Source organism: Terriglobales bacterium (assembly GCA_035487355.1).
Taxonomy (GTDB): Bacteria; Acidobacteriota; Terriglobia; order Terriglobales; family Acidobacteriaceae; genus QIAW01.
On record DATHMF010000106.1, the window covers coordinates 57672 to 110706 of the forward strand.

General features: G+C 55.3%; 40 protein-coding genes (1 of these 40 running past the window's edge). 21 read left to right on the forward strand and 19 right to left on the reverse strand.

Annotated features, from left to right (window positions below; all coding sequences use genetic code 11):
* The 4 genes from VK738_19635 to VK738_19650 all read left to right on the forward strand — a co-directional run.
* On the forward strand, positions 1–1006 hold the 3' portion of the coding sequence (locus tag VK738_19635; GenBank protein ID HTD24874.1) for a LacI family DNA-binding transcriptional regulator. 41 nt of this gene lie to the left of the window's left edge; 1006 of the gene's 1047 nt are visible here — the last part of the coding sequence; its start codon lies off the left edge, out of view; its stop codon occupies positions 1004–1006.
* A gap of 86 nt (positions 1007–1092) precedes the next feature.
* On the forward strand, positions 1093–2541 hold the full coding sequence (locus VK738_19640) for an MFS transporter (GenBank protein ID HTD24875.1): 1449 nt from the start codon (positions 1093–1095) through the stop codon (positions 2539–2541).
* 281 nt (positions 2542–2822) lie between these two features.
* Positions 2823–7100: a glycosyl hydrolase gene (locus tag VK738_19645; GenBank protein HTD24876.1), complete on the forward strand. Its 4278-nt coding sequence runs from the start codon at positions 2823–2825 to the stop codon at positions 7098–7100.
* Between the two features lie 71 nt (positions 7101–7171).
* The gene (locus tag VK738_19650) at positions 7172–7477 is read left to right on the forward strand and encodes a thaumatin family protein (protein HTD24877.1); all 306 of its coding nucleotides are present in this window, start codon (positions 7172–7174) and stop codon (positions 7475–7477) included.
* A 416-nt stretch (positions 7478–7893) separates the two neighbouring features.
* Here the strand turns inward: VK738_19650 and VK738_19655 are convergent, their stop codons facing one another.
* Complete coding sequence (locus VK738_19655; protein ID HTD24878.1) at positions 7894–8874, reverse strand: hypothetical protein; 981 nt, start codon at positions 8872–8874, stop codon at positions 7894–7896.
* 11 nt (positions 8875–8885) lie between these two features.
* Positions 8886–9656, reverse strand: a complete 771-nt coding sequence (locus VK738_19660) for a hypothetical protein (GenBank protein ID HTD24879.1) — start codon at positions 9654–9656, stop codon at positions 8886–8888.
* Between the two features lie 616 nt (positions 9657–10272).
* Between VK738_19660 and VK738_19665 the strand changes: the two genes are divergently transcribed.
* From VK738_19665 to VK738_19680, 4 genes are all read left to right on the forward strand, one after another.
* Positions 10273–10470 carry a hypothetical protein gene (locus VK738_19665; protein ID HTD24880.1) on the forward strand — a complete coding sequence of 66 codons (198 nt, stop codon included), beginning with the start codon at positions 10273–10275 and terminating at the stop codon, positions 10468–10470.
* Between the two features lie 107 nt (positions 10471–10577).
* Positions 10578–11657 (forward strand): PP2C family protein-serine/threonine phosphatase, encoded by a 1080-nt coding sequence (locus tag VK738_19670; GenBank protein HTD24881.1) that lies wholly within the window; start codon positions 10578–10580, stop codon positions 11655–11657.
* A 79-nt stretch (positions 11658–11736) separates the two neighbouring features.
* Entirely contained in the window at positions 11737–12750 is a 1014-nt protein-coding gene (locus VK738_19675) for an acetamidase/formamidase family protein (protein HTD24882.1), read from the forward strand.
* A gap of 83 nt (positions 12751–12833) precedes the next feature.
* Positions 12834–13889, forward strand: a complete 1056-nt coding sequence (locus tag VK738_19680) for an acetamidase/formamidase family protein (GenBank protein ID HTD24883.1) — start codon at positions 12834–12836, stop codon at positions 13887–13889.
* A 75-nt stretch (positions 13890–13964) separates the two neighbouring features.
* Here VK738_19680 and VK738_19685 read toward each other — a convergent pair whose 3' ends face one another.
* Positions 13965–15827, reverse strand: a complete 1863-nt coding sequence (locus VK738_19685) for a hypothetical protein (protein ID HTD24884.1) — start codon at positions 15825–15827, stop codon at positions 13965–13967.
* Between the two features lie 261 nt (positions 15828–16088).
* Here VK738_19685 and VK738_19690 point away from each other — a divergent pair, with 261 nt between their 5' ends.
* Positions 16089–16583 (forward strand): redoxin domain-containing protein, encoded by a 495-nt coding sequence (locus tag VK738_19690; protein HTD24885.1) that lies wholly within the window; start codon positions 16089–16091, stop codon positions 16581–16583.
* Between the two features lie 137 nt (positions 16584–16720).
* On the opposite strand, the gene VK738_19695 is transcribed toward VK738_19690, so the two are convergent.
* The 6 genes from VK738_19695 to VK738_19720 form a co-directional block, all read right to left on the reverse strand.
* Positions 16721–18343, reverse strand: a complete 1623-nt coding sequence (locus VK738_19695) for a carboxypeptidase regulatory-like domain-containing protein (protein ID HTD24886.1) — start codon at positions 18341–18343, stop codon at positions 16721–16723.
* Positions 18344–18942: 599 nt separating this feature from the next.
* The gene (locus VK738_19700) at positions 18943–19530 is read right to left on the reverse strand and encodes a hypothetical protein (protein ID HTD24887.1); all 588 of its coding nucleotides are present in this window, start codon (positions 19528–19530) and stop codon (positions 18943–18945) included.
* A gap of 201 nt (positions 19531–19731) precedes the next feature.
* Positions 19732–20442 carry a hypothetical protein gene (locus VK738_19705; GenBank protein HTD24888.1) on the reverse strand — a complete coding sequence of 237 codons (711 nt, stop codon included), beginning with the start codon at positions 20440–20442 and terminating at the stop codon, positions 19732–19734.
* A gap of 26 nt (positions 20443–20468) precedes the next feature.
* On the reverse strand, positions 20469–21362 hold the full coding sequence (locus VK738_19710) for a hypothetical protein (GenBank protein HTD24889.1): 894 nt from the start codon (positions 21360–21362) through the stop codon (positions 20469–20471).
* Positions 21363–21364: 2 nt separating this feature from the next.
* Positions 21365–22717, reverse strand: coding sequence for a hypothetical protein (locus VK738_19715; protein HTD24890.1), 1353 nt, complete (start codon positions 22715–22717; stop codon positions 21365–21367).
* A gap of 252 nt (positions 22718–22969) precedes the next feature.
* A complete protein-coding gene (locus VK738_19720; GenBank protein ID HTD24891.1) occupies positions 22970–23497 on the reverse strand; it encodes a DUF2721 domain-containing protein in 528 nt (175 codons plus the stop codon).
* A 151-nt stretch (positions 23498–23648) separates the two neighbouring features.
* On the opposite strand from VK738_19720, the gene VK738_19725 reads away from it, so the two are divergent.
* A complete protein-coding gene (locus VK738_19725; GenBank protein ID HTD24892.1) occupies positions 23649–25451 on the forward strand; it encodes a glycoside hydrolase family 2 TIM barrel-domain containing protein in 1803 nt (600 codons plus the stop codon).
* 6 nt (positions 25452–25457) lie between these two features.
* Positions 25458–26135: a class I SAM-dependent methyltransferase gene (locus VK738_19730; protein HTD24893.1), complete on the forward strand. Its 678-nt coding sequence runs from the start codon at positions 25458–25460 to the stop codon at positions 26133–26135.
* A gap of 19 nt (positions 26136–26154) precedes the next feature.
* Here the strand turns inward: VK738_19730 and VK738_19735 are convergent, their stop codons facing one another.
* Together VK738_19735 and VK738_19740 are read right to left on the reverse strand one after the other, a co-directional pair.
* The gene (locus VK738_19735) at positions 26155–26775 is read right to left on the reverse strand and encodes a LemA family protein (GenBank protein ID HTD24894.1); all 621 of its coding nucleotides are present in this window, start codon (positions 26773–26775) and stop codon (positions 26155–26157) included.
* Complete coding sequence (locus VK738_19740) at positions 26768–28633, reverse strand: M48 family metalloprotease (GenBank protein HTD24895.1); 1866 nt, start codon at positions 28631–28633, stop codon at positions 26768–26770. The genes VK738_19735 and VK738_19740 overlap by 8 nt, the downstream gene beginning before the upstream one ends.
* A gap of 253 nt (positions 28634–28886) precedes the next feature.
* On the opposite strand from VK738_19740, the gene hemE reads away from it, so the two are divergent.
* From hemE to hemG, 3 genes are all read left to right on the forward strand, one after another.
* Positions 28887–29927, forward strand: coding sequence for a uroporphyrinogen decarboxylase (gene hemE / locus VK738_19745; protein ID HTD24896.1), 1041 nt, complete (start codon positions 28887–28889; stop codon positions 29925–29927).
* 154 nt (positions 29928–30081) lie between these two features.
* The gene (hemH, locus tag VK738_19750) at positions 30082–31011 is read left to right on the forward strand and encodes a ferrochelatase (GenBank protein ID HTD24897.1); all 930 of its coding nucleotides are present in this window, start codon (positions 30082–30084) and stop codon (positions 31009–31011) included.
* Between the two features lie 98 nt (positions 31012–31109).
* Entirely contained in the window at positions 31110–32528 is a 1419-nt protein-coding gene (gene hemG / locus VK738_19755) for a protoporphyrinogen oxidase (protein HTD24898.1), read from the forward strand.
* 380 nt (positions 32529–32908) lie between these two features.
* Here the strand turns inward: hemG and VK738_19760 are convergent, their stop codons facing one another.
* Together VK738_19760 and VK738_19765 are read right to left on the reverse strand one after the other, a co-directional pair.
* A complete protein-coding gene (locus VK738_19760; GenBank protein ID HTD24899.1) occupies positions 32909–34825 on the reverse strand; it encodes a DUF4910 domain-containing protein in 1917 nt (638 codons plus the stop codon).
* Positions 34826–34938: 113 nt separating this feature from the next.
* Positions 34939–35433, reverse strand: coding sequence for a Clp protease N-terminal domain-containing protein (locus VK738_19765; protein HTD24900.1), 495 nt, complete (start codon positions 35431–35433; stop codon positions 34939–34941).
* 148 nt (positions 35434–35581) lie between these two features.
* Between VK738_19765 and murJ the strand changes: the two genes are divergently transcribed.
* Positions 35582–37192 (forward strand): murein biosynthesis integral membrane protein MurJ, encoded by a 1611-nt coding sequence (murJ, locus tag VK738_19770; protein HTD24901.1) that lies wholly within the window; start codon positions 35582–35584, stop codon positions 37190–37192.
* 492 nt (positions 37193–37684) lie between these two features.
* Here murJ and VK738_19775 read toward each other — a convergent pair whose 3' ends face one another.
* The 4 genes from VK738_19775 to VK738_19790 form a co-directional block, all read right to left on the reverse strand.
* Complete coding sequence (locus VK738_19775; protein ID HTD24902.1) at positions 37685–38395, reverse strand: energy transducer TonB; 711 nt, start codon at positions 38393–38395, stop codon at positions 37685–37687.
* 196 nt (positions 38396–38591) lie between these two features.
* Complete coding sequence (locus tag VK738_19780; GenBank protein ID HTD24903.1) at positions 38592–39218, reverse strand: OmpH family outer membrane protein; 627 nt, start codon at positions 39216–39218, stop codon at positions 38592–38594.
* 333 nt (positions 39219–39551) lie between these two features.
* A complete protein-coding gene (gene bamA, locus VK738_19785; protein HTD24904.1) occupies positions 39552–42344 on the reverse strand; it encodes an outer membrane protein assembly factor BamA in 2793 nt (930 codons plus the stop codon).
* A gap of 382 nt (positions 42345–42726) precedes the next feature.
* Positions 42727–44868 (reverse strand): molybdopterin-dependent oxidoreductase, encoded by a 2142-nt coding sequence (locus VK738_19790; protein HTD24905.1) that lies wholly within the window; start codon positions 44866–44868, stop codon positions 42727–42729.
* A 377-nt stretch (positions 44869–45245) separates the two neighbouring features.
* Between VK738_19790 and VK738_19795 the strand changes: the two genes are divergently transcribed.
* The 5 genes from VK738_19795 (at position 45246) to VK738_19815 (ending at position 48767) form a co-directional block, all read left to right on the forward strand.
* Complete coding sequence (locus tag VK738_19795; protein HTD24906.1) at positions 45246–46109, forward strand: carbonic anhydrase family protein; 864 nt, start codon at positions 45246–45248, stop codon at positions 46107–46109.
* A gap of 109 nt (positions 46110–46218) precedes the next feature.
* Positions 46219–46371: a hypothetical protein gene (locus tag VK738_19800; GenBank protein ID HTD24907.1), complete on the forward strand. Its 153-nt coding sequence runs from the start codon at positions 46219–46221 to the stop codon at positions 46369–46371.
* A gap of 27 nt (positions 46372–46398) precedes the next feature.
* On the forward strand, positions 46399–47463 hold the full coding sequence (gene ruvB, locus VK738_19805; protein HTD24908.1) for a Holliday junction branch migration DNA helicase RuvB: 1065 nt from the start codon (positions 46399–46401) through the stop codon (positions 47461–47463).
* A gap of 143 nt (positions 47464–47606) precedes the next feature.
* A complete protein-coding gene (locus tag VK738_19810) occupies positions 47607–47984 on the forward strand; it encodes a cupin domain-containing protein (GenBank protein HTD24909.1) in 378 nt (125 codons plus the stop codon).
* A gap of 90 nt (positions 47985–48074) precedes the next feature.
* Positions 48075–48767 carry a hypothetical protein gene (locus VK738_19815; protein HTD24910.1) on the forward strand — a complete coding sequence of 231 codons (693 nt, stop codon included), beginning with the start codon at positions 48075–48077 and terminating at the stop codon, positions 48765–48767.
* Between the two features lie 79 nt (positions 48768–48846).
* On the opposite strand, the gene VK738_19820 is transcribed toward VK738_19815, so the two are convergent.
* Complete coding sequence (locus VK738_19820; protein HTD24911.1) at positions 48847–49287, reverse strand: SRPBCC domain-containing protein; 441 nt, start codon at positions 49285–49287, stop codon at positions 48847–48849.
* Between the two features lie 837 nt (positions 49288–50124).
* Here VK738_19820 and VK738_19825 point away from each other — a divergent pair.
* A complete protein-coding gene (locus tag VK738_19825) occupies positions 50125–51426 on the forward strand; it encodes an MFS transporter (protein ID HTD24912.1) in 1302 nt (433 codons plus the stop codon).
* Between the two features lie 51 nt (positions 51427–51477).
* Here the strand turns inward: VK738_19825 and VK738_19830 are convergent, their stop codons facing one another.
* Positions 51478–52788, reverse strand: a complete 1311-nt coding sequence (locus tag VK738_19830; GenBank protein HTD24913.1) for a TROVE domain-containing protein — start codon at positions 52786–52788, stop codon at positions 51478–51480.
* Positions 52789–53035 lie beyond the last annotated feature (247 nt).

Here is a 53035-nt window from a genome sequence, read left to right on the forward strand (position 1 = left end):
TTCACTTCAAGACTTGGCAGAGCATGTGGGTTTGACCAAAGGAACGATATCTGCCGTTCTCAATGACTCACCGTCGGCCAGGACAATTCCCCAGCGCACCAAGCAGCGGATTTTCGCTGCCGCCCAAGAGCTGAACTACCGGCCTAATTTTTTTGCCCGCACTTTGCGCAGCGGGCGGACGTTCACCATCGGCGTGATTACTGAGGAAATTGGCGACGCCTATGGCGGCATGGTCATCAGCGGTATCGAAGCCTTTCTCAGCCAGCACAAATATTTTTTCTTAACGGTAGCCCACCGCCACGATCCTCACTGGCTGCAGCAGTATTTGGGTATTCTGCTGGCCCGGGGTGTGGAAGGTCTTATCACCGTAGACACAAGCCTCAAGGAAACCTTGCCCATACCTGCGGTTGCCGTCGCTGGACATCGCCGCGTGAAAGGAGTTACCAACATCGTTCTGGACCACGCGCAAGCGGCACACCTGGCGCTGAATCATCTGGTGGAGCTAGGACATCGCGACATTGCCTTTCTTCGTGGGCAATCCTTCAGCTCGGACTCGGAAGACCGCTGGCGCTCCATTTGCGATGTCGCGCAGGAGCTGAAAATCAAAATTCGGCCGGCACTGGCAGCGCAGCTTGACTCTGGCGAACCGTCTCCGCAGGTTGGGTATCGGCTCATCAAGGACTTGCTCTCGCGAGGACATAAATTCACCGCCCTGTTCGCTTACAACGATACCTCCGCTATCGGCGCTATCCGCGCCATTCGCGAGGCAGGGCTGCGTGTGCCTGAAGATATTTCTGTAGTGGGTTTTGACGATATCCGCGACGCTGCCTACCATCTCCCCAGCCTTACCACGGTTCGCCAGCCTCTTCGCAAGATGGGAGAGATTGCGGCACAAACGCTGGTGGAACGGATCGAAGGCCGCAAAGACTATCCTGACCAGATTGCTATTGAACCATCGCTGATTGTGCGCGAATCGACCGCTAAAGCAACTCCTCGTTCCGGCTAAAGTCTTCTTATACAAAAATGGATTTATAGGCCATAATCACCCGGTTCGTTCAAGCTCAATATTCCGGTAGCAAAACGGAGGGGTGCATGAGCACAGCGGTTAACACAATCTCATTCACGAAGGAGCAACCGGCAGTCGAGAAAATCTCGTTTAGGGAAAAAGTCGGATACGGGCTGGGCGATACGGCTTCGAACTTCTACTGGCAGATGTTTCTGAATTTCCTCCTGTTCTTTTACACTGACATCTTCGGGATCACGGCAGCGGCGGCGGGAACAATGTTTCTTGTGGTTCGAACCTGGGACACGGGAATTGACCCGCTCATGGGGGTGATGGCCGATCGTACACACACGCGCTGGGGCCACTATCGCCCCTACCTGCTCTGGGGGGCGCTGCCCTTGGCCGTTATCGGCGTGCTCTTGTTCACCACTCCGAATCTGAGCGCGCATGGCAAGCTCATTTACGCCTACGTCACCTACAGTCTCATCATGGTGGCTTACAGCTTCATCAACATACCGTACTCGGCGCTGATGGGTGTGATTTCACCCAACTCGCTGGAGCGCACCAGCGTCTCCAGCTATCGCTTTGTGCTCGCCTATGGCGGGCTGTTCCTGGTGCAGGGGCTCACCCTGCCTATGGTGAAGTTCTTCGGTCGCGGCAATGATCAAAGGGGATTTCAGATGGCCATGGTGGTCTATGGCATCCTGGCGGGTGCCCTCTTCCTGGTTACCTTCGCCACCACTCGCGAGCGCGTGCAGCCGGTCCAGCAAAAGACCAGCGCCATGAAAGACGACCTCAAGGACCTGATGCGGAACTTGCCATGGATTATGGTCTGCTTTATTGGCCTGTTTGCCGTTTGTTATTTCTCCATTCGCATGGGCGCGATCCTTTACTACTTTAAGTACTACGTTGGCAGCTATCATTTCGAGCACCGCGTCGCGGGTCACTCCTTCAACTATAGATTCGACAGTGGAAGCATGGCTTCCCTCTTTATGGCTCTGGGGACGGTGGGCGTCATCTCGGGCGCGGCCATGGCTCGTCCTCTAGCGCAGCTCTTGGGCGGCAAGAGACGGGCTTACATTCTCCTCATGACCACCGCGAGTGTTCTCACCGCCCTGTTTTATTTCATTCCCCGAGAGCAGATCATCCTGATCTTTGTAGTTCATTTGCTGATTTCGACATTGTTCGCGCCGACCTCGCCCTTGCTCTGGGCTTTTTACGCAGACACTGCCGACCACTCGGAGTGGAAGACAGGCCGAAGAGCCACCGGATTGGTATTCTCGGCAGCATCATTCTCCCAAAAACTCGGTTGGGTGATCGGCGGCACCCTGGCCGGGTGGCTGCTGGCCTATTTTGGGTTCCACGCTAACGTAATCCAAACCAACCAGGTGCAAACCGGGATTCGCTCCATGATGAGCTTCATCCCTGCGGTGGCTGGTTTTCTCTCTGCAGCCGCTGTTCTGTTTTACAAGCTCGACGATTCTTTCATGGTGAAAATCGAACAGGAGCTGAAACAACGCAAAGGAGAGCAGCGTTGAGCTCTTTAGACCGCTCAAGTTTGGTGGTAACCCGTTCTCAAATTGGGACTTTTGCCGCCATTCCTCGTCGCGCATGGAATACTGCACCCTCACAGTTTCTTGCCGACAGATCAATATTCTCTTGACATCGTTCCTCAACCGTGGCTAAATATCGCCGTTTTGCAAACGCCTCTACAAAATCGATAATGTAGTCGGTTTTGCTAAGCCTTACCAGATTTGACAGCAAGTGCCCGGCGCAAGATGCCCAGCATTTAAGCAAACTCAATCTTAGGAGATTGGCCATGGGATCACCTGTTCGTTTCAGATTGCAGGGCACGTTTCGATATTTCCTCTGCATGAATCTCTTGTTGTTTTCGGTATCTCTTTGCGCCCAGACGGTGCAGGTCGGTGCGGGAAGTTACACCACAGCCTTACCTGCCGGCGCAACCGCTCCCTCGAACCAGATCTTCAGCAGTGTTGCCGGCCCCAAGCCCACGCACAGGTTTTGGACGGCAAAAAACTGGTATGCCGATAACATCATCAACGGCGGTGTTACCTTCGGCGGAGGCGGAGGCGGTCCCTTCGTCATGTTTCCGCAACCGTTGGGTATGCAGACCACACCCACGGGATTATTGCTGGGTTTCGACGCCACCGTCACAAATGGAGGCACGTTCTTTTTCCAGCCCTTTGAAGGCGACCTCACTCTTGGGGTAACCGGCTTAAATGCCGGCAGCGTCAACGTAAGTGGCTACAGCGATTGGACGGTAGATTTCAATTTCGGTCCGATGACAACGCGAGTCGGACGCGGTATGCCGTTTGTTTACGTTACGACCAACGGCAGCAATCCCACGATCACATTTGCCGGGCAGCCTACCGTATTTGCGAATAATGGCAACATCCTGGGCGTCAGCATAGCCAATAACAACTACGGTCTTTTTTGTCCGAGCGGTGGAAGCTGGAGCGGAATCGGCGGCACCGTGCTCACCTGCAATCTCCCGGGCGGACACAATTATTTTTCCCTGGCACTTTTGCCCAATGCCGGCGCTCTGAGCACATATTCTCAGTTTGCATTTTCCTTCCCGGTAAATACTCAAGTGGCCTGGAACTATAACCCGAACACCAGCCAGGTAAGCACCACTTACACAGTAAGTACGCAAGCAAAAGAGGGGGGCCAGACTGGTTTCCTCATGGCTCTATATCCGCATCAGTACACTGCGTTGCAGGGCAGCGCCATTAATACCAGCTTTACGTATCCTTCAAGCCGGGGCACGCTCAAGGTTCTGCAGGGCACCGCGTTTACCACGACGGATATCTTCCACGGCATTCTGCCCTTCTTGCCCAATACGGGAAATTTCAGCGATGCTACGCTTACTTCGTTGGTTGACACGGTTGCTAACGAACCCAACCACTTTACCGTCAGCCAAAGCGGAGGCGGCACCAATACCTACGACATTGGCAAAGACCTGGCCCGGGTCGCCCACCTGCTCCCCATTGCCAAGGTTGCCGGCGATACTAACGCTGCCAGTAGTTTGCAGACCAGTCTGCAAAACGAATTGCAGAACTGGTTCAACGGCGCCGCCAATCATCAGAACACCAGCGTGTTCTACTACGACGGCAACTGGGGAACTCTCATCGGATATCCCGGCGCCTTCGGGAGCGACGTGGCATTGAACGACCACCATTTTCATTACGGATACTGGATTCACTCCGCAGCCATCGTTGGTTTGCTGAACCCTACCTGGATTCAATCGAACAATTGGGGTGGAATGGTCAACCTGCTGGGCCGTGATATCGCTACGCCTGTGCGCAATGACGCCATGTTTCCGTTCCTGCGCCACTTCGATGTCTACGGCGGGCATTCGTGGGCTTCGGGCCAGGCGCCTTTCGGCGATGGACTCAATCAAGAATCCAGTTCTGAAGCCATGAATGCCTGGACCGGCTTGATCTTGTTTGCGACCGAAACCGGCAACACCCAGCTTCGGGATGCTGCCATCTGGATGTACACGCAAGAAACCAACGGCATCTTCGATTATTGGTTCAATGACGGTCCGGTGTCCACGTTCCCTCCGGGATTCACCCGGACGGAAATCGCCAATGTATTTGACGGTAAATCAGACACGGGAACATTTTTTAGCGGGCAAATCGAACTGGAACATGGAATCGAGTTTCTGCCATTTCACGGGGGCTCGCTCTATCTGGGCCGCGACCCAGCTTACATCCAAAGGAATTTAGCGGAAATCAAAAACCTTGATCCGAATGCCTTTGCTGCAGGCAGCGTAAATTGGCCCGATCTGATCGAAGAATATCAAGCTCTGTCTGATCCAAATACAGCGCTTAGCGAGTTCAATAACACTTCGTTTGTCTTCGATGGCGAAAGTAAGGCCCACGAATACTACTGGATCACTCAATTGCAAAAGCTGGGCCAATCGGATGAAGCGGTAACCGCCAATACGCCGCTCTATCACGTGTTCAAGAACCCCGCCACCGGCGCAGTCACCCATGCCGCATTTAATCCTGGAACAAGCGCGATCACGGTGAACTTCTCTGACGGAGCCAGTCTCTCCGTTCCTCCGGGAAGTATGCGAAGCGAGTTCGGCACTACGACGATCGGCTCCGGTGGTACCAGTAGCGCAGATTTCTCGTTGTCGGCAGCGCCGGCATCGCAAAGTGTGACCGCCGGGAGTAGCGCCAGTTACACAATCACGGTTGGCGCGCTTAACGGCTTCAGCAGCAGCGTGGCTCTCACAGCCAGTGGCCTGCCTACGGGTGCAACCGCCAGCTTTACTCCGGCTTCGGTGAACGGTTCGGGCTCATCCACGCTTGCAGTTTCCACCAGCAGCACGACTCCAGCGGGCAGTTTCACGCTGACCATCACGGGAACTAGCGGTAGCCTGACGCATACGGCGATGGTGACACTGATTGTCAATCCAGTACAAGGCCAGTGTCTGACCTCAGGGACCACCTGGCAGAACACGACGCTGCCGGTCGAGACCGGGAGCTTTACGGTCACCTTCGATGCCACGCCTTCGCGCTCTTCGGCCACATCGCCTATCAATAGCGTGATCGCGCTTTCCAATGGAGCACAGACCGCCTTCACGGGTTTTGCCACCCTGGTGGCGTTTAACGCCAATGGCATCCAGGCACGCAATGGCGGAACGTTCACAGCGGCCTCGGTCATTCCCTACACCGGGGGAGTGGCCTATCACTTCCGCGAGGTTATCAACGTTCCGGCACACACGTATTCGATCTTTGTGACAGCACCCGGCGGCGCGGAGCAGACAGTAGGTTCGAACTTTGCCTTCCGTACCGAGCAGAACAGGGTGACGCAACTGAACAATTGGGGAACCTTCGCCTTGTCGGGTTCGGTGAGAGTATGCAACTTCACGCTGGTCACCGCCGCTCCTAACTTTGCCATAGCAGCAACCCCGAGTACGGTAACAGTGACCGCCGGAAGCAACGCAAACTACACGACGAACGTGAGCGCCGTGAACGGATTCAGCGGCAGTGTGGGGCTCAGTATGAGCGGGCTCCCAGCGGGAGCGGCTGCAGGCTTCAGCCCGGCTTCGATCAACGGCTCGGGATCCTCGACCTTGACCGTGACCACGGCCACTTCAACTCCGGCTGGTACTTACACATTGACGACGATGGGAACCAGCGGAAGCCTCAATCACAGCACAACTGTGACCTTGGTGGTCAATAGTCACTCGACACCGGACTTCTCGCTGGCTGTTTCACCGAACTCACAAACGGTGACGGCTGGCAACGGTACGAGCTATACGGCGACTGTAACGCCACTCAATGGATTTACGGGTACAGTTGCCCTTAGTATCAGCGGCTTGCCCACGGGCACGAGCGGGGCGTTCACTCCGGTTTCGATCAACGGCTCAGGCGCCTCGACCCTGACCATTTCCACGGCAACCTCAACTCCCGCGGCCAGTACTACTCTGACGATTACCGCTACGAGCGGTAATCTGTCGCATTCCGGCGCGGTGACCTTGGCAGTCCAGGCCGGCAGCAGTTGCGTAGGACCGAATTGCACTTCGAAGCGTCTGAAGATTATCAACGGCTGCGGCAAGCCCATGTGGATCTTCTTCCAGACAGGATTCAATGGAGGAACTCTTAATGCGCAGAATCAAAAACTTCTGACCAATGTCGGCGATTTCATCGAATACGATATTCCCGATAAGGGACTCGCCGGCGTCAGGTTCTGGCCGGGAATGGAGTGCGACAACACCGGAAACAACTGCCACATCGGCGCCAGCGGCGGCCCGGTCAGCAACGGGTTTACCTGTCCCGCCAACATCGGATGCGCTCCGCCCATCGATTCCAAGTTCGAAGGCACGTTTGGCTGCGTGTCTTCCATGCCGTTATCGCAGTGCCAAGCCAATCCCTCGTCCAATCCGCCTACCCCGCTACCTCGGGCTGATTTTTGGGACGCCAGTATGGTTGATGGTTACACCCTCCCCGTCAAAGTCATAGTGCATGGAAGCTGCCCGCCGGGAAATCCCGGGGGCCTGCCGGAGGCGTCGTCGACTGCTCGACCTTGCATTTCAGCGATTGCCCTCAACATGAGAACTTAAGCACGAACGGACAGTTTCCTAATCTGGGAAATGAGAGTCTTCTGCGGCTGCATCCCACTACGGGGGAAACTGTGGGATGCTATTCGCCTTCTTCGAAGCTGACGATGGGGCAATGGCAAAGCGTTCCCAATCCGCCCTTCACCGGCACTACATTCAGCCCCACCGATCCACAGGCGCAGATGTACGCTTGCCCCACGCCCCCGATTACACCCGGTGTGTGCAGGGCAGGTCCGGCTGCAACCACCAACTACACCAATCTGATTCACGCCAAGTGTAATAACACGTACGCGTATGCCTATGACGATACCAACGGCCTCAGTAGCTGTCCGGCCACAACCAGCACAAGTTATGAGGTGACTTTCTTCTGCCCGCAATAGCAGCAAGCACGCCCAAGCGGCAGCTTTAGTTAAAACCAAGCAGCGATTTTGAAGAAACACGTACGTAGCCGAGAAGGGGATCTTGGCCCACCTGTGACTCTTTAGACAGGCCGGGCAACAAGATCCCCCCTCTATGTATAATGTCGGTTTTGGGAAAGCATTACATCTGTATTTTTTAATGATTGATTGCCAGATTCACAAATGGCGGTACTGACTCCAGTAACTGACCGTGCTCTCCTGGAAAATTCTGCTTGCTTCGGCAGGGATTCTACCCCGGCTGTCCTATTTGATGTAATGAGTCGTCAGTGACAAGTGATTGTCTCTGTAGGAGAGAGAATCGGCCTACTTGCGGTCCCTTTTTTGGAACCTAAGTAAGCGGGGCATCTGCCCGAGTGATGAGTTCTTTAAATTTACCTCTACCTGCGGTCGAGGGCCGCGAGCAAGCGCGTTCGCAAAAGGAACGAGGCGCATTCACGCAATACTTCGGCGCGATTTACACTCTGACCTGAAGTAGATTGTCTGACCTTGGGGTTGAGAAAGTCGTCGGGAATCCAGGCGCCATGAACAAATTGATCGTGCAAACTGAACATATCATCCAAAAGCGAACCCACGAGCAAGGGTTCTGAGGCGTATAGATCACGCTCGGTGGAGTCTTCGTAAATGTCACGAGCGCCATACTCCGCTTCGATTTCTTTCTTGAGTTTCTCCTGGCTTTGAGTTGGAATCCGGTCTCCTTGAAACGCTGCCTGGATACCCATCATCCAAACCAGGAACTGCAAAATTGGGTCCCGCACTTCCGAGTAGCCGGCCTCGTAGTACCTGATGGCACGGCGTATGCTGGGCGGGCCGCTCTTATACATCCTTGTGAATGCCGGCATCACCCTTCGCAATTCCGTTAAGTCGCGCATGCGCACGCGATTCAGGACCTCCGATTCCGGCACATTGATCATGCTTACATCTGGATGCGTGAATCGAAGAACATAGGGCTTGCCGTCTTCTTGCAGCTCGTATTGGATGGCCACAAACCGGGCCCGGGTCGGACGGATGATTCGTAAGCACACAAACACTTGTTGGACCAAATCCTGCGACTCGAGTTCGCTCTTTTCAGCTACCTGTTCCGATTTGAATGCGTGGACGAGCGCAAAAGACATGTCAGCGAGCTTGGAACGTTCGTCCTCTGCAACATAACGCTGCCAAAGATCGAAACTTGTTTTTGAAAATTTGTCTTTCACCGATTCGACGGACGTGCCGGGGAAAATGGCGAATGGCTTGGTGAGTTCCTCAAGATTGTGGTCCCCCTCAATAGGAGCTATCGTGAATTTCTGTCTTGAGGACACGCTATTCACACCCTGATTCACACCGTGAGTCGCGACAATTCCTTGTGTTTTCCGTACCATGGTTCAGACCCCTAACGCTTCCCCAGAGATGGGCGCGTTGCGGCCCCCCGCCCGGCGCTATTCTCTGTTGAGAGACTTGTTGCCGAGGAGCGATCTGATACCTCGGTGTGTGATGATGGGCGCTGCGCTGAGGCAGGTCCTGAGTTCGTCTCACTGCTTCCACCAAAGTGAGAGACGGCATTCCGAATACGCCGTTCTTCCTCACGCTTTTTGCCACGCCATTCGTCCAAGCGTACCTTTTCGCTGACAAGCTCTTTGTCATTGGTTTCTATTCGCAGCCGGAGCTTTTCGATGAGGCGATCAATTTCAGCCTGGGTTTCCTGATTGTGCTGTTGCTTTGCAGCTTTATAACTTTGGAATGCCTGCTGCTGGCGAGTTTCGAAATCATTCAGCGCGTGCTCGCGCCTGGCAGCGTCTTCGATGACATCATTGAGCTGCACATTGCTCACTTCCAGCGCCATCATCACAGCCGCACGTTTAGCTTCGGGTGCAAGATCACGAATGTGCACGGAGCCCAGCATCTCCGCAATCTTCAAGATAGAAAATCCATGTTTGGGCACGCTAACGCCGGCTTGTGCGTAGACCTCCGAGAGGCCCGGGGTTTGGATCGTGGGCACAGCGGCTGGCTCGCTCGGCTCGCTGCTTGAAGAAGTTGCAGCCATTTGCATGGGGAGAGCTTCCCGCAAAATCAGATCTGGCACGCTCGCTATCATAGCGGGCTCCAAACCAGACGGGTCATCGAACTCGGTGGCGGCCTGTAAAACGGAAGGTTGTGTGGTCATGTTGCAACTTCTTTCCCGGAAGCTAGTCATCCGTAGATTTTTTTGGGGGTAATTCCGGGGGGAACAACTGGGGGCCAGACTTTCTAATTACGCGAGTCTGGGTCTACGTTGATAGCATAGATTTAATATACGATAAAACGCAAGGTTACTCTAGTAACATCCATTGTCACCCCCCAGTCACCCCATGCGGTCCTGATTATCTGCCCATCGGGCGCTATTAAACCATTTAGAATCAATACTTTTGATAGCACCGCCAGCCCATCGGCAGCACAATAACTTACAATAACTATAGTTCCGTCTCTTTCGGGTTGAGCTTGCTCCAGAATTCGTTGGCCCGAACGGGCGTACGCAGACGTAAAAGGAATCGTGGTTACTACGGTAACTTGTCAGACGTATCTGGTCGTGAGAAAGTAACCGCAAACCCCCTCCTTTTTGTCCCCCTTTAATTTTGCCCCCTTGGAGTTTTAAATGCTTGGAGATTCTTCAAAAGTCCTCAAATACTTGGAGACCCGGAGCTTAGATAATTGTCACTCTCTCTTTGGTCACAGCATCGGAGCAGGGGCGTGTATCCTTTGCGTTCGGCAGCTTGAACAACTTTCACTCGGAGCCGAACGCAATGTTTGACGTCAGATTCTCAACGATGGATGACCAGCAGTTAGCCAAGCAGATCTGCCAGGAAATAGAGTCACGCTGGAGAGCGTGGCAGATCGAACTTCTTGTATTGGCTAACAATCGCAACTGGGACGCGCTGAAAGAGCAGATCAAACGCGGGCCTTCAGCCGGTCGCAAGCCGGTAAACGGGGCGAAGGGCTGATAAGAGGTTACTCTTGTGGCCCAAAACATCCGCATTGCCGTATAGTTTGGTCATATGCTCGCTATGAATTCGAGCATGCGCGAGAATTCTTTTCGTAAAGAGTCCTTATGATGCCCTCAGGGTTAGCTCCCACCATTGACGAGTACCTGCGAAAAAGATTGATGCCGGTCGAGGGCGCGATCCCCCACCTGCCTGGAATTGAAATGTACGGCAATTCCATTCCAGCAGGGCAAGTGGGTGGCGACCTTTTTGAGTACATCAACTTTCAGCAGCGCTACAACATAGACGCCCGCATCGCGCGTACGCAGAAGCTGTCGAAGGAGTACCTGGAGCCTCTACCCGATGGCGCGAGCCCACGCAATGAAGTTGACCTGCACGTGCAGTGGATGGAATCAAAGCCTGGCTGCACCCCAGAAGACACGATGCAGTACAGAAAGGCGAAGTGCTCAGAGCAGATGCGAATTGCCGAGAACCTGCATGAGCTTTACACGACTGCCGGAGTTCTGCTGGTGGACGCACAAGGACATGGAGTGATCGCAGCTAAGATCGCCTCAACAGTACATGACACCTTCCACGCTCTGATGCTTACCGAGCTCGATCGCAACGGGAAAACCACAACTGACTTAATTGAGAAGATCAACCTGAGGCTGGCGCAATCGGTCACCGCAAGAAACGCCCTGGGAGGAAGCCCCGACGCTTCACGCGAGATCGCGACCATGCTGTACGGCGAGATAGGACCGGACGGAGATTTCCGTTTTGTCAATTTCGGGCACCCACCGCCGCTGGTCTTCTCCGCCGAATACGGCCGGTTCATGGAAATCGATAGGGACCGTATGGTGCGATTCTTCGCCCTGGGCCTCGAAATTCCCGAGGATAATCCCGACAGAAGCAAGTACGTCTCTATAAAGCTCCGGAAAAGACAGATCGCCGCATCCGATTTGGCAGAGATTACGCTCATGGGCCCGGGAGACATCCTGTTTCTCTACACCGACGGTGTTTATGACGGCAGCGATGAGCAGGACAGGCAGGAAATAGAACAGATCATCCGAGACCGCAAACAGCAACCGGCAAAAGATATTTGCAGAGCAATCCTGGATTATGCCTTGAAGAAAGACCAATACCTGCAGAAAATCGGCGAAGCCGATCGGATTGACGACAAGACCGCATTCATCATTAAACGTGCATAACAGCAGGCGCGCATAACAGAAGCGTGCACGACCACCTGTCCCCTTGTTCTATAATCCTGCCTCAAGGAAACCAGACTTGATGAAATCCATCATCGCAATCCTTCTCTTTCCTGCCATTGCCTGCGCGCAGTCCGTAACCGGCGAGCCCCGGGTGGTGCGTTACCAGCTCAAACCCAGCGAGCTTAAATATACCTATGCGGCGTCGTATGCTCCAGTCGCGCGGCTGAAATCCGGCGACATTCTGGAAACTAATACCGTGGATTGCTTCGGCAATGCTATCCAGAAGCCGGGAGACACGTTGAGCATGGCTAAGGGAGATAATCCGCTCACCGGTCCTTTTTTTATTGAGGGCGCAGAGCCGGGAGACACTCTGGCCATCAAGATCCTCTCTCTTGAAGTGGACGGCAATCAGGGAGTCGGCGCGCTGGCGCCTGGCTTTGGCGCCATCAACTCCACCAACTACACGCCCATGCTGAATCCTCCGATCAAAGAAAAGATCTGGTTCTATCCCATCGACCACGCCGGCAACACCGCAACCTTTCAGGCGCTGGATTCCAAGTACACGGTGAAGATTCCGCTGCATCCTTTCTTCGGCTGCATTGGCGTGGCTCCTGCGGGAGGCGAAGCCCGCAGCTCCGTGGTTCCCGAAGCTTTTGGCGGCAACATGGATTCCCCCGAAGCCAGCGTGGGCAACACCGTCTACTTTCCTGTGAACGTCTCCGGAGCAATGTTGTTTCTGGGCGACGGTCATGCCGCCATGGGCGACGGCGAGGTCGCGGGCACGGCCATTGAAGTGCCGCTGCGCTCGCGCGTGCAGGTGCGCGTGATCAAAGGCCAGACTATCAATTGGCCGCGCTTTGAGAATGACGACTACATCATGACCGTCGGTGCCTACCGTCCGCTGGACGATGCTTTGCGTATCGCTTTTACCGAGCTGGTCGGTTGGATCCACAAAGACTACGGGCTCTCTGAGATGGATGCTTACGAGCTGCTGTCAAAAGTTGCCGAGATCCACCTGAACGAGATGGTTGATCCCAACTACGTTGTCGTGGCCAAAATCAATAAGAAGTTTTTGCCAAATCCGGCGAAGTAAAAGTTGATCGAGGTCTTGCCGAATGAAGTCTTATCGGAAGACGGTTCCACAACATTTTTAACCCTAAAAAATTTGGGAGGCACATGCGTCAAACTATCCTTCTCGCTTTTCTGCTGGCATCTTCGGTTTTCTTGTTTGCGCAGTCGCAACCGCCGGCATCTTCTTCCAGCACTCCTTCCGGTACTCCGCAAACCTTCAAGCTGTCAGCCACTCCCAAAACTGTCGCCTGGGGATACTACGACGCTGCGGCCCCGCCGGTGCTGCATATCCACTCGGGCGACACCGTGGTGTTTGACACACTCCTCACCAACAGCCCAACCGGGCTGGAGCGGGCAGGAGTGCCCCCAGAACAAGTACAGCAGAACCTGCGCGATATTTATAAAGAGGTCACCAACAAAGGACCGGGCGGACACATTCTCAACGGTCCGGTTTACGTTGAAGAAGCCGAACCGGGCGATACCCTGGAGGTACGCATCCAGAAGATCGAGTTGGCCATTCCATATGCCTACAACGGATTCGGCCCTAATCGCGGATTTCTGCCGGAAGATTTTCCCTATCGCAAGATAAAGATCATTCCTTTGGACAAGGAGCGCATGGTAGCGACATTCGCTCCGGGAATCGAGATCCCGCTGCATCCCTTTTTCGGCAGCATGGGCGTGGCTCCGCCGGAATCCTTCGGACGCATTGACAGCGCTCCGCCGGGAGTCCACGCCGGCAACATGGACAACAAAGAACTGGTGGCAGGGACCACGCTTTACCTCCCTGTGCACGCGCGCGGGGCGCTGTTTGAAGTAGGCGATGGCCACGCGGGACAGGGCAACGGCGAAGTGGATATCACAGCCATGGAGACGTCGCTCGTAGGCACGCTGCAGTTCATCGTGCACAAGGGGACCAACCAGAAATATCCGCGCGCAGAAACGCCTACGCATTACATCAGCATGGGGTTCCACCAGGAGCTATACGAAGCTACCCGCATCGCCGTGCGCGAGATGATTGATTTTCTGATGGCTGAAAAACATCTCAGTCACGATGATGCTTACATGCTGACCAGTGTGGCAGGTGACGTTGACATCACCGAATTGGTTGATGGCAACAAGGGTGTACACGTCATGATGCCCAAAGCGCTCTTTACAAAATAGGGGGAATAAAAGCGTCCGCTGCGCCGAAGCGTACTCCGAGGATTTCGTATCCGTCTCCCTGTTTGCTGGGCTCCGCTATGGAGTAGGCGCAATAGGCTTAATGATCTCATCCAGCAAATTCGGTTGTGCGTCGTTCCGAACCAGGTGAGGATAGCGAATGCCATCATGATAGTTCACCTGAAACGTGCTGTAATATTCCCCATTTTCCACCAGCAGGGCAATCGGCTGCTGGCTGTTGACGGAACGGCGTAGGGCGGTGCGCATCACGTCCTTGGAATACTTGCGCCCATTCACTCCTAGCAGCTTCATTCCCGCGCCCACGCCCGCGGCATAAGCTGGAGACCCTGGAATCACATCCAGCAGTTCGCCCTCTTTGGAAATAATCATTCCTAGAGAGAAGCTCAGGTCAAGGTTTTCGCTGACTTTTTGGCGGGCTTCCATGGTCGTATTTTTTTCTTCCGTATAGACCAGCTTCCAGCCCCCATTCTCGATGCCGCCCAGCGGCGCATAAGCAGACTTTGAATCCAGCCGCTGGCGCAGAAATCCCGCCCAGTCATAGGGAGTCACCTGATTGAGCGCAGCCACAACATCCTCGAACTTGTACGGTACGACAGTGGGCGGGCCGCTTTGGCCACCGTAGAAGAGGCGGCAGAAATCATTGAGTGATTTCTGCGAGTGCGTCTGCTGGCGGATGAGCGTATCCACTTCCAGCCAGATCAGGAAACCCTCAGGATAGTAGTCGGCAGAGCGCCGCCAATTCTGCCATTCAGGCACAGAGCCATACAGAATTTGCACGGATGTCGCCGTATCCTGCAAAGGACGCCACGTGCGCCCAGCGCGATGATCCAGCATGGCCGCGGTGTAGGCTGCGCTCTCCCGCCATTGTTCCGGCGAGCGTAATCCGATGCGCGCTGACAGAATGTCCCCAAGGTAATCCGTAAGCCCCTCGTAAACCCACAGCAGGTCGCCTTTCATCGGCTCCTGGTAGTTGGGAGTGACCAGCCCGGCCGGGCGGCGATACTTGCCGTTCCACGAGTGCACAAATTCGTGCGGAAGCAGATCGGCTTCAAGGTTGTGCCGGTCTGGATCGCTGAAGTTTTCTTCCGAAGCGCCGTTGTCGCTGGATTCGTGGTGCTCCAATCCATGATGCGCGGTCTGGTCGCTGAGCGTCAGCAGAAAGTGGTATTTCTCGTAATGGCGTGCGCCAAAAAGTTTCGCGGTCTCTGCCACCAGTTGCTTGTAGCTGGCCAGGTCTTTGTCCGTGATCTCGACCGAGGCTTCGCTCTCGCCCACCATATCAATCACGTGCAGAGGCGTTTCACCCGGCTTGCTGAGCTGAACCTGGCGGTAAATCGCTCCCGCGATCAGCGGAGAATCCACCAACCGGGTGAGTGAAACCTGCAGAAAATCCACGGAACTGCCAGACTGCTCAAGCGGCGTGAGCGCAGTGCCGAACTTCCAGCCATCGGGCAGCAGAATTGAGGCTGCCACCTGAACGTCATCGGTAGCTGCTCCCTGCGGATACAGCACCACCTGATTCCAGAGCAGGTCAAGCACCTTGGAGGAAGCCGCTGAGTTCTTGCCGTTGTAAGTCACGGTGTCGTACGCAGCTTCCACTTCGCGGACACCGGCAGGCACCTGCAGATGGAAGGCATACATATCCACCAGATCGCGCTGCCATTCCAATTCCTGACCTTTCGCCTTGATGTGAAGTCCCATCAGGTTCTGGATGGGCCCGGTTGGGCGGTGGTTCCCGGGAATCCATTTGGGATAGACCAACGTTACGTCTCCGGCATTGACCGGGATGGTTATGGTGGAATGCAGAATGTTGCGCGGAGCGTCCGTGGCATCAACCTTCAGGCGTTCAGTGATCGTGTTCTGCCCGGCGGCGAGGGACGCGCACAAAAGCAGAACGGCCCCGAAATAGCGGTTTCTCATATTTTCTCCAGGTGGTCTGTCTGACTCACACGTTCCAGAGTCTCCAAGTATGTGAAACCAGTAATGCTACTCGTTTGGCGGAATGCAGTAAAATCTGCCGGCGCGGCGCGGGGCGACCAGCGAAGAAAATTTCTACCTGAATCTTTTGTTAGGAGTAGGCTACAGGTGCGATAATTTCGCAAGAGGATACGATCCATGAATCGAAGAACTGCTCTCCTCGCACTGTGGATGCTGGTGCTCGCCGCTTTGCCAGTCGGCCGGCTGTCGGCACAAGCTGACAAGAAAGACGTTCCGGAACCGTCAATCAAGGTCGGGGATGAAGCTCCCGATTTTACCTTGGTCGATCAGAACGGTAACAAGATCACGCTCAGCAGCTTTCGCGGCAAGAAGAACGTTGCGCTCGCGTTTTACATCTTCGCCTTCACCGGTGGTTGAACCAAACAGATGCAGAACTTCCAGCAGAACCTCGAAAAGCTGGAAGCTGCAGACACCCAAGTCTTGGGTGTGAGCATGGATAGCCCTTTCAGCAATAAGGCGTGGGCAGACCAGATCAAAATAACTTTTCCGCTATTGAGTGATTGGGGAGGAGAAACCGTTCGCAAGTATGGTGTCTATAACCCCAAATACAAAGCTGCGCGCCGCGTAAATTACGTGATTGACAAACAAGGCAAAGTCATTGAAATGCAAGTGGACAGCGAGGCCATTGATCCCACGAAGATCGTGACCCTCTGTGAGCGCAGAACGCATAAGCAATAAACGCGAGAGCCGAGTAGCGAAGCCCTGAGCGCAAACCAAGGAACAGCGTTGCGGAGTCCTTAGAAACGGGTGAGCGAAAAGTGAGCGCCGTACAGCGCGAACTTTTCGCGAGGGCGCAGCGGCTTGCCGCGGAGCCCTTAGAAAGATGCCGCTGGAATAATCTTAAGTTGAATACTCCGGCTGCTATTCTCCTCCAGGCTCACCAGCTCCCCCTGGTCTTCGAAGCGTTTCAGGAACTCCGGGTCCTGATATGCACCGGTATCTATTCCTTGCCAGGCAAACAGTTTGTAGTCTCCCGGAGTAATGCCTTCCAGGCTGAAGCCGCCCGCTGAATTTGTGGTTGTGCTCTTGTAAAGATCGCCTCGCTGGCGCTGTGCCGGAACCAGCACAACCAGGGCGCCGCCGCTGGGCAGTTGCTTATCGTTCACGACTACACCCGAAACCTGCGCGGCTGCGGTGCTCACGAGAATGCTAAATGCACCGCCAGCACCACGGGTAAGGTCAATTTCCGATGGAAAAAACTCCTGTTCGCCGACGCGCACCGATTTCACGTAGCTGTTCCGGGGCAGGCCGCTCACGGAGAGCACGTAAGTGTTCGGTACGACGTTGGTGATTGAGAATGCGCCGTCCCTGCCTACCGGGCTGGCCTCTGCCCCACCTTCATCATGCGACTGCAGAGCCACGCCTATGTGGGAGAGGTCCAACGCACTCTGCCCGTCTACGCGCACGTGGCCATACAGGTCCACTCCTGGGCTGAGTGCCAGCGCAATATCCGGCACTCCGGCACCGGTCACGGCAAGTTGCTGCCTCGCGGAAAGCGGCCGGGACCCGCCAAAAGCGCTGGCCGCCAGTACGTATGTGCCCGGAGCGACGCCGTGGATTTCAAATTTGCCGGTTTCGTCATGGTACTCCGCATCCTGCCGGATAAACTTGAGCGGAAGAGTGGAATCACGCGGCACCAGCGAGACCCTGACGGAATTGCCAGCAGGTGGATTCAGGATGGTTCCACTGATGGTGACCCGGCGCGCCTTGGTAGCCATAATATCAATATTGCTGAGCGTGCTGCCCGCGGTCAGTTCCAGAGGCGTGGCGTTGCCCAGGTCGGTTGCATCCTGGTAATAAATCAACCCAGAATCTTCGTCCGTTGGCTGCGTGCCTGCCGGCATGAAACTGGGGATCGTGGCGGCAATGTAGTATCGCCCTGCCGGCAGGTCGTAGAGCCGGTACTCGCCCAAATCATTGGTCTTTATCTTGCCGAGTCTTTCAATTTCGCGCTTACCGTTCGAGAAGAACGAGCGAATGGCAGAGACAATCGCATCCGGCACGGCATCGCCATCAGCGTCGAGTACCCGGCCTGCGATCACACCCAACGGAACCACTTTCACCGTGAGGTCGAGCTTTTGCTCGCTCGCCAGGCTAAAGACGGTGCCGAGCCCGCTGGCCCCCGGCGCTCCATATTGTGTGTAAGCAAATCCACTCCGTTGTACTGCTAAACGATAGTTGCCGGGTGCGACGGCATCGAATGAGAAATGGCCATCCGCATCGGTGTTGGCAACAAAAGATGGTGCGGCGTCTTCGTCGGTTTCACTGGCCTCCGCCTTGCTCAGCGCCACGTGGGCCTTCTTAACGGGCTCGCCCGTGGTCGCGTTCAGTACCCGGCCAGTCACGACCGCCTTTTTGGGCGGATCCGCGCTCTGTGCGAGTGAATAGGGCAGCGCAAGCGACAGTAATGAAAGATAAAAAAATAATCTAAGTTTCATGATCGGGTATTGAATCTCTATTATTTTAGCCTCGCGAGTCGGAGTCCGCAGCAATCCCGGTGTTGGTTTGATGCAGTAAAGAGGACGTAGCAGCCCTGTTTTGACTGAAGAAAATCACATTTAAATTGCACAGCTAGTTCCATAAACAGTTTTCGGAAGGGCACGGCTGCTAGCCTATGGCTTTAGCCATGGGTGAGCGAAGCGAAGAGTGCCATTTAGAGCCTTTAAAAATGCGGACTTTAGCACCTGAAGTTTTTCAAAATTCACCACAGAGATCACATCCCGCAAGTTTCTTGAATCGTTGGTTCTAAAAAAACGCCCGGGGCCGTCGGCCACGGCCCCGGCGCGCGGGCATAGAAGCCTGATGTCGGCGGAGCCCTCAGAGAAACGGGTGAGTAAAAAGTGAGCGCCGTGCTGCGCGAACTTTTCGCGAGGGCACAGCAGCCCTCCTTTGGCTGCGGAGCCCTCCAATAGAAGCCGAAAACCAAGTGGGTGAAAACGAGCCGCCAGGGTTCCTTACTCCACGAACCCTGAAAAACTAAGGAGGCGCGCGGTACAACGTGATCACCCACCTCGGATGCGCTACAACTCCAGTGACACTACCGGTTGCACTTGTTGCCCGTTGTAAAGATCCGCGAAGTGTTGACCGGCAAACCCGCAGGAGGGTCAACGATAATGTGGACATTGGTCAGCGTCAGCTTATCTTCGCAAGCGGTTACTTTGCCGCCGGCGCCGCTCTTGGGTCCTTCCATCCATCCATCAAACTCGTTGATTCCGGCCTTCAGCTCGCCGTCGCAGCCCACTCCCTGAACGGGAATGCCGCCTGGACCTGAACTGGTGCAGTCATCTTCCATAATGAAGTAATCCTGGATCGGAGCGGGAATGTAGATTTTCTTTCCCGGCTTCATCACGTTCTGCACCTGCGGAGCTACGGCGAAGGTGATTGGATCTTGAAATGTACCCTTTCCGCCTGCGCCAGAGTGGATTACCGGATGAGCAATCGCTCTGCCCGGAGGAGAGTTATCAACCTGGGAGTACCACGTCAATAAATCCAAGGTGAAAGGTCCCTTTGAAGGGATGGCTTTTGCTTTTTTGTTGGCCGCTAGCGCGGACGAAACGAAGAGAACCACAGTAATGGCGCTGACCGTGAGCAGCGCCGCAAGTATACGTCGAGAGGCTGAGTGCATTCGAAGCTCCTTAGTCTTTTCCGAATTTCACTTCTGATTGCGATTTCACATTCTCTGGAACGTTTCATTTAGTAAAACGTTTAATTGAAACGTTTTAATGTGGGCATAAGTATCCCTCAGATTTTTTCTTTGTCAAGAAAAAAAATTAACAGAACGCTAACAATAATGAACCGTGATTTCATTGAAGCGTACTCAGGGGAATCAGGAGGATTGCGCCGGCGCGGAAGCCGCCGCTTTCGCTCGAGCCCGCTCAACGGTGGCGTAGATGGCCCAGCCCAGGAGGACAACGCCCATGGGAAGCACCGTAAATTGCGATGCAATGAAAGTTGCCAGGCGGAAGCGGATGTCATCAGGCATGTGGGCCGCTCCTGAAACGAAAAGCGACAGCAGCGAGGCCAGCACTCCAATCATCAAGCCGCCTGCGTTAATCAGGCTGACGCGCCAGCCAGCGCGCAGTCCATACACCAGCAGGTTCAGCAATGACCCTGCTCCCAGCCATATCACTACAATGAGAAGTGCGCGGGTAACGTCAGATTCCGGCATCTCCATCTCCGGCATAATCATTTTCATGGCGATAAAAAAGCTGAGTGAAGCGGCGGGAGCTACAACAGTGATAGCTGTCCAGAGGGCGGGGAGCAGGTGGCACAAAAAGGCTTTCGCAGTCAGGCCAGCAGTCGAAGCATTCGCCACTTGGGCTTTGCGAATTTCTCGTGGAACAAAATAGAACCAAAGTGCCAGCGCCGCAAAGAAAAGGCCGATCGTGCTGATGGCTGGAGCGGCTTCCGTAAATGAGATGATGATCTCAAACGGACACCAGATCGCTAACAAGACCTTGAAGGTACTCCAGCCGCTTTGAAAAGCTTGCGGCCCAAGCAAAGCCGAAGGATTGCGCAAAGAGTAAGGATTGGCCATTGTCTGTCGTCCTGTGAAAAGTTTTATCACGCTTGATTTTTTGCCCAGGAGATTCGGTAAAGATGTCCTGTTTTTTGGTCAAGCACCAACAGTCCGTCTGGTGCCATCCGCAGCGTTCCGCCCAGGCCAATCACCAGGGGGAAAGCCACTCCCCCGCGCAGCTGATAGACCATGTTCTGTGACGCAAAGAAAGTGTCATCTCCCTGGGTGGCAAGACCAACAATCCGGTCATTGGCTTCGGGAAGATCGAGCAGCATGAGAGGACGCGCGGCTCCCGCCTGGAGAAACAATGAACTATCCACAGCGAAGAAATGCCTTTGCGGGCTGCCGGCCGCCGTCTCTACGCCCTCGGTAGGACCGAGCAGTGGCTCCAGCGTTCCTTCTTCAGGGACGAGGGAGTAAAGGCTGCTCTCTCCATTGCTCGTCAGTAAAAGCTGCTCCTCGTCTTCGCTGGGCAAAATCCTGCTGACTGGCACAGGCAGAGGGCCCACATCGTGAAGGGTGTCATCGGCCCAAAAGGCCAGGTGCCCTTCCGTTGTCTGCACGGCCAGGGCCCCTTTCACGAAAGTGAAAGACTGTACATCGTCAGCCAGTTTTTCGCCGTTGCTGGGATCGTAGAGCGCGTTGCCAGTGCGAACCACTATGTTCCCATCCCGGGAAACATCAAAATCCTGGATCTCCGTTGAAGGCAGGCTGCCGCTCCAGGGGTAAACAGCGACCGTGACTCCGGGAGCAGTGGTAAATGATGCCTCCTCTCCGTAATTTTTCTGCTGCTGCTGATTGTGGCTCCAGACCAGCCAGGTGGTCCCTCCCACTACGATCGCGATGCCGATGCTCCAGGCAGAAATTTTCATCAGCAGGCGGAGGGGCTTTGCGATTTCCGGCGGCGGCGGCGTGAGATCTGGAGCAGCAGAGGCCATGGTCAGTGGCTTTCCGCCTTTCTGTCCAGGGCTTTTTTTCTCTGCTCCTGGACGCCTTCTGCGCTTCCTTTAAGCAGCAGTTCCGTGCCTTTGTTTGCTCCCGCTTCAATATCAATGGAGATGGCCTTCTTGAAAACCTGGTAACCGGCCTTACCGATGGTCTGTTTATCTGCGACTGAAAGATGGCGCATGATGTCGCCTGCAATGTGCTCCACTTTTTGCGAGGCGTAATGCCCCGCGGTAGCGGCCAGTCCCTCCAGCAGCGTGTTCTCGCTGCTCACCGCTTGCCATGTGAACTCGGCCTGTCCTATAGGCATGTCATTCCCGGTCTCCTGCTCCATGTGCCGCAAGGCGTCGTAGGAAGGATCTCCGGGTTGGAGGTGGCCCTGTTCCTTGAGCCGCTTCAGCGCAAGCGCGTAATCCCCGATTAAAAGAATGTTGCGGCTGATCTCTTTGGTGCGCTCATCCACGCCCGCAGTGATAACGTCGGCCGCCGTCATGGCGATGCCGGGAGCTTCTGTGCTGACGACGAATTTCTTGAAGGCGCCGGCGGCAAATTCCTGCCCCAGACCTTTGAATGCCTTGTTTGGGTCTTGCTGGTTCCCTGGCCCGGGTTTTGTTCCGCTGACAGGAATGATTTGTGCTAAAACCTTCGCGCGCGTAGCCGCTTCTTCACATTTGCTGGTAAAAGTTGCCTGGTCCTGCTCCAGATTGGTTCTTGTTTCTTCCAGCACTGTGCGCCGGGAAGCCAGTGGACCTACTTCATCATCAAGAGCGGATTTTTCTTCATCCAGCTCCTTGTATCGTTTTTCTATTTTGTTCTGACGTTCTTCGAGCTGGCGCGCTTCTGCATCCAGTTGGTTCTTCTCAGCATTGTAAGCCGCGCAGACGCCAGGGTTATCCGGGGGATAAACACATTGGTTTGCCTGGTGCCTCCCAAATCGCTCGTTGAAATCCACAATTTGCTTTTGCAGGCTTTCGTTCTCTTCGTTCAGATCTTTGTATTTACCCTCGAGAGTATCCTGGCGGGTTTTTAGCCAATTCTCCGAATGGGAGAGCAGATCTTCGTCTCCTTGAAGCGCCACGGCGCGGGAATCGAGCTTGCTGCTCTCGTCGCTCAGCTCCTCCGACTGCTTGGTCAAGGCCCTGAGTTCCTCCCCTATTTCCGGAGGCAAATTGTCAACCGTCCACCCATCTCCGAACTTCTGCGGAAGCAGGGCTTTGGCATTTTCGAATTCCGTGGAAAAATTTTGAAAGCACTCTCCTGCCGTTGAAGTATCTGCGGCGCAAAGCGGGAGAAGACATCCTGCCAGCCCCAACAGGAGAAGCAATTTCGTAATTCGCAGGCAGATCATGAGGAGAACCCTTGTCATGATGACGGGGCACGGGCCTCGCCAATTCTGGTCTAGCTGCCCGGCTTGGGCCTTTGACTCCCAAGTCCGAGACTACGAAAACTTATGGAAAACGAGAAAAGAGTGGACGCAGTTTATGTCCAAGACCACGCCATGTCAAGCACACCAAAAAATTACCCAAATTATTGGATTCTAGAGCTGGACCGGTTTAGGAATTTCCCATTGTGGTAAACAATAATCTTTGTCTCCAAACCTTTACTGCGACTCTGATGCAGAATCGGATTTCCGAAGAGCAGGTGATATCTCTTCTTTCACGATGCGGGCTTCTTCCCGAAGGGTAACAACCGCAAGCCGGGTCTCCTGCACCAGCAAGACTGAGCCTGTGGATAATCCAACGAATCCAACGATGCCTGCGCCCAAACTGAAGAAAGCAATCAACTGAAAAGGAAGGCCGTGACTCGTCGAAGCCAGGCTTGCACCAAAAACTGCAACCAGACTCGCAGCGGCAAATGCGCCCACTGCCATATAAAAGAATGTCATGCCACGCACCAGCCTGTCGGCCCGCTTTTCCAGGCGGCCCAACTGGCGCAAATACATCTCGTTCAAGGGTGTGTCGGTGGAATCTTTACGCAACTCGTCGGCGAGCTGCCGGGTGCGGTCAACCACACGCGCCAGACGATTACCAGTACCCAACGCAAGCACCGAAGCCGCGTTGGTAAACACCGCCGGAGCTGCAATGAAAGTGAGGATGGCCAGCGGGCTGTCGCTGATGGGAGTAACCATGGGTGCTTATTTTACGCTGAGCAACCGAATCCATGCATGGTGCTTTCTGATCAACCGAACTGCGCAGAGCCAATGGTATTTCGCGTTGCGAAACAAAACCTTCGCGCGCTCTTTTGCCCTGTAATCTTTATGGTGTTAAGATTCGCAAGCCATGATACCCAATTTCCGCACATTGCTCTGCGTTATTATGTTTTCTATCGTAAGCTGGGCGCAAAGTCCGGCGCCGCTTGTTCAAAACATCTTTCATCGCAACACCGTCTCGCTGAACGGCGACTGGCACTACATCGTTGATTCGCACGATATAGGTGTAGGCCGGCACTACTATCTCAACGCCCGACCCGGAACATCTACCGCTGTGGTGGAATACGATTTCGCTGTTTCCCCGACTTTGCAAGTCCCCGGCGACTGGAATTCGCAACACCCCGAGCTGCTCTTGTACGAGGGCACGGTGTGGTATGAAAAATCTTTTGTTTACCATCCCCAGCCTAATCGCAGCACGTTGCTCTATATCGGCGCGGCCAACTATCGCGCCCACGTCTGGATCAACGGCCAATCTCTTTGTGAACACGAAGGCGGCTTCACTCCCTTTAATTGCGATGCCACGCCGTTGCTCAAAGACGGTGAGAATGTCGCGATCATCTCGGTCAACGATACCCGCCATACCGATGATGTCCCGGCGCTGGCTCCCGACTGGTGGAATTATGGCGGCATCACCCGTGATGTGATGCTGGTCGAAGTGCCGCAGACGTTCATTACCGACTATGCAGTCCAGTTGGAGCGCGGCAGCACAAACCACATCGCAGGATGGGTCCGCATTGCAGGTGCGCCGGCATCGCAGAAAATTACGGTCCGCATTCCCGAATTGGACCTAACACAAACTGCAACTGCAGGCGATGACGGTATCGCGCACCTCGCCTTCGATGCTCCCAAACTGCAGCTTTGGTCTCCCGAGAACCCGAAGCTCTACAAAGTTGAGATTGCCTCTGATGCCGACCGCGTCAGTGACGAGATCGGCTTCCGCAGTATCGAAGTTCGCGGCACCGAGATTCTGCTCAACGGCCATCCCATATTTCTGCGCGGCATTGATACACACGAAGAAGCGCCGAACCGATCCGGCCGCGCCCACGGCGATGACGACGCGCAAATCATGCTGGGTTGGGTGCGCGACCTGGGCTGCAACTTTGTGCGTCTGGCACACTACCCCTACGACGAGCACATCATCCGCATGGCCGATCGCCTCGGATTTATGCTGTGGGAAGAGGTCCCGGTCTACCAGACCATTGATTGGAGCACCCCCGCCGTCCTCAATAAAGCCAAACAACAGCTCACCGAGCTAATTACCCGCGACCGCAACCGCGGCGCCGTGATCATGTGGTCGGTGACCAATGAATCGCGGGCAACGCCCGAGCGCAATGCCTTTGTCCGCGAACTAATTAAGACCGCGCGTTCGCTCGATTCCACTCGGCTGGTCACTGCCGCCACGAATCAATTCACCCGGCCCGATCCCCACACCCTCGTGCTGAACGATCCTATCGTTGACGATCTCGATGTCTGGGGCATCAATGAGTATGTTGGCTGGTATTACGGTGTGCCTGCAGACCTCGACACCATGAAATGGTCTGTGCCTGACAACAAGCCTATGATCGTCAGCGAATTTGGCGGCGAAGCCAAGCAAAGCATGCACGGCCCGATTGACCAACGCTGGGCAGAGGAGAACCAGGAAGAAATTTATAAGCACCAGATCACCGCGCTGCAAAAGATTCCGTTTCTGCGTGGCATGACGCCGTGGGTGCTCAAGGACTTCCGCTCGCCGAACCGCCAACTGCCGGTCTTGCAGGACGGATACAACCGCAAAGGGCTTATCTCCGACAGCGGCCAGCGCAAGAAAGCGTTCTACGTGCTGCAGCAGTTCTACCAGGGCATGGCCGCACAAGCTGCATCTGTCGGGAAGTAGTTCTCCATGGCAGCTTCAGAAACTGAGGAGATCTTCACCCAGATCTATCGCACGAATGCCTGGCGTGATGCTGAATCCCGCTCCGGACCGGGATCTACTGTCTTTCGTACTCGTCTGTTGCGCCCTCGGCTGACCGAACTGGTGCACAAATTGGGAATACGCTCGCTGTTGGATGTGCCCTGCGGTGATTTCAACTGGATGCGCCTGACGGAGCTGTCTTCGGTTGAATACATCGGTGCCGACATTGTTCCCGATTTGATAAGCATGAATAATTCATTGCATGCGCGACCGGGCCGCAGCTTCATTCAACTCGATATGATTCGCGGGCCTCTGCCCAAGGTGGATTTGATCCTGTGCCGCGACGGCATCGTCCACTTATCTTTTGCCGATATCGCTGTGGCGCTGTGCACGATTCGGCAAAGTGCCTCGAACTATCTTCTGATCACTACGTTTACCGCTCACGGCGGCAATGATGACGCCCCCACAGGAGGCTGGCGGCCATTGAATCTGGATATCGCGCCCTTTAGCTTTCCCGCTCCCTTGCTCACTCTCGCCGATGGACCGCGCCCGGATGGCACATATCCCGACAAAATACTGGCTCTTTACCGCATCGCCGATCTGCCCGACCGAACTTGCGTCATGCAATCACATTCAGGGGAAAAAGCGTCAGGAGCAACGACATAACCAGCAAAGGTCGCACATTTTACGTTCGTGCTTCTGGTACTGCGCGCTCACTCGCCTCTGCCGTGAACATGCTAGCGGGAGAGAAGCCTAAAGGTCCCGCCAGCAGCCTGCTGGGGAATGTTGCCTGCGCTGTGTTGTACTGCCGCACCGACTCGTTGTAGAACTGCCGAGCATAGGCGATGCGGTTCTCGGTTGAGCTGAGTTGCTCCTGCAGCAATTGGAAGTTCTGTGCCGCACGCAAGTCAGGATATTTCTCGCTGCGAACCAGCAGATTGCCGATAGCACTGGTCAGCAACATTTCGGCGGGGATGCGCGCGCCGGGATCTGTGCCCGAAGCCATAACTTGAGAGCGGGCGCGGGTCACATCTTCAAGGGTCTCGCGCTCATGCTGCATGTAGCCGCGCACTGCCTCGACCAGATTGGGAACCAGATCGTGACGGCGCTTGAGCTGAATACCAATATCTGACCAGGCATTCTGCACCCGGTTGCGCATTCTCACCAGGCGGTTGTAGACGATGATTGGGACAAACAACACCAGCGCCGCATCCAGAACAGCGAAGACAAGAATTAGATAGCCGATCTCTGTGTTCCCCCAACGCTTTGAGTTCGCTCCTACGAGCTGAATGCTCTCATCATCCATGCCAAAGAAGCCAATGGATCGCGGCCAGCCAGAGCGCAACCAAAACCAGGTTCAGCCCGACCATCATGGCGATGACCACCAGCATCATCGCTGCTGCGGCCAGCAACAGAGGTCCAACAATCAGCCATAACACGACCATTACGGTGATCGCAGTTTTCGATGTTTTGACGTGGGCCTCGGGGCTGTAGCCCGCTCCCATGCGCTCCAGGCGTTTCAAGCGGCGCTTCAGCGGCGGATGAAACGACAAGAAGCTTTGCGCCTGCAGGCCGCTTGTCCCATGTTTGGTTTCATTGCGCTGCACTTCACTTTCCTGGGCGTTGAGCACCCGCAATCGCGCGATGGCGGCCTTATCACCCTGGCGCGCTGCGGCAATATCGGCGACATCTGGCATGTTGGCGGTCACCTGTCCGCCTCTCGCCATGGCCATGGCGCGTCCGAAGGTGACCAGCCGGCCCATGGCCAGCGTGTCACCGCGCATCGCGGCGCGGCGTGTAGCTTCTACTTCTGTGCGTAACCGCTCGTAGTCAGCCGGAGCGGTGCCGGCCGAGGCTGCATCGCCGCTTTCCGTCCATGCGCGAGCGGCTACTTTCATCGCCTCCGGCCCGGGTTGTGCTGTCGCGAGGCTGGTATCGCCCTTGGGTTCAACTGCAAATAGATGCGTCGCCCAGGCGCCTCCTGGGACTGCCGTCGTATCCTGGCTCAAGCACTGCAGGGCGCGCGCCAGGGCATCGGGATTGCGCATCAGCGCCACGGCGCTGGCGTCGGCAAGATATCTTCGCGTACGCCACAGCATGGCCATGCACGGGCCCAGCAGCACCGTGAGAAAAAACCACAACGTAATCTCGACCGCGGCATTGGTAAAAAAAACGGGGAGGAAAACGAAGCTCAGGATGCTGCGCAACACCGACTTCTTGTTTTGCAGTCTGTCGAAGAAACGATCAATGTTGTGCGAACCGGTGTCCAGGCTTCCGGTAAGCAGCGCGGCCACAGCTTCTGCCTCGGCAACTCTGGCCGTATCGTTCGAGGACCTGATGAATCCATAGCGCAGGATTCGCCACAGCGTTCCCCGCGACTGCCGTCCAAAAGGAGCGTTGATCAGCGTCACCAGCAGTCCGCAGGTTTCAAAGACGCTGGTCACGGTGAAGGCGATGCGCAAGTCGCCGTTACCGATGGAACCAATAAGATGCGCCAGCAGAGCTTCCAGCTCGTCGCGGCTCAGGTCATCGAGCAGCCGCCGCGAGACCACGATCTGCGCATCCTGGGGTGAGGTGCCGAAGGCGGCAGCGTTGGCTCCGGCCGAATCCACAAGCATCACGTGCGGTGTAGGCAGGCCGGCGGCAATGGACATCTCTTCCACTACGTTGACCATCTGCACCTCTTTGAGGTCGTTGGCGTTGGGCTCGCGCGCCTTGAGGCTGGCCAGCGTGCCACCCACACCGCCGCGACGAAAGAGCGCCTGCACTCCCAGCCACAGCACAAAGGTGATGATCATCCCCGGCGCCAGCATCACCACCAGGCCGATGGCCAGGGATTGCTGGTCCAGGGTTCCGCGGTGGTTGATGAAGTAATCAGCGACGTTAAAAACCAGATGAGCCAGGCCATTCATATTGGCCCAGAATGCCGGGGGAAGCGGCGAGAAGTAGTTATTAATGATGTCAGCAATGATTAGAGTGACGGCGTAGAACAGGGGGGTCAGCACCAGCGTGAGCGGGATACCCATGATCAGGGCCGCCACGAAACACAAAACCGACATCCGCCACGTAGCGGTGCGGTTGCGCTTTTGCGCCTTATTAAAGGTCTCGCGGTCGCTCGGCCCAATCTGACGCGCGTCGCCCGCCGCCTCGGGTGCAGAATTCATGTGCGAGGAGCTTAGCACCTGGGTTGGAAAGAGGACAAGATTACTTGAACCACACCGTACAAGTTCTATGCAGCCGAAAGGCACTCCCCCCTGCCCCCCATTACTTCGAGTAGTCCATGGCGGGTTAAAAGACAGCTCCAAGCTCCCAGTTCCCAGCTCCAAGAAAGGCCGCTCAGCATGACAAACTAAGTCGCAAAACGTTTACCCCCGCTTTTGCTAAACTTATCGGTCGCGCCACTCGCCTGGACCAACTATGTCTGCCCCTGACTCCCGCTTTCTACGTGCCTGCAAGCAGCTCTCTGTGGATGCAACCCCCATCTGGCTGATGCGGCAGGCGGGGCGCTACATGGCTGAGTACCGTGCGGTGCGCAAGCGGCACTCGCTGCTTGAGATCTGCAAGGACCCGGCGCTGGCGGCCGAGGTTACCATCACCGCTGCGGAAAAACTCGGAGTTGACGCCGCGATCATCTTTGCCGATCTGCTGCTGCCGCTTGAGGTCATGGGGCTCGATTTTCACTTCAGCGCAGGCGAAGGTCCAGTGATTTCCCAGCCCTTGCGCAGCGCTGAGGCCATCGCGCAACTGCGCACCGACCGGGCGGCTGACCTGGGTTATGTCGCCGATGCGGTGCGGGGCGTGGCCACGCACTTCGGAGCGCGGTTGCCGGTCATCGGATTCTGCGGCGCTCCTTTCACTCTCGCCAGCTACATGATTGAGGGCGGCGGGTCGCGGCACTATATCCATACTAAGAAGATGATGTACTCTTCGCCCGCGGCGTGGAGTGAGCTCATGCGCAAGCTGGTGGCGGTGCTGAGCGAATACGCCGCCGAGCAGGCCAGGGCCGGGGCTGACGCGCTGCAGGTCTTTGACAGTTGGGTGGGATGCCTGTCGCCGCAGGATTACCGCAAGTTTGTGCTGCCGCAGACTAAAATTCTGGTGCAGAATTTGCGGCGTACGGGCGTGCCGGTAATTTATTTCGGCACCGACACAACCACGCTGCTTGAAGCCATGCAGGAGACCGGGGCCGACGTCATCGGCCTCGACTGGCGCATCCCATTAGATGAAGGCTGGCAGAAGCTGGGCCATCCGAGCGCGGTGCAGGGAAATTTGGATCCGGTCACGCTGTTTGCTGATTGGAAAACGGTGCGCGAAGGCGCGGAAGATATCCTGCGGCGGGCGAACGGGCGCGCCGGGCACATCTTTAATTTAGGCCACGGCATTCTGCCGGAAACGCCGGTGGAAAATGTGCGGGCCCTGGTTGAGTTTGTGCATGAGCACTCGGCGAAGGAAGTTTAACCACAAAGGACACGAAGGAAAAGCGGGGAGTTAGTGTTAATTCGTGACCAGCAGCGGGAACTAAACCCGGCAAAATCCGTGACAAATCTCCTTGTTTTTCCCTTTGTGTCCTTTGTGGTTAAACTTTTGTGGTTAAACTTTTTAGGAGACACCCATGCCTGAAAAAGAAGCTGTCCTGCTCCTCGCTCACGGCAGCCCCGAAAAGGCCGAAGACGTGCCCGCCTTTATGATGAACATCACCGGCGGGCGTCCGGTTTCGCCTGAAACCATGCAGGAAGTCGCGCATCGCTATGACCTGATTGGCCGCTCACCGCTGCTCGATCACACTCGCGCCCAGGCCCAGGGTCTGCAGCGCGAACTTGGCCTGCCGGTTTATGTTGGGATGCGCAACTGGCATCCTTATATAGCGGAAGCGGTGCAGCAGATGCTGCGCGATGGCGTCACCCGCGCCGCCGCCATCTGCCTTGCCCCCCACAACTCGCGCACCAGCGTGGGACTCTACAAGAAGAGCGCCTTTGCCGAAGCCGGAGACAAGATCAAGCTCGAGTTCGTGGAGTCGTGGCATGATCATCCCTTGCTCATCCAGGCCTTTGTGGAAAAGCTGGAACCCGCCTGGGAGCATATGTGGGAGTACACGCACAGCAAAGTCCCGGTGATCTTCACGGCGCACAGCGTTCCGCGGCGCACCATCGAGGCCGGCGATCCTTACGAGGCCCAGGCCAAAAAGACCGCTGCACTGGTCGCCGCGCGCCTTCCCGAGATCAAACCATGGAAATTTGCCTTCCAGAGCCAGGGTATGTCGGGCGGGGAGTGGATCGGCCCCACGGTCATTGATACCATGCTGGAACTCGAGGCTGGCGGCCACCGCGCCATGCTGATTCAGCCGGTGGGCTTTGTCTGCGACCATGTGGAAGTGCTGTATGACATTGATATCGGCTTCCAGCAGTTTGCCCATGAGCAGGGCATCAAGCTGGAGCGCACCGAATCGCTAAACGCCTCGCCCACCTTCGCTGCGGCCCTCGCCGACTTGGCCCGCAAGGCGCTGGCGCAAACGGCATCTTCGCTGAGCCGAGTTAAAAGTTAACCACAAAGGGCACAAAGGGAAAAACAAGGAATTTTCGCCACGGATTGACACGATGAACACGGACTAAAACGAACAAGGGATTGAAAGGACATAGCAGTTTGAAGAGAATCGCCATCATCGGCGGGGGCATTTCAGGTTTGAGCGCGGCCTACTACCTTGAAAAGGCCCGCCGCAACGGGGCCCGACTCGAGTGGCGTCTCTTTGAAGAAAAATCCCGGCTGGGCGGCATTGTGGGCAGCGAATATCTCAGCGGCTGCGTGATTGAAACCGGGGCCGACTCTTTTCTCTCGGAAAAGCCCTGGGCCTTTGAGCTCTGCCGCGAGCTGGGCCTGGAAAGCCAGCTCATCGGCTCGAACGACGCCCTGCGCAAAACCTTTGTGCTGCTGGGGGGCAAGCTGGTGCCACTGCCCGAGGGGTTGCAATTTATCGTCCCCACCTCGCTCGATCACGTGATGAGTTCTGAGCTGTTCTCGGAAGAGGGCAAGCGCATCATCGCCCAAGAAGTAAACCTACAACCGAGAAAGAATAACGGTGATGAGAGTGTGGCATCGTTTGTCGGCCGCCATTTCGGCGAAGAAGTCGTCGAGCGGCTCGCTGCCCCCATGCTCGCCGGGGTTTACGGAGGCCGCGCGGCCACGCTCAGCATGCGCACCATCATGCCGCGCTTCCTGCAGATGGAAGAAGAGCACGGCAGCCTGATCCGGGCTTTGCAGTTGACGGGGCAATCCTCCGCCAAAAAACAGAGTTCGCAGCCCATCTTTACTACGCTGAAAAACGGCATGCAGCAGTTGCTCGATGCGATGAGCGCCCAGCTCGATTCGGCTGCGGTTCACACGCAATGCACGATAAGCGATGTGACTCAATCCCAAAAAGGGAACGAATGCAAGTGGAACTTGCGAAGCGCAACTCTCTCTGAAGAATTTGACGTTCTGATCTTCGCCCTTCCCGCGCACTCGGCCGCTCGGTTCCTGCAGGATTGCTGCCCGGAGCTGGCGCAGGAGCTGCTTAAGATTTCTTATTCGTCGTCATTGATCGTTACTCTTGCATTCCCAAAATGGGAATTAGAAAAACAGGGGATCCGCCCCGAAGGTTTTGGATTTCTCGTTCCCGCCTCAGAGAAGAGCCGCCTGCTCGCCTGTACTTTTGTGGGCAACAAATTTAATCACCGCGTTGCCGATGATCTTGTTGTGCTGCGCGGGGTTTTGGGTGGCGCGCGTGACGAAGCGGCGCTGGCGCTCTCTGACCAGGAAGCTGTGGCTCTGGTTCAGCGCGAGTTTGCAGAGATTCTCGGTATTCACAGCCGGCCCGCCTTTGCCCGTGTGTTCCGCTGGTCGTATTCCATGCCGCAGTATGACGTCGGGCACCTGGAGCGCGTCGCTCGCATTGAAGTTCTGCGCGGAATCCTACCTGGGCTTTACCTCATCGGCAATGCTTATCGCGGAGTTGGAGTGCCAGATTGCATCCGCGAGGGTCGGGATGCTGCAGGAAAGATTTTAGCCACGGATTTTCGCGGATGAACACGGATTAAAAAGCTTGACCACAAAGGGCACAAAGGAAAAAACAAAGAATAGATTTACGCAGATGAACGCAGATTGGCAAAAGGGCTAGTCTCGTAATTGGCACGGATAAATGCAGGTAGGGCAGTTAACTAAAAGTGTTCCTCGCGGAACACTTTTTGGTGAGACCAAGCTTGTACTTTCGTAACGGATGCTGTCTAAAGTAATCGCTCATAACTTACCACAATATATAGTGTCCCGATTGCAGATGTAAAAAGCATGCAACAAGCGCATCGTTTTGAGCCATGGATGAATGATGGATATGGATCAAGACAGATTTTGTTTTTCTCTGTGTCTCCGTGGTGAATATTGATATTGATCCATGTTCATCCGTGGCCAATTTACTTCGTAGCCACTACTTTTTGTATGGCCAGGATTCCCACCAGCTTATCCACCCAATCTTGGTCAATATCGGTTAGGAATTCGGCGCTGAGCATGTCGGCGATTTCGCTGGTGGCGCGGTGGCCATCCATCAGGTTCACGGTTTCAAAGGCCAGCAGCTCGAAGGTCGGCTTGGTAGGCAGGCCCTCGGAGGCATCGGGGAAGCGCGCCTCCTGTGCTTCGACCCACTTCTTATCGTCGCCTTCGAGAGCGCTGAAGACAGATTTATCCAGGGGCAGCAACGCCAGCCGGTGCGGGCCGGCTCCGCCGCCGCGCTGTGGTTTGCGCTTGCCCGAGGCTGAAGTATGGGTAAAGGCCCCCAAGTCGCGGTAAAAGTTGAGCTTCTGCACGGTGCTGTCGCCCTCGACCTGGAACCAGCTATCGAGCACGCGGGCGGATTTTTCCTCTCCGCCATCGCCAATCCACCAGGCTGCGGCAGAGGCCAGCGTACCCACGCGAAGCAGCTCGCTGGCATCGGTTTTATCAATGGTGTCTTCGCTGGTGTGGTGGGTCCAGTCAGGATCGTGTCCCAGCATGGTCGAAGGTATGCCAAGTCCCAGAAATACATCGTGGTCGCTCCCCTGGACGTAGTTGACCATCTCCGGCAGCCAATAGTTGTGCGTGCCGGTGGGCGCGTAGAGATTGGCCTCGCGGGTTTGCTGCATCACATCCGTCATGAGGGCATTCAAGAAAGACGAAACCGAATCGGGCGTGCGGGTGATGTAAAAGCGTGAGTTGGTTTTGACGGTGTCTTCGCCGACCATATCCATATTCAGGTTGGCGATCACACAGGGTCCTTTGGAGGGATCGGATTTGCCCTTGGCGCGGGGGTCATCCCAGGGGCCGCAGCGGCGTGCCTCAGGATGGCTGGCAACATAGGCCAGCGTGCCGTAATACTCCGGCACCCACATGAAATGAACGGTATTAGTGGGCGTGGGAACCTTCCCGCTGGCGATCAAGGTGTTGAGGGTGCGGGCCATCTCCATCATGGCTCCGTCGCCAGAGGCGTTGTCGTTGGCGCTCCACTTAGGATGGTCGAGGTGCGCCGTAACCAATATTTCACGGTCGCGCTGCGTTCCCCGGATGTAGGCATGCACCAGCGTGAGCTTACCCGAGCCCAGCGAGGCATCAATCTTGCCGTGCACAACTACCGCGCCTTCTTGCATGAGTTGCTTGAGCGTGTCGTACTGGTTGCGCGAAATCTGGAAGCTGCCGCGGGTGCGGTCGAGCTCATCGGCCTGGGTCCACAGGCCGTTGTAGCGCACCATGTCGGGATGGTCCGGGCGGTCGTCGGCCGCGGGATAAATCACCGCGCCCACGGCGCCATGCTTGAGCACAGCCTGGCGGACGACGTTGGCGGCGTATCCATAAGCCAAGGCAACTTTGCCCTTTACGTCTTTGCCGGAATAGTCGGAATCCTTGGTGCCGGCGCCTACATCCACCAGCTCGCCCTTCCAGTCGCCGCCTTTGGAGTAGGTGGAAACGCACATAGGCACATCGCTGAAGCGGCACAGCCGGATCGGTGTGAAATTCTTTGCTCCGGCGGCGCTTTCTACCCAAAGCTCGCCAGAGTGGATCTCCCAGCCCATGGGCGAGGTAAAGGTGCCGTACTTGGTCTTGCCGTCCGAGGGCAATTGCTCGATGCTGGCCTCGAGGCCTGCGGCCTTCAGCTTGGGCAGGACGACGTCCTTGGCGACGCTCTCCATCATGGGACTGGCCTGGATGCGGTGGTACTGAACGATGTTGCGCACGTTCTCCTGCGCGGCCTCGCCGGAGTACTCGTTGGCGATGGCATTAAAGACATCCTGTTTGACCAGATGCTGCCCCCAGGCCGGCAAGGCGAGGCAGAAAAGCAATAAAAATTTGTGGATTCGCATGCGAGACAGGTTACCTAAAAATGAGTCTTGCCGCTAGTAACAATAGTTACATCAGGGGACCAACGGGAGTCATGGCTGGTCTGGGGCTGCGGAATAGCCGCTTAACTCTGGTTTTAGGTCGCATCCGGCCAGCTCCAGGGCGGCGGTGGCAGGCTGGAACGGCGAGGCTTGGGGCGTACAGTTGAAGGCGGCTTCTTCAGGGCTTGCAATATGCGCTCGGAGGTTATTCCACGCTGGGTCAGTAGCTCAGCCGCCACTGAAGATGTTTGCGACAACAAACCCAATAGTAGATGTTCGGTGCCGATGTGCTGGTCGGAAAGCTGGTCGGCCTGTTTAGCTGCGTAGCTTAGTATTTTCTTGCATTCCGGGCTTAACGGTAAATCTATGCTCGTAGAAACTTTTTTCTCGCTTTTACTATGCGATTCAATTGCCGAGCGAATGTTTACTGCATCCTCCGGGGTAAGCAAGGCATATATAAGAGTCTTGTCTTCCTGCATGAGCCCAAGCAGCAGATGTTCGGTTTCGATGTACGGCGATCCGAACTTGCTGGCCTCGTGGCGGGCGAAGTAGATCGTGCGGCGAGCTTTTTCCGTATAACGCTCGAACATAACAATGATTCTAGACCCGTTTTGGGGTGCGATTGGGGCAAAAGTTATCCTTGGAGAGAATGAGTGGGCAAGATGCCCACTCGACAGCCGGCGAGACGCCGGCGCTACTAAAACGTTCTCTTATTGATTTTGTGTACAATCCGGCAAGATGGCAACCACGCCTGCTCCACCCAGGTTTTCCTTCAGTACTGCCCTGCGCTGGCTGCGTCCTTCGCATGAGCATACGGCGTTCTCGGCCACGCTGCTGCTGATGGCGGCGGTGATGCTTTCGCGAATCATCGGTTATCTGCGCGAAGCCTATATTGCCTACGCCTTTGGCGCCGGCCCGCAGACCGATGCCTACGTCGCCGCGTTCACCATTCCAGATTGGCTTAACTATTTGGTGGCCGGCGGAACGGCCTCCATCACATTTATCTCAATATTCAGCCGCTATGTCTCCGAGAAGCGGGAAGCCGATGCGCAAAAGGCATTTTCGGTAGTTATCACAGTAATGACGGCGGTGCTGGGCATAGGCATCGCTTTGACCGAAATCTTTACGCCGCAGGTCCTGCATCTTTATTTTGACAAGTTCACGCCGCAACAGCTTGCCTTATGCACTTATCTGACGCGGATCCTGCTGCCGACCCAGGTTTTTTTCTACGTAGGCGGCGTGGTATCAGCGGTCCTGCTTTCACGCCGCATGTTTCTGCTACCGGCACTCGGGGGTATTTTTTATAACGTATTTATCATCCTGGGTGGAGTGCTGCTCGCTTCCCGCTTTGGGATCGCTTCACTGGCTTACGGGGCTCTGGCCGGAGGCATTGTTGGTCCTTTCTTAATCAATGCAATTGGGGCCAGACGCGTGGGCATGCGTTATCAGCCGTCGTTTGAGATCAGCAACCCCGGGTTCCGCGAGTGGGTGCGGCTTTCGATTCCGCTCATGCTGGGGGTCTCGCTGGTCGCCGCCGATGAGTGGATCATGCGCTACTTTGCCTCCGGCCTTGCCGGTGACATCACCCGCCTCAACTATGCCAAGCGCCTGTTCGCTGTTCCCATTGCCGTGCTTGGCCAGGCCTCGGGACAAGCCTCGCTGCCGTTTTTTGCGCGCCTGTTCGGCGAGAAAAAAATGATCGAGTTCGCCGGCATTGTGAATAACTCGGTACATCGCGTGGCCGCGGCGTCACTGCTGGCCAGCTCCTGGATGATGGCAGCAGCACTGCCCCTGGTAGACCTGGTTTACCGCCGGGGCAAATTCAACTGGGCTGATTCGCAGCAGACTGCAATCTTTTTTTTCTGGTTCGCGCTCTCGCTGGCGCTGTGGTCGGCGCAGGCGCTCTATGCCCGCGCCTTCTACGCCGCAGGCGACACCTTTACACCCATGCTGGCTGGAACCATTATTACTGCGGCTTCGTTGCCCATGTATTCGGCCCTCTTCCATGCCCATCTTGCAACTGGGCTGACCATCGCCTCTGATATCGGCATCTTCGCTAATACTGCTGCGCTGGCGATACTGCTGCACCGCAAGAATCTGGTCAGCTTGAGCGATATGAAGTGGCGTGAGATGAGTAAAGCCCTGCTGGTTTCAGCGATCGCCGGAGCAGCCAGTTATTTTGTAAGCCGGACCATTAATTTGAATGGAAGCCGCATGGCCGATATTAAGGCGCTCGCCTTAGTTTCCCTTACCTGGGCTGGAACCGTTGCCGCCGGACTGTGGATTACACGCTCTGAATTGCTCAGTCAGTTGCGCCGGAGAGTAGCAAGTCCGAAGCCAGAAGCCTGAGGTTAGAATTCCTGCTAAAATCCCGAAAAATAGCTCTTTTCAGAGAGCAAATTCCCATTTCTGAAAGTGCCATTTTGGAACTAGACCGGCTAATTTATTAGTGTTGAGACTATTTTTTGTGTTCGGACCTAACGGATATTCCGAGGGAGCCTATGTCCAAAATGTGCAAAACTTCAACGGTTTTCAGCGCCTTGTAGAGTGTTTTTAGTACATTGGCCGAAATCTCGGCTTTCGCTTTTAAGTCATTAAGCCAGAGTTGTTTACAAGATGCTACAAAGTTGATGCAACACAGGTAAGTCGCTGAATTAACACTGCCTTAATTTTCTTTACATGCGGAATTCCACAGGCTTTTCCACAGAGCTTTGGATAAATCAGACCCCGATTTTTGCCCCCTGCCCGCTGGTTTCATAGACCTAACTTGCAGGGGGCCTTTGGTTTACGGAAGCCCTATTAGGGTTAGGGCTTCCTGTCAGTCTCATTTCGTGCACATGCCTACCGATCCAAGATGAAATTGACGGTGATCTCTGTTTCTACCTCAATCGGCTGGCCATTGAGTATGTAGGGGCGAAAGAGCCACTGGCTCACAGCGTCGAGAGCGGCCTTATCAAGCAGGGGATGCCCGGAGACCACCTGTAATTTTTCGATGGTGCCCTGGCGGCTGATGATGGCATGCAAAACCACCGATCCTTGTATGCGTGCCGTGTGAGCTATAGGTGGGTAGAGAGGTTCTACACGGCGGATAATCTGTCCTGGGTCGATGTGTGAAATGGGCAGTGGCTTCGGAGGCTTGGCCAAGATTACCTCTGATGGAGCCCCTCCGCCAAATACAGCATCGGGAACACCCGGGCCCGGGCCATTTCCACAACCCAGCGTGCAGATGTTTGGAGTGCCCTCGATATCAGGGTCACGGTTTAGTTTATGCGAAAATCCGCTAGATTGGTTGACCTGAATTACAGGGGCCACTCTTCCAGAATCTGCATTCCCAGATGGCGGATGACCACCGGTAGACGTCGGTGCGCCACTAAAAGGTGGTAGCAGCACAGGCGTTTGCAGCAGCCGTGCCGAAATTGCATTTGTGCGCAGCAACGGCAGAACAATCAGAAACGCCATCAGGACGATCTGAATACTGGTGGAAACCAGGGTTGTCCATCCCCGCCGTTTTGCGAGATGGTGGGTTGATTCTATGAGACTGTCTTCAAACATGGCTTTCTCTCCTTGCGTGGTATTGACACCAGAGAGGAAGGCCGTGGAGGGCGGCTCAAGAAAAATAAAGGTGGAACAAAAAGATGCTGATCGGTGTCAGTTTTGAGAGTAGACAAACTGATTCAATTTTCAACATCAGCACACAAAAACTTCAGGCCGCACGTGGCGGCCTGAAGTTTGCGAACTTGAGAACCTCTTAGTGAGAGGTAGAGGGTGGCTTGGTTGTCGGAGCCGTAGCGGAGGCCGGCTTCGGCGCAGGAGGAGCCGGTACACCCGAGGTGACATTGTAGGCATCCACGATGGCCTTGGTGATGTTGGTGGATTGTGCCGCCCACAGCACCGGGGTCTGAGGGCTGGATACATCTACAATCACTCCGAACCCGTTGTCCTTGGCATATTTATCGAGCGTGGCATAGACCTTGTTGCCCAGGGTTTTGAGGATATCGTTCTTCTGCGACTCGAAGTCGCTTTGCGCATCTTCATAGACACGCTGCAGGTTCTTCTTCTTGGTATCGAGCTGCTTGGCCAGGTTGGCGCGGGCATCTTCGTTCAGCTTCTCGCCCTGGGTATCGAACTGTTTCTGCAGATCATCCACTTCTTTGCTCAAACCTTGCAGCTCGGTCTGCTTGGGTTGGAATTTGGTAGTGAGATTGTTGAATTCGCGCTGGCCTTCGTTGGTAGCCAGGATGGCGGTTTGAATATCAATCACGCCGATTTTGGTGCTGCTACCACCAGGGGCCGCGGCAGTGCCGCCCTGCGCGAAAAGTGATGCTGACGCCAACAGGGTCAGCATAAGAAATGCTGCTTGATACGTGCGTTTCATTCGGTGTTTGCTACTCCTTAGGAATTCTGATCTTGATGTTACCGGGGGCCGGAAAGCGATCCTGGGGATGCACCCTGTGCCCCTTCACGCGGGCTGTGCGCGACCACACACACACTACGCCGGTCCTCGGCGGTGGGCTGTGCAGATTAGGATTATAGCAACTCTCCGGCTTCCCAGTCACTACAACCAGGCCCCTTTTTATTGTAAAGAGTGTGTCCGACGAATGGCGCCCGGTGCTGGGAAAGCAGACTTTTAAGAGGCAATCAAGCGTGCAAGCCGGCCCCGAAGGAAAGTCGTGCCCCCTCTACAAAACTGCAGCAACGACCGGCTTGCTTAGAAGGTTGTGCTGACGGTGAAGCGAAAGGTCTTGCGCGGGTCAGCCAACTTGTAATTGGGCGAAAAGGCCGCCAAAGAGTTCAGATATGTAAAATCGCCGGCCGCACCGGGAGGGAACATGTCGCGAGTAATCTGATTGGGTGTGTGCGTGAAGGTATCCATCGCCAGCGGATTAATAGCGTAGTAAATGCGGAAGGGCTGATTGATGATGGGCATCAGCACTTGCAGCTCCAATCCAGTGGACATGCGAGGCGTGAAGTTTGTTCCTGACACCGGCTTCAGGTCGGGAGAGAACGACGGTAGGACCCTGCCCTGGCAATTGAAGTTGACATCGAAGGTAGCGCAGCCGAAAGCGGTGGTGTTCAAATTATTGAGCTGGCTGGTGCTGAGGCGCAACTGCGATTGGCGGGCGATGAAATCAACGCCTGTATCCATAAAGGCGGCAATAGCCACGGGACCCACGATGGGAACGCGGTATTCCAAATTGGTTACCAGGCTGGTATCGCCTCCGGGAAAGGTAATGCGCTGAATGGGAACCGTGATAAGCACATTGCCACGAAGAGGATTGCTGGGATCAACCGGGACCGGCGTGCCATCGGGATTCGTCAGCGCGACGGTCGCCTTGTCGGGCAGGAATACAACCGGCGAAATTGCGCGGACGTCAAAGCCGCGAAGGTCGGTATCGCCGCCCAGGTAGAAGCGCTCGAGCGGCGGCGCCACAAGACCGCCGTACCCGCTAATAAATGATGCCTGGACGCGGTAGCCGATCACATTGCGATGATGGTTGACCGAAACAAATCGCTTATATTCCATCACCGGACGCACGGAGCGCACGTTGCCGCCCAATCCGGAAACTTCCAGGCCGGCAAATATGCTATGGCCTGAGCTTGGCCGCTGGTAATTGTCAATCGTGCTGACCGAGAACGTAGGAACGATCTTGCTGGTGATCACGCCTTTTAACGCATCCGGTCCTGAAATGTTGCGGAATGCCAACGAGTCGAAGTATTGCTTGGAGGCATCGCTGAATGTTTGGATGCTGGAATTTTCGAGCGTATAGCTGATGCCCAAGCGCTTCAAAGAGCGCCGCAAAGGATAGCTCAACGAGGTACTGAAACCGGTTGTGGACTGAGTGAAATTCTGCAGGGTATTCAGGACGGTGGTGGGCAGGTTGAGCTGCTGTCCGAGTTGAATTGATGTCTGCTTGGCCTGATCAAACTGGTAACGTTGCGAGTAAACGCTGAAGCTAAGCTGCAGCGGCCGGTCGAAAAGATAAGGTTGGGTAAAACCGAACTGCACATTACGTTCGCGGTTGCCGATATTGGCCGATATGGAGAGGGTTTCACCCAATCCAAAAAGGTTGTTGGTTTCGTAGTTCACGCCAACGAATCCGCCCGCCAGACCGCTCACGCCGCCGGTCAATCCAATGCTGTTTTTGCCTTTCTCTTTCAGCTTCAGCGTGATATCAATGGTGCCGTCTTTTTCGTTCTTTTTGATTTCGGCATCCTGCTCGGCCTTGATCTGCTCGAAGTATCCAAGCTGGTTCAGGCGCAGGATACCGAACTCCCACGCCCGCTGGTTGTAAACCTGACCCTCTTCCAGGGGCAGCTCACGGCGAATCACTTTGTCGCGCGTGGTGGTGTTGCCCTGGAATTCAATGCGGCGCACATAGAACTGCTTGCCTTCATCAATATCAATGATAAGAGAGAGAAGTTTTTTGTCCTCGTCAATTTTTGTATCCGGCACCGGGGTAAAGTTGATGTATCCCAGGTCGCCATAAGCCTTGCGCATGTTCTCGATTCCCTTATGTACGCTCTCTGTATTAAAAATGTCTCCATCTTGCATAGGGAAGAGACCGCGCAGAGCCTTGGTGTTGGTAACCGCTTTATTGCCAGTGAAAGTAATACTGCCCAGACGATAGCGATCACCCTCTTCAATGGGCAGGGTGATATCCACTGCCTTACCCGGCCCGTGCTTGATTAAAGGTATGTTCAACAGGCCGCCTTTGGTGTCGCGCATTTTGGTTTGCGGGTCTCCCACTAGAGCCTTGAAATAACCCTTCACCTGGTAAGCCTGGCGGACCCGTTCGGCATCTTCTTCCAGCTTGCTGGAATCGAAGGTGCGCGCCATAAGATTTTCCAAAATAATCGAGCGCGGAATGCCGATGGGCTTCAAATTCTTCATCGCAGCGCGCAGCTCGCGGTCTTTGATGTGCTTGTTGCCGGTAAAGCGAATGGTCCCCACTTTGACCTTGGGGCCCTCTTTGACCACAAAGGTCACGCCTACGGCCGAAGGCGGAATAGGATGCACCTCGGTGCGGATCGTGGCGAACTGATGTCCGTGCTCGGCCAGAAGCTCTTTGATAGTGACTTCCGCTTTTTTCACCTTGGTGGGGTCATACTGGTTCTCCACGGAAAGGCCTACTTTGGCCTGCTTGAAGCGATCAAGCACATCGCTTTGGGAAACAGAGCTCAGGCCTTTGTATTCAATGGTGCGAATGGTGGGTTTTTCTCTTACGTAGATATGAAGGATCCAGCCTTTAGGGCTCTCCTCGCGTTCGAAACGGACATCGTCAAAATATCCCGTGTTCCACAGGGAGTTGAAGTCACGCTCCAGCGTTCCTTCATCGTAAACGTCACCTTCACGGGTAGCCAGACGGGCCTTAATGGTCTCGATAGGAATGCGGCGCTGGCCGTGAATCTGGATGCTCTGCACCAAGCCGGTTTCCTGCGCTCCGGCCATATGACCGATCAGCGCCACCAGGGACAACAATGCTGCTGCGGCCCGTGCCATTCCATTTCTTCGCATAATCGAATTTTTGCGGCATGCTCTGCAAACCGCAGCAATTACAGGACTTTTTAAAAGAAGGCCAGAAATATGAGGACCTCGACGTGGTATCAGGAAACGGTCATTATAAAGCAGATAGGTAGCCTAGGGCTACAACTTTGGTAACCGGGAGCCCCGTTCCTGTCCATCGTTAGACGCTAAAAAGTGGCCAAAGAGCTATTAATGCAAACGTAAAGAGTTTGATACCCAAGGCTTACCCCAGCGCTTCGCGCTGGGCTAAACTCTCCGTCGCGCCTACAGCACTTGAGAACATGGAAGAAAGCAAGATACAGCAAGACTTAAACAAGACTTAAAAAGGTATAGCGCAGATACTTTCGGCTCGCTTCACTCAGGATTTCGCCAGCAGGCTCCCGCTACGCTCACTCCTGCTCAACGGCTCAACATCCACCAGCGTGGAGTAGAAGGTGGCGCCGCCACCGATATCCGTCAGCCGCTCGGAGGTGAGCACATTGATGCTCGTGGCATTGGGAGAGAGTTTGGCCCAATTCAGCCGGGTGGCAACCACGCCCTGCTGGGTCTGGCCGTTTACATGTGCCTTCAACACCACAGAACCGCGGTCATTGAATACCCTTATCTTGTCGCCCTCACGGATGCCCCGCGCCTTGGCGTCCTCCACATGGATTTCCAGCAGTTCGGTCTGCTCCATGGCCTGAATCGACGGCAGATTGCTGAAGGTAGTGTTTAAAAAATTATCGGCTTTGCGCGAGAGCAGCTCCAAAGGATATTTCTTGGCGTGCTCGGTGTGCCGCGATTCGGTTGGCGGCACGAAGCGCACCACTGGATCCAAGCCTGTCTTGGCCAGGGATTCGCTATAAAGTTCGGCCTTGCCGCTGGCTGTAGGAAAATTTCCGTGGGCAAAGGGAAGAAATGGCCCATCCCCCAGCTTGAGACGGATGTGGCCTTCCTGCTCGAGGCGCGCGCGGTCAATCCCTTGCAGCCATGGGTTTTCACTCTGAAGCGCGACATCTATCATCTGGTCTGCGGTTTCATTGAAGCAGGGATCAACTTTCTCAAAACCGAAGCGGTGCGCCAGATCGCGGAACATATCCACGTTGCTGCGGCACTCGCCCAGTGGAGCTATGGCCTGGTGGGAGATTTGCAGGTGGTAGTGCCCATAGGCAGTTTGCAGTTCTTTGTGCTCGAAAAACGTAGTCGCGGGAAGAACCAAGTCGGCGTAGTCAACGGTATCGGTAAAGAACTGCTCATGCACCACGGTAAACAGGTCGGGACGCTTGAAGCCGCGGACCACATCATTATGATTCGGCGCAACTACAGCCGGATTAGAGTTATAAACAAACACCGCTTTGACCGGCGGACTATCTACGCGTGTAAGCGCCTGGCCTAACTCTGACATGTTGATGGTGCGCGCTATGCGCCCTAGCGGAGAGCGCAGCATCAGGTCGGGACGCAGAAGCCCATCTTTATTTAACTCCCACGAGCCAGAGGTAGAAAGCTGCAATCCGCCGCCAGCTTCTTTCCACGATCCGGTAATACAGGGCAGCATGGCGATGGCGCGGACGGCCGAGCCTCCGTTTTCCGAGCGCTGTACACCATAGTTGACACGGACGACTGCCGGCCGCGCAGTCACATATTCGTGCGCCAGCTTGCGAATATCCTGCGCTCCAATTCCAGTCCACTGCGCGACTTTTTCCGGGGGATACTCTTGCACCCGTTCGCGGAGTTGATCGAAGCCAAGTGTGTAGCGGGCAACATAATCGGCATCGTAGAGATTCTCGTTGATGATGACGTGCATCATGCCCAGCGCCAGGGCGACGTCTGTGCCTGGGTTGATGGGCAGATACCAATCGGCACAACGTGCGGTCCGCGTTTTGTAAGGATCAATGACCACCAGCCGGGCGCCGTTGCGGCGGGCCTCTTCAATAAACGGCCACAGGTGAACATTCGTGCCGTGGATGTTTGCGCCCCAGGCCAGAATGAATTTGGAATGGCGAAATGCCTCAGGCTCGGTTCCCAGCTTTTTTCCGATCACCGTGATGAGCGCGTCGCCTCCAGCGCTGGCACAAATGGTGCGATTGAGTTGCGACGCCCCCAGAAGGTGAAAAAAGCGGTGGTCCATGGAGGCGTTATTCAAAACACCCAGCGTGCCTCCATAGGAATACGGCAGTATCGCTTCGGGCCCAAATTCCCTGCTGATAGCAGTGAAGTGTTCGTAAATTTCATCCAGCGCCGAGGCCCAGGTGATGCGCTCGAAATCTTCGGCATTGCCCCGCCCACCACCTTTGGGCACATTTTTGCGACGCATGGGATACAGCACGCGATCGGGTGAATATACACGGTCCAAATATTTGGCAACTTTGGCGCAGAGAAACCCTCTAGTAACGGGGTGCCCAGGATCGCCTTGGATTTTGATCGCGCGTCCAGAGTCCGCCCCCCCGGTTTCCACCGTGATCAAGACCCCGCAGGCATCGGGACAATCGTGCGGACATGCGGCATAAATCTGCTTCTTCATAACCCTGTAATGCTTTGATTATAAGAGGTTTCTTGACGATTCAAAACAGTGTTGCAATATTTATGAGATTTTAATTTGATTTTGCGCCCCCAGTCTGACTTGCCATTTTGGGCCAGTATTCCCAATTTAGGAATGAAAAATTATTTAGATAAAGATTTTTCTTGTAACTGCACCACTATTAGGGCTACAAGGGATAGCTCAGATGTAAGGTTCCGAGTCCCCGTATCTCAGGGGTTTCCTTCATCTGCGTTGGTGAATGAGGAGATTCTTGTACTCTCCCTCCTCTGCTCGGGCAAAGGGCTGCTTGCGAGGCTACTCTTTGCCCTTTTTTATTTTTAGACCTTAGCCGTTGGGCCTAGCCAAGGAAGGTACGAGATATGAACTGCAACCGAATACTGCGTCTGTTATTCGCTTTCAGCATTTCTTTTTCTCTCATTACATGCCAATCGAGCTCTCCGGTTTCGGATGCCCAAACAGACACACAATCGCCCTCTTCAGCCGGCAACTCGGGCGCCGATTGCGCGAAGGAACCATTCACCTATGATAACGGCCCGCTCGGACAAAGCCATTGGTGCGGCGCGTGCAACCTCGCGATCAGCAAGCTGCAGGCTCCTATCAACATCAATACCAAGGATGCACAGATCGATGGTTCTTTGCCCAGCATCAATTTTTCCGGATACAAAGCCACGAAACTGGTGACCAGCGAAAACGTCCACACCTTAAAGGTTGATTACAAGAAGGGAGAGAGTTCGATCACGATTGGCAAGGAGCAGTTCAAGCTGGTGGAGTTTCATTTCCATCGGCCCAGTGAAGAGGCGATCAATAACCATCGGACTGCCATGGTCATACACCTGGTGCACGCAAATGCTGACGCAACCGCATTTGTGGCCATCTCTGTTTTAGTAGAAGAAGGTAACCCTGCCCCGAAAACCGCGGCCCTGGTCAATAAGCTGATCCAGTATTTTCCTCCTCCCGATGGCCTTCAGAATTCCCCTGCCGGAGTTGATATCAACGCTGCCGACCTTTTGCCCGCAGGCAGCTTCCCCGAAAACCGCAATTACTTCCGTTACGGAGGGTCGCTTACGACTCCTGCGTGCGGTGAAAATGTGACGTTCTATGTATTGAAGACCCCGGTCCGCTTTTCCGCAGAGCAGCTTAAGCAATTCGAAAGACACTATCCGTTCCCTAATGCCCGGAACATTCAGAACACCAATGGCCGGCCCGTCGTACAAACAAAATAAATTGGAATTATCGTTTTATTGTCCTTTCTACACCGGGATGTTCTGTTAAGTTGTCCCTATGGGTGTGGAGCAATACGAAATCTGGGTCTTGCACGGGAAGCAGTGGACAATGTCTGCGGCGTTTGTAGATTTTGAACTTGCTTCGGCCGTGGCCAATACCCACACTCACCACATGCGGCTCATCCACGCCATTTACGAGAAGGGAGTACAAGTACAGCGGAATATACTGGCTGAAATGGGAGCCACCAGGGAAAAACCGTGAATTTTGGTGGTACACTGCGCAGCAGACGTGGCAACTTCAACTTCCAACTCATCCGCATCAAAGCCGGATCCCGAACCGAAGCAACGCATCGTTTCGGCCGCTCCGGTCGAGGACGACGCATCCTTTGAACTCAAGCTTCGCCCCAAGTTCCTGCGGGAGTTCGTGGGTCAAAACAAAGTAAAAGAGAACCTGGCCGTGGCCATTGAGGCCGCCAAATCGCGTGGCGAGGCGCTCGACCACGTGCTGCTCTACGGCCCCCCCGGACTGGGCAAGACCACGCTGGCGACCATCATCGCCAACGAGTTGGGCGTGGGATATCAGCAGACCTCGGGACCGGCGCTGCAGATCAAAGGCGACCTGACCGCCGTGCTCACCAATGTCCGCCAGAAGCAAGTGCTGTTCTTCGATGAAGTGCACCGGCTGCAACCGGCGCTGGAAGAAATTCTGTATTCTGCGCTGGAAGATTATCAGCTCGATATCATCATCGGGCAGGGGCCGTCGGCACGGACCCATACGATTGAGGTGCAACCCTTTACCTTTGTGGGCGCTACCACCCGCGCGGGATTGCTCTCTGCGCCCCTGCGCTCGCGCTTTGGTTTGCTGCTGCGGCTGGATTTTTATATCACCGACGAATTGCGCTTCGTGGTAGAACGCTCGGCTGAGATTTTAAATGTCCCGATTGAACGCGATGCCGCCAATGAAATTGCCGGGCGGTCGCGCGGCACTCCGCGCATCGCCAATCGCCTGCTGCGGCGCGTGCGTGACTACGCCCAGGTGCGTAGCGGCGGAAAAATTGATCTGCCCACCGCCCAAGCCGCGCTCAAAATGCTGGAAGTAGACCAGCACGGCTTTGACGAAATTGACCGCAAGCTGCTGCTGATCATCATTGAAAAATACCAGGGTGGCCCGGTCGGCTTGAGTACGTTGGCCGCAGCCCTGGCAGAAGAAGCCGAAGCCATTGAAGAGATTTACGAGCCCTTCCTCATGCAGATTGGATTCTTAGACCGCACGCCGCGCGGACGCGTGGCCACCAAGCTTGCCTACGATCACTTTGGCATTCCTCTGAGCCGCAAGCAGTCGGCGCTGTTCTGAAGTTATTGTTTCAGGGCTTTCCTCCCTTTCCAGTCAACTCGAAAAAATTGCACCTGGACGACTTGCGAAACGTCCATATGAATATCCCGCGCATAATGCGCGGCGCTTTCCACGATTCTGGCAATCTCCAAGGAGGAGCTGCGATGAGCAATCAGGCTGAATATCCCTACGTTACGCGCCTCAATGTTTTCTACAAACCGCTCGAGGTCATCGAGGAAAAGGCGCTTGCCGATGCGTGTCCGCACAAGTGGTATAACCAGACGCTGTGCGAGGTCAACAATTCGGTAGTTCGTCTGGGCGTGGTCGAAGGAGAGTATCACTGGCACAAACACGATGCTGATGATGAATTTTTTTACGTGGTGGAAGGGAAATTTCTGATTGACCTGGAAGATCGCACGGTAGAGCTCGGCCCCAGACAAGGATTCGTGGTCCCCAAAGGCGTTCTTCATCGCCCGCGAGCGCCGCAAAGAACAGTGATTCTCATGGTAGAAACTGCCGGTATCATTCCGACCGGAAATTAATCTCCGAGGCCGGTTCATTCTTCATCGTTGAGATTGACCGAGTGTCGGATAAACTGGAAACGAATATATTTTTAACTTTACTGACCCTTTATGTCGAACCTGGACCAACTGCGTTCCAAAAATCCCATCCCTATGGCCTTCGTGACCCTGGGCGGTCTCCCATTGCGCTTTGAACTGACGTGGCCGTTTCACGCCTCAACTGCCGGTGCAGACTTCCATATTCTGCATGGCAAAGTGTGGCTGCTGAGTGACCCGGCCTTGTCCCTGCATGCCGAATTTGCCGCCAATGTTTCCCTCACCATCGTGGAAGCTCTGCCCTCGCTGGAGCCGCACGATGCCGAAATCGTTGTGATTAACGCAACTCGCATGGCGGCAGACGCCGGCAGGATGCAATTCAAGAAATCGCCCAAGCTGGTGCCGGTGGAGGTCTCAAGCCGCCACTTCAGCTTTAAAACCAACCAGATCGTCTTTACGGTGGCATCGGATGAACAACTGCGCAGCTTTCTGCTGCACAAGGTCTACTGGCTGGGATACCGCTCCGGAAAATCAGACGCCAAGGTTTGGATCGCCGACCCTTATGACTGCGGCTATCTGAACAACAGCGCAGAAAAATTAGTGGCTGCCGCGAAGGCCCTGGGGCAGGAAGGCCTGCTGCAACTCGAAGGTGAATTTGCTTCCGCGACCAGCAAGCTGGAAGAAAAGGCAGAAGGCTTCCAGGCCGATCTGGAAAAAACCTTGGAAAGCACCGTGGCTAAATTCAACGCAGACATGGTGGAAAAATAACTATAAGGCTGTCTCATAAATGGCTCGGCGGGGTGGGCCCAACATAGGTGGTGTAATCTCAGACCATTCCCACCTCGTATCAATGCGGTTTGAATGTCTTCCCCGTCTCAAGCAACGTCTTCAGGCGGGAAAGAATACGCGGCCATCCATCGGCGCAGGCAGCGTAAGTGGGGTCGTCCTCGGCCCACTCGTCATGCGTCACCGTTACTTTTGTGGCTTCGGTCTCGGGCACCAGTTCGATAGTTGCGCGTGACGTCTTATCATTTTGGCCCATTGCGAAGGTGTACTGAAAGACTTTAGGCGGCTCAAACCGCACGATCTTCCCTCGAACGTAGGTCATGGGCTTGCCATCGGGTCCCGCGCCCACCCATGCGAGCAAGCCACCAGGCTTAAAGTCCGCTTGAAGCTCAGCGCCCGCGAAGATGATCCGGTTCGACTCCCGCGACACAAAGCCTTCCCACACCTTCTCCGGGGTCGCAGCAATGTAGAAAATATATTTAAGTGGTGCTTGATGGGCCATGATTGCTCCTGACTTTCCTGCGCCATCTTATATCCACAGGCAAAAACCCAACAAGGTAATAGTGCCAGCGGTTCTTCCTGATTGCTCGCATAACCTGGAATTTAGAGGCCTTTGTCCGGTAGGGGCACTTGTGGTGGTCGTCTGTGTGTGGGCGATATTTGAGCTCGCACGCTGGCTCGCCAGGCGAATGTCGCTTGCCCCTTGAAAAACCTGGGTTCGTCCACGTAACTGTCGAAATATCGCCATTTCAACAGCAACCGCCGGATATCGCATTTATGAGATAGCTTCTAGAACTTTTTCTTAAACGGGTTTGTGTCAGGGCATGGGTTGTCTTCTGAAACTGGGCGACTGTCTTGCCCCGTGGTCCCATTGTGGTATCAAACTCTTCGTTCCTGTGAAAACTTGCGCTATCCTCAGCACTGGAAGTGTATCCAGCATCCCAGGATGCGGGGGCATTGCCCTCATAGGTTCTTTGAAAATTTGCAAAAACCGGACTCGCTAGTCAGTCCTCAGTATAGAAACGGCCCACCAGTGATATATATCCAGTAAACACCCCGGACTGGCTCAGCAAGTGCCCAACCCAAAAGCGACTTTACCCAGTAAATACAGGGCTATCATGCTGTTTCAAGAGGTTCCGGCCACTTGCAGCAAGTGGGGGTGGGGCCACTTTTTACACCGGAGAATCCAAGGGCCGAAGATTACTAAATGATAAACGGCGGTTCTTTGCCGCCCAGAGGACGAAAACTAGCATTGGCTGAGTACTGCTTGCTGAAAAGTTGAACACGACGATTGCTGCTAAGCTGGAGTCGCTGCGCATTCAATCCCAGGTCTTGAATCATGGCAAGCCAATCCATTTCACTTGCGTCTTATTTGAAGCTGCTGCGCGGCAATGCCAACTTCCGCCGCTTGTGGATCGCGCAGATCATCAGTGAAATCGGCGACTGGTTTTACATGGTGGCCTTGTACGCCATGCTGCTGGAGTTCACGGGCAAGGCCGAGCTGCTGGGGCTGGCCTTTCTGCTGCAAGTTATGCCGCAGGCGTTGACCAGTCCCGTTGCGGGTGTAATCAACGACCGCCTGCGCCGCCGCGCTGTGATGATCTTCTCTGACCTGGCGCGCGCGGCCATCGTCTCTTGCATGCTGCTGGTGCGCTCACCGCAGATGATCTGGCTGGTCTACCCGCTGCTTTTTCTTGAGACCGTGATGTGGGGTCTTTTTGAACCTGCGCGCAATGCCGTGGTTCCCAATATCGTGGCGGACGATGAGATCATCATCGCCAACACTCTGAGCTCGACGACATGGTCGCTTAATCTCTTTTTGGGGTCGGCATTAGGAGGCGTGGTAGCCGCTTTCTTAGGGCGCGATGCCGTGTTCGTGCTGAATGGTCTATCGTTTCTGATCTCGGCATTTCTGATCTCGCGCATGCGATTCGCTGAACCCCATACCGAGTCATTGCCTCCTCTGCGTTGGCGCGACTTGGTAGATTATTCGCCTATGATTGAAGGCGTGCGCTATGTGCGCAGGCAGGCGCGCCTGGCTGTGACCGTATTTGTGAAAGCGGGATTAGGGGTCACCGGCGCCAGTTGGGTGATCTTTCCTATTATGGGATCTCGTGTTTTCCCGGTGACAGGTCATGGGATGGATTCGCACCACGGCGCTTTGCTGGGAATGAGCCTGTTGATGGGCGCCCGCGGGCTGGGAGCGCTGATTGGCCCGGTAGTAGCGGCTCCTTGGGCGCAACAAAATCTTCAACGATTGCGCCTGGGAATCATGGCTGGGTTCTTTCTTTACGGCGCCGGTTACATTGGATTGAAATTCATCCAACATGCGACTGTGGCTTATGTTGTGGTGACACTCTCTCACACGGGTGGCGCCATGGTGTGGGTGTTTTCCACTACGCTCCTTCAATTAATGACCGACGATAAGTTCCGCGGCCGCGTCTTCGCCGCCGAACTTGGCTTTTGCACCATCATCCTGGCACTTACGGCTTATCTGGCTGGCATATTCATTGACCGCGGAGTTGACGTGCGCACCATCGCGCTGGCCACGGGAGTGTTGACTGTTGCAAGCGGGATTGTTTGGGCGTGGTTGGGAGTGAGGAAGAGTGGACAGCCGGATGTCAGCCCTCCTGAGATTTGAGCGATGAGAAAACAGAGGCGCAGCCAAAAATCAAAGCTGCGCCTCCTGCCGTTACTTGGGCATCTTTTCCAGCTCGCGGATATACCCGATGACGGCCTCACTCCAGCCATCAACGTGCATCCACTTGCCGTAGCCGACGCCGTTCTTGAAGCTGGCTACGTTAATCATGTAGCCCATCCCCTTGGGGTTGGGCACGGTGTCATGCGCCTGCTCATCCGTGATTACGATCAACCGGTCGTAAGTCTCGGTGAGCTCGCCCAACGACTTGCCCAGGTAAGTTCCGCTGTGCGACTGGCTGTGCTCCAGGGCATCGCGCAGCGCAAAGCCCTGGCGCGCCGGCACCTGCACCAGCTTGTCAGAGAAGGTGTAGATGGCAACCTGCTCGCAGATCTCGCGCAGCAACACCGCCAGACCATAGGCGGCGTCGGTGCGGTGCATCTCCGAGTTACGCGAGAGCGGATGGTTCATGCTGCCGGAGACGTCTACCAGCAACACTGTCTTCCCAGGCAGTTTCTCCTGCGAAGCCAGCGCCTTGAACATGGCCTGCTCCAGCACCTGCTCCCACTGCGGCGCGTGACGCGCGGCAGCGATGAAGCGGAAAGGAAGCACACGATCGGTCTTCATCGCGCGCAGCGCCGTGCCTACCAGGTTCGGATCAACATCGGCGTCCTTCATGTTGCGCAGGTTGCGCAGCAAGGCCAGCGCACCCAGCTTGTTCTCCTGCAGCAGGCGCTCCCAGGTCTGGAGCTTGTCGGCCCCGGCCGAGAGTGCAACTTCCCACGTATCCGGCGAAGCCAGCGTGCCCTCGACGAGCTGCTTCCACAACTCCGCCTGCGCGTCATTCAACGGCTTGGCGTGGCACAGGAACAGCACGTCGCGCAGCTTGATGGGACCGGGACGGTTGTACTTGGCCAGCGCGTATGCGTCGAACTTGGTGAACGCGCCTGCCAATCCCTTTTTCACCTGCGCCGAAAGCGGGGCCTTACCATCCTTCCAGTAGATGGCCACGAACTCAGAGAGTTCGTCGGCGCGCTGGACCACGCGCTGCAGGGTCTCGGCCACCTGGACGCGGTGCGTCTTGTTGCGCGCCATCTCGCGCACCAGCAAAAGCGGCGCGTGACGCAGCTTCATCTTCTCGCGCGCCTCAACGGCGAGCGAGGCCACGCGCTCGGCCTCGACCTTGGGCACCAGCTCGCGGATGCGTCCGGCAATCTCGACGCCATCCTCGTAGAACTGGTCCTCCCACAACATGCAGGCCAGCACCGACCGGCGAAGCTGCTGCTCCGCGTTGATCTGCCGCACTGGCGCACCTTCATGCGTGCGCGAGCCAAAGACAAACTTTTTCAAATTCAAACGAGCCATGAAATTTTCCTTCCTTATTAACTCTTTCAATTTCAACTAGAGCATTGACTGCTTTCTCGGGGAACAAGCGATGCGGCGTTTTACGCTGCCTCATAGTAAAAGATCAGTGCTGGCGAGGCAGGTATGAAGTAACCGTTATCTTCACCACCGAGAAAATGTTTGCAGTAGAGACATAGCATGCTACGTCTCTCACCATCGGCAAAATCGTTATCCCATAAAAATTATTTCTCGGGGAACAAGCGACACA

Bases quoted from the DNA above. Each gene is read 5' to 3' on its own strand.
- VK738_19640 (HTD24875.1), top strand. From the start codon at position 1,093: ATGAGCACAGCGGTTAACACAATCTCATTCACGAAGGAGCAACCGGCA.
- VK738_19645 (HTD24876.1), top strand. From the start codon at position 2,823: ATGGGATCACCTGTTCGTTTCAGATTGCAGGGCACGTTTCGATATTTC.
- VK738_19655 (HTD24878.1), bottom strand. From the start codon at position 8,874: ATGGTACGGAAAACACAAGGAATTGTCGCGACTCACGGTGTGAATCAG.
- VK738_19660 (HTD24879.1), bottom strand. From the start codon at position 9,656: ATGACCACACAACCTTCCGTTTTACAGGCCGCCACCGAGTTCGATGAC.
- VK738_19665 (HTD24880.1), top strand. From the start codon at position 10,273: ATGTTTGACGTCAGATTCTCAACGATGGATGACCAGCAGTTAGCCAAG.
- VK738_19670 (HTD24881.1), top strand. From the start codon at position 10,578: ATGATGCCCTCAGGGTTAGCTCCCACCATTGACGAGTACCTGCGAAAA.
- VK738_19675 (HTD24882.1), top strand. From the start codon at position 11,737: ATGAAATCCATCATCGCAATCCTTCTCTTTCCTGCCATTGCCTGCGCG.
- VK738_19680 (HTD24883.1), top strand. From the start codon at position 12,834: ATGCGTCAAACTATCCTTCTCGCTTTTCTGCTGGCATCTTCGGTTTTC.
- VK738_19685 (HTD24884.1), bottom strand. From the start codon at position 15,827: ATGAGAAACCGCTATTTCGGGGCCGTTCTGCTTTTGTGCGCGTCCCTC.
- VK738_19695 (HTD24886.1), bottom strand. From the start codon at position 18,343: ATGAAACTTAGATTATTTTTTTATCTTTCATTACTGTCGCTTGCGCTG.
- VK738_19700 (HTD24887.1), bottom strand. From the start codon at position 19,530: ATGCACTCAGCCTCTCGACGTATACTTGCGGCGCTGCTCACGGTCAGC.
- VK738_19705 (HTD24888.1), bottom strand. From the start codon at position 20,442: ATGGCCAATCCTTACTCTTTGCGCAATCCTTCGGCTTTGCTTGGGCCG.
- VK738_19710 (HTD24889.1), bottom strand. From the start codon at position 21,362: ATGGCCTCTGCTGCTCCAGATCTCACGCCGCCGCCGCCGGAAATCGCA.
- VK738_19715 (HTD24890.1), bottom strand. From the start codon at position 22,717: ATGATCTGCCTGCGAATTACGAAATTGCTTCTCCTGTTGGGGCTGGCA.
- VK738_19720 (HTD24891.1), bottom strand. From the start codon at position 23,497: ATGGTTACTCCCATCAGCGACAGCCCGCTGGCCATCCTCACTTTCATT.
- VK738_19725 (HTD24892.1), top strand. From the start codon at position 23,649: ATGATACCCAATTTCCGCACATTGCTCTGCGTTATTATGTTTTCTATC.
- VK738_19730 (HTD24893.1), top strand. From the start codon at position 25,458: ATGGCAGCTTCAGAAACTGAGGAGATCTTCACCCAGATCTATCGCACG.
- VK738_19735 (HTD24894.1), bottom strand. From the start codon at position 26,775: ATGGATGATGAGAGCATTCAGCTCGTAGGAGCGAACTCAAAGCGTTGG.
- VK738_19740 (HTD24895.1), bottom strand. From the start codon at position 28,633: ATGAATTCTGCACCCGAGGCGGCGGGCGACGCGCGTCAGATTGGGCCG.
- hemE (HTD24896.1), top strand. From the start codon at position 28,887: ATGTCTGCCCCTGACTCCCGCTTTCTACGTGCCTGCAAGCAGCTCTCT.
- hemH (HTD24897.1), top strand. From the start codon at position 30,082: ATGCCTGAAAAAGAAGCTGTCCTGCTCCTCGCTCACGGCAGCCCCGAA.
- VK738_19760 (HTD24899.1), bottom strand. From the start codon at position 34,825: ATGCGAATCCACAAATTTTTATTGCTTTTCTGCCTCGCCTTGCCGGCC.
- VK738_19765 (HTD24900.1), bottom strand. From the start codon at position 35,433: ATGTTCGAGCGTTATACGGAAAAAGCTCGCCGCACGATCTACTTCGCC.
- murJ (HTD24901.1), top strand. From the start codon at position 35,582: ATGGCAACCACGCCTGCTCCACCCAGGTTTTCCTTCAGTACTGCCCTG.
- VK738_19775 (HTD24902.1), bottom strand. From the start codon at position 38,395: ATGTTTGAAGACAGTCTCATAGAATCAACCCACCATCTCGCAAAACGG.
- VK738_19780 (HTD24903.1), bottom strand. From the start codon at position 39,218: ATGAAACGCACGTATCAAGCAGCATTTCTTATGCTGACCCTGTTGGCG.
- bamA (HTD24904.1), bottom strand. From the start codon at position 42,344: ATGGCACGGGCCGCAGCAGCATTGTTGTCCCTGGTGGCGCTGATCGGT.
- VK738_19790 (HTD24905.1), bottom strand. From the start codon at position 44,868: ATGAAGAAGCAGATTTATGCCGCATGTCCGCACGATTGTCCCGATGCC.
- VK738_19795 (HTD24906.1), top strand. From the start codon at position 45,246: ATGAACTGCAACCGAATACTGCGTCTGTTATTCGCTTTCAGCATTTCT.
- VK738_19800 (HTD24907.1), top strand. From the start codon at position 46,219: ATGTCTGCGGCGTTTGTAGATTTTGAACTTGCTTCGGCCGTGGCCAAT.
- VK738_19810 (HTD24909.1), top strand. From the start codon at position 47,607: ATGAGCAATCAGGCTGAATATCCCTACGTTACGCGCCTCAATGTTTTC.
- VK738_19815 (HTD24910.1), top strand. From the start codon at position 48,075: ATGTCGAACCTGGACCAACTGCGTTCCAAAAATCCCATCCCTATGGCC.
- VK738_19820 (HTD24911.1), bottom strand. From the start codon at position 49,287: ATGGCCCATCAAGCACCACTTAAATATATTTTCTACATTGCTGCGACC.
- VK738_19825 (HTD24912.1), top strand. From the start codon at position 50,125: ATGGCAAGCCAATCCATTTCACTTGCGTCTTATTTGAAGCTGCTGCGC.
- VK738_19830 (HTD24913.1), bottom strand. From the start codon at position 52,788: ATGGCTCGTTTGAATTTGAAAAAGTTTGTCTTTGGCTCGCGCACGCAT.